The organism is Streptomyces sp. NPDC088147, assembly GCF_044741565.1.
Lineage (GTDB): Bacteria > Actinomycetota > Actinomycetes > Streptomycetales > Streptomycetaceae > Streptomyces.
The window spans coordinates 342,728-400,398 of sequence record NZ_JBIUSY010000002.1 but is presented as its reverse complement, the minus strand read 5'-3'; the positions used below and the strand labels follow the sequence as shown (position 1 = coordinate 400,398).

Below are 57,671 nucleotides of genomic sequence, written 5' to 3'. Positions count from 1 at the left end.
GCGCTGAACTCGCCCTCGACGGCGGCGATCCCGGCCGGCAGCAGTGAGGTGCGCCGCTCGACGACGGCCCGTACCGCCCCGTCGTCCAGGGTGAGCGCGCCCTGCGGGGTGGAGGCGTGGGCGAGCCACAGCAGCCGGCCCGCGGAGCGCCGTCCGGTGCGGTGGAAGTACGTCCCGGTGTCCTTGCCCGCGAGTCCGTCGGCGGCGTGGCTCGCGGAGGTCAGCACCACCGGGACCCCGGCCGCCGCGGCGATCCTGGCGGCCTCGACCTTGGTGACCATGCCGCCGGTGCCCACCCCCGCCCTGCCCGCGCTGCCGAGGGAGACGCCCGCCAGATCGCCGGGGCCGCGCACCTCCGCGATCCGGGAGGTGCCCGGGGTGCGGGGGTCGCCGTCGTACAGCCCGTCGACGTCGGAAAGCAGGACGAGCAGATCGGCCCGTACGAGATGGGCGACGAGCGCCGCGAGCCGGTCGTTGTCGCCGAAGCGGATCTCGTCCGTGGCGACGGTGTCGTTCTCGTTGACGACGGGGACGGCGCCCATGCCGAGCAGCTGGTCCAGGGTGCGGTAGGCGTTGCGGTAGTGGGCGCGGCGGCTGGTGTCGTCGGTGGTGAGGAGCACCTGCCCGACGCGTACGCCGTAGCGGGCGAAGGAGGCGGTGTAGCGGGCGACCAGCAGCCCCTGTCCGACGCTGGCGGCGGCCTGCTGGCGGGCCAGGTCCCGGGGGCGGCGCTCCAGCCCGAGGGGGGCGAGCCCGGCGGCGATGGCGCCGCTGGAGACGAGCAGGACCTCCTTCTCGTCACCGCTCCCGGCACCACGTCTGACCTGGGCGAGTACATCGACGAGGGCGTCCACCCGGTCGGCGTCGAGCCCGCCGGACGCGGTGGTGAGCGAGGAGGAGCCGACCTTGACGACGATCCTGCGGGCCTGTGCCACCGCGTCCTGCCGTACCGTCGCGCTCTGCCGTGCCGCTGCCACGTGCTGTGCCTCTGCTCTCACTGTCGGCCACACCTCACCGGCCGACCTCGCGCCGGCTGGTCGTCCGCCGGTCGCTCAGCGTACGCGGGCGACTGCCCGGCCGACGAGGCATTTCAGTGGGTGGGACGGCGCTGGTGGGCCCGTCACCGGCGGCCGGCGGGTCCGTCACCGGCGGCCGGTGAGCCCGTCCTCACGTCAAATCCGCGCCTCCGGCACAACCGGAAGCCGGTGAAGACAGTCTGTCAGGTGTAACAACAGTCGGGAAACATCCCCGCCCGCGCAGCGATAAGCTGGCCTCCACGGCGCCCGCACGCTCGCCGATGGCGGCGACTCCCCCCACTTGTACCCCCCGCGCAACCACACACGAGATGGGCCAATCAGTAATGGCAGTAAAAGTGAGCGTCGTCATTCCGGTGTACAACCCGGGTAAGTACATCGACCCCTGCATCGATTCACTGCTGGCCCAGACACTGCCGGCCGCGGACTTCGAAGTGCTCTTCGTGGACGACGGGTCGACCGACGACAGCCCGGACCGTCTCGACAAGCTGGCGGCCGAGCATCCTCATTTCCGGGTGATCCACATCCCCAACTCGGGCTGGCCCGGCAAGCCGAGGAACATCGGCGTCGCCGAGGCGAAGGGCGAGTACGTCCAGTTCGTGGACCAGGACGACCACATGGCGTCCGACGCGCTGCGACGGCTGTATGAGATGGGTCACCGCAACGGGTCCGACATCGTGATCGGCAAGGTCGCGTCCAATTTCCGGGGCGTCCCGCACGGCGTGTTCAAGAAGAACCGCGAGAAGTGCGACCTGAGCAATGCGCCGCTGTACGACAGCCTCACGCCGCACAAGATGTTCCGTACGGAGTTCCTGCGCGAGAACGGCATCGCGTACCCCGAGGGCAAGCGGCGCCTGGAGGACCAGCTCTACATGATGGAGGCGTATTTCCCCGCCAAGGTCGTATCGATCCTGGGGAATTACACCTGCTACTACTACTCGAAGCGGGACGACGGCCAGAACGCCGGCTCCGCCAAGATCGTGCCGGCCGGCTACTACGGCAACCTGCGCGAGGTCCTCAAGGTCGTCGTGAAGAACACCGAACCGGGTGAATTCCGGGACCGGCTGCTGCGGCGCTTCTACCGGGTCGAGATGCTCGGCCGGCTGAGCGAGCCGTCCGTGCTCAACTACACGCCCGAGTACCTCGACGAGATGTGCGACGCGATCCGTCCGCTCGCCGACGAGTTCATGCACGACGGCGTGCACGACGGCCTGGGCTCGCTGGTCAGACTCCGCTCCACCCTGCTGCGTGCCGACGACCGCCAGGGGCTGCTGAAGATCGCCCGCTTCGCCAAGTCGGTGAAGGGCGCGGCCCGGCTGGATGACTTCGACTGGCAGCCGGACGGCAAGGCCGCGGTGAGCGTGACCGGCCGTCTGGTGCACGGGGAGGACAAGGAGCCGCTGCGGCTGGTCCGCCGTGACAAGCGCTACTTCCTGCACCCGGAGATCACCGAGGGCCTGCTGCCGGACGGTGAACTCTTCGACGTCACCGACGACATGGACAGCTTCAAGGGCGAGATGTCGCTGCGCAACCGCGAGACAGCCGTCGAGTGGCCGTGCGTCGCGGAGTTCACCGCCACGATCGAGTCGCTGGGCGAGGACACGTACGAGGTCGTCCTGCGCGGCACCGGCGAGGTCACGAGCGAGGCGGTCAAGGGCCGCGGCCGGGTCTCCCGCGGCTTCTGGGACGTCTGGGTGCCGCTGCGCGGGCTCGGGCTGGTGCGGAAGGCCAGGCTCGGCGCGGACCGCGCCGCGTCGGTCGACGCCAAGTGCCTTCCCGCGCTGCTCGGTTCGCCCGCGCGCCCGGTGATCCCGTACTTCACGGACCCGCACGGCAACCTCACCCTCGATGTCGCGGGCCGCGCCAAGAAGATGGCCACGTATCTCGCGGACCGGCCCGCGCGGCGGATGCCCGGCAACCGTCCCGAGCTGCGTCTCGATGTGTTCACCGGCACCAAGTCCGGTTCGCAGGCGGTCGAGTTGGTGCTGACCCCGGCGGACGGCAACGCGCTGACCGCGCCGTCCACGCTCCGTCCCGACCAGGGCCGGGCCCACCTCGGCGTCCCCGCCCGGGTGCCGGACCTGCCGGCGGGACCGGCGCGGCTCTCGGTGCGGCTGGACGGGCCGAAGGGCCCCGTGCTGCCGCTCTGCGAGGTGCCGGTGGGCCAGGGCGGCCGGATCCGGCTGGACCAGAGCGGTCTGGACACGGTCGATCCGCTTCTCGTCCGCGAGGTGACGGTGAAGCGCCGCCGGGCGACGCTGCGCCGGGTGCTCCGCTCGGCCGGCGGTCCGATCGTGCGCCGGCTGCCCTCCTCGGCACGCAAGAAGGTGCGCCGTCTCGCCGCCCGTCTCTGACCGGCCGCGCCCTCTTCTCCGAGCAATGAGCGACAAGTACGGCAAGTAACAGAACAAGGACGTGATCACATGCGGCAGCTTTCGGTCGAAGGCGCCTGGGTACATGAGCCGAAGATCTTCCCGGACAGCCGTGGCAGCTTCCACGAGTGGTTCAAGGCCCCGGACTTCACCGAGGCGGCCGGCCACCCGCTGCGTCTCGCCCAGGCGAACTGCTCCGTGTCCAGCCGCGGCACGCTGCGCGGGATCCACTTCGCCGATGTGCCGCCCAGCCAGGCCAAGTATGTGAAGTGTGTGCGCGGCGCGGTCCTCGACGTCATCGTGGACATCCGGGTCGGCTCCCCCACGTACCGGCAGTGGGAAGCGGTACGGCTGGACGATGTGGATCACCACGCCGTCTATCTCGCCGAGGGGCTCGGCCACGCGTTCATGGCGCTGACGGACGACGCGACGGTGGTCTATCTGTGCTCCGAGGGGTACGCCCCCGGGCGCGAGCACGGCATCACCCCGCTGGACCCGGAGCTCGGTATCGAGTGGCCCGAGGGCATCACCCCGCTGCTCTCCGACAAGGACGCGGCGGCGCCGACCCTCGCGGAGGCCGAGGCCCAGGGCCTGCTCCCGTCGTACGAGGACTGCGCGGCGTACTACGCCGAGCTGGCCGCCCGCGGCTGATCCGCACCGGCGCGACCGGCGCATACGGAAGGGGCCCGAGCGATGCGATCGCTCGGGCCCCTTCCGTACGGTCCGCCGGATCAGCCGGTGACCGCCTCGATCTGCCGGCGCAGCGGCGCGAAGGCCGACCGCGAGCGGCGCAGATTCCGGGCGCGGGCCAGACCGGGCCAGAACCCGGCCCCGAGCAGCGCCTCGGGCCGTACCGCGTTCTTACGGACCAGCACCTCTTCGGGCACGTCCTGCGGGTCCGGTACGACGTACTCCTCGATGATCTTGTCGTACGCGTCCTTCAGCACCGTGCTCTCGGGGTTCGCGCCGAAGATGGCCACCACCCCGGTCGGCTCGGTGTCGACATCGACGACCAGCAGGTCGGGGCGGTACCGCCGCAGGACCGTGGCCACCTTGTAGACGTCTCCGGCCCAGAACTTGGTGTGCCGGTCGCGCGCCGCCTCGTCGACATCGCGCGGCAGCATGTCGTCCAGGACGATCACGCTGGACCAGCGGGAGTGCTTCTCGACGTTCATGAAGTCGCGCAGCGCGAACTCGAAAAGATGCATGCCGTCGATGAACGACAGCTCCAGCTTCGGATCACCGCCGAAGAGGTTGACCGGGTCACGCCGGGCGAGCGCGCGGAACGGGTTGCGGCCGTTGCGCAGATGGATCAAGGGATCCTTGCGGGCGAAGAAATCGTCGCTGGTGGCCTTGACCAGATGGACATCGCAGCTGATGTCCGTGACGACCCGGAACGCCGGGTCGACCGCGACCGACGGAACGCGGGACAGAGCCAGGCTGCGGCCGTCATTGACCCCGATTTCCAAGTAGGTGCGGGGCTTGTACACACGGTGCAGTTGGCGCAGGAAGCCGTGGCGATCCACGTAAGGGGCCCTTCACTGAGAATCAACAACCAGGGATTGATTCTCAGTGAACTTAGTGTGCCTCCTGGTTGTACGTAAACATCTACTGGCCAGTAACACCCATTTGGCGCTCAGCCCCGCTCGGCACGCACCAGTGCGGGGAACGCCTCGTCGAGCGCTGTACGCCAGTCACGGATCGGGTCGATCCCCGCGGCCTTCCACCGTTCGTGTCCCAGCACGCTGTACGCGGGCCGGGGCGCGGGGCGCACGAACGCCTCGCTGGTGGTCGGACGGACCCGCTCCGGGTCGGCGCCGAGCAGCCGGAAGATCTCCCTGGTGAACCCGAACCAGGTCGTCTCGCCGCCGCTGGTGCCGTGGTAGACCCCGGCCGGAGCCGTCCCCGCGAGGGCCGCCCGACCCAGCAGGACCAGCCGGTCCGCGAGGTCGCCGGTCCAGGTGGGCTGGCCGAGCTGGTCGTCGACCACGTCGAGGGTGTCCTTGATCCCCTCCAGCTTGATCATCGTCCGGACGAAGTTGCCGCCGCCCGCGCCGTACAGCCAGGCCGTACGGACCACGAAACCGGTCTCCGGCAGGGTGTCCAGGACCGCGCGCTCCCCGGCCAGCTTGGTGCGGCCGTAGGCGCTGCGCGGGGCCGTGGGGTCGTCCTCGCCGTACGGGGTGCGGGCGTCGCCGGCGAAGACGTAGTCCGTCGAGACCTGGACCAGGACGGCGCCGGACGCCGCGCACGCCTCGGCGAGGACGCGGGGTCCTGTGCCGTTGACGGCGAGCGCCTCGGCCTCCTTGGCCTCGGCGTCGTCCACGGCCGTCCAGGCGGCGCAGTTGACCACGACGTCGGGCGTGTGGGCCGCCAGGGCGGCGCGCACCGCACCGGGGTCCGTGATGTCCAGCGCGGTACGGTCCAGGCCCGCCGCGCTCTCCCCGGCCCCGGCGAGCCGGGCCAGCAGATCCTGGCCGAGCATGCCGCCGGCGCCGGTGACGAGCCAGCGGCTCACAGCGCGGCCCGCCCCTTCAGCGGCTCCCACCAGGCGCGGTTCTCGCGGTACCAGGCCACGGTCTCCGCGAGGCCCGTGGCGAAGTCCTTGCGGGGCTCGTACCCCAGCTCCGTACGGATCTTGGAGCAGTCCACGGAGTAGCGGCGGTCATGGCCCTTGCGGTCGGTGACGTACTCGACGCTGGTGTCCCAGTCCGCGCCGCACGCCTCCAGCAGGAGCCCGGTCAGCTCCTTGTTGGACAGCTCCGTGCCGCCGCCGATGTTGTAGACCTCACCGGCGCGGCCCTTCGTGCGGACCAGCTCGATGCCCTGCACGTGGTCGTCGATGTGCAGCCAGTCGCGGATGTTGCCGCCGTCGCCGTACAGCGGGACCTTCTTGCCGTCCAGCAGGTTCGTGATGAACAGCGGGATGACCTTCTCGGGGAAGTGGTGGTGCCCGTAGTTGTTGGAGCAGCGGGTCACCCGCACGTCGAGGCCGTGCGTGCGGTGGTACGAGAGCGCGATCAGGTCGCTGGACGCCTTCGCCGAGGAGTAGGGCGAGTTGGGCTCCAGCGGGTGGGTCTCCGGCCAGGAGCCCTCGTCGATCGAGCCGTAGACCTCGTCGGTGGAGATGTGCACGAAGGTCTTCACACCGGCGCGGTGCGCGGCGTCGATCAGCGTGTGCGTGCCCACGACGTTCGTACGGACGAACTCCGCGCCGCCGTCGATCGAGCGGTCCACGTGCGACTCCGCGGCGAAGTGCACCACCTGGTCGTGCTCGGCCATCAGCTTGGCGACCAGCTCGGGGTCGCAGATGTCGCCCTGGACGAAGGAGAACCCGGGGTGGTCGCGGACCTCGTCGAGGTTGGCCGGGTTGCCCGCGTAGGTGAGCTTGTCGAGCACGGTCAGCTCGACATCGCCGGGGCCCTGGGGACCCAGGACCGTACGGACGTAGTGCGAGCCGATGAAACCGGCACCGCCGGTCACGAGAATCCTGTCGGTCATGAGGAGATCTGCACCTTGCTGTGGTCACCGAGGACGAGTCGGTGGGCGGACGGGTTTCGGGGCGCGGGGGTGATCTCGACATCGCGGCCGATCAGCGATGCCTCCACCCGGCGCACGCCGGTGAGCGAGGAGCCGCGCAGAACGATGGAGTACTCGATCTCGCTGTCCTCGATCCTGCACCCTTCGGAGACCGAGGTGAAGGGACCGATGTAGGCGTCGCTGATCACCGTGTTCTCGCCGATGATCGCGGGACCGACGATCCGGCTGCCGGTGACCCGCGCGCCCTTCTCGATCCTGACCCGCCCTATGATCTCCGTCGCCTCGTCGACGCTGCCGTCGCGGCACGGCTCGACGGTCTCCAGCACCGAGCGGTTGACCTCCAGCATGTCGGCGACATTGCCGGTGTCCTTCCAGTAACCGGAGATGGTCGTGGAGCGGACGTCGCGCTTCTGGTCGATCAGCCACTGGATGGCGTGTGTGATCTCCAGCTCACCGCGCCAGGAGGGCTCGATCGAGCGCACGGCCTCATGGATGGCCGGGGTGAAGAGATAGACGCCGACGAGCGCGAGATCGCTCTTCGGCTCCTTGGGCTTCTCCTCCAGGGCCACCACCCTGCCCGCGCCATCGAGTTCGGCCACGCCGAAGGAGGTGGGGTTGGGGACCTTCGTGAGCAGGATCTGCGCCTCGGGGCGGTCCTCGCGGAAGCCGTCGACCAGGCCCGTGATGCCACCGACGATGAAGTTGTCACCGAGGTACATCACGAAATCCTCCTCGCCCAGGAACTCACGGGCGATCAGGACCGCGTGCGCCAGCCCGAGGGGGGCGTCCTGCTGGAGGTAGGTGACCTTTATACCGAATTGCGAACCGTCGCCGACCGCCTCGCGGATCTCCGCGGCGGTGTCGCCGACGATCACGCCGACCTCGGTGATCCCCGCTTCGGCGATGGCCTCGAGCCCGTAGAAGAGCACGGGCTTGTTCGCCACGGGGACCAGCTGTTTCGCGGAGGTGTGTGTGATGGGGCGCAGACGGGTACCCGCCCCGCCGGACAGTACGAGAGCCTTCACTATCCCTATCCCTGCTGAGATTCCGATGCTGTCCGGGCGTCGCCCGACAGTCCGATTTTACCTACGATTTCCTGTGCGGCCCGCCGCCCGTCACCTCAGGAGAGTGAACCGGTGCATACGGGGTGCGCGGAAGGGCGCTCAGGCGTGCGCGGATGCGCGCTCGCGGGCCCCGCGCGGGCGGACGCGCGGGCTCGTGCCGGCGTACCACCCGGGCACGACTCCCCCGCACCGCCTCCTGGGCGTCCCAACTCCTCATGATCCGAGCCGGGTTGGCAGCGAACCGTGCGACCGCTGCACGGCCAGGGCCCGCACCTGCGTACGCACCCGGCGCGCCACTCTGCGCGCCAGCGACTTGCGCCGGCGTACGGCCTTGGGCGCCTCTATGCGCCGCAGCCCCGGCTTGCCGAGCCAGTCGGGCACGGTCACCTCGTACGAGGCGTCCCGGAGGCCGCTCCCCTTGTCGCCGAAGTGCGGGAAGACGAGGTAGGGCGTACGAGCCCGGCCCCGGTGGACCACCTCGGGCACGGTCTCCGCCCTGATGAAGGCCAGCATGTCCGCCAGCAGATCGAGCCGGCCGAGCGCGACGCACTCCAGCCGGAGTCGTTCGTTGACCTTGATGCGCGCGGCCACGCCGGGCGTCCAGTACCGCTCCATCAGCGGCGCCACCAGCTCCATCTTGTGCTGCCGGATCCGCTCCGGCTGCTTGAGCATCCCGTGGCCGAACTGCTGGATCAGTCCGACCGTGAAGGGTCTGACCATCAGCCGGTCGCGCTTCGGGCCAGCCGGCACCAGCTCGGCGATGAGCGCCATGAGGGCGCCCGTGGCCTCGAAGCGGAGCGTGTAGTCACCGGTCTTGGTCGCGTGCTTGCCGTCGTCGCGGCCGACCAGGTAGTAGCAGGTGTAGTCGGCGACGACCGAGACGCCGTTGCCGCGTACGTACGCCTCCATCGTGAACAGGGCGTCCTCGCCGGTCTTCAGTCTCTCGTCGAACCGGAGCCCCAGCCGCTCGATCAGTTCGCGGCGGAAGAGCTTCTGCGCGCTCAGCGTGTAGACGACCTGCGAGCCGTAGACGTCGACGCGCTCGACCGTACGGCTCCACATCGAGCCGGGAGCGCCCCGGTTCACCCCCTCGACCCTGCCGAGCACCACGTCCGTACCGGCGCGGTCGGCCATGGCGACCAGGCGCTCCAGCGCCTCGGGGCCGAAGTAGTCATCGGCGTCGAGGAAGAAGACGTAGCGTCCGCGCGCCATGCCGATGCCGACGTTGCGCGGCCCGCTGGGGCCGCCCGAGTTGACCTGGCGCACCACTCTGGTCGGGATCGCCGTCCGCGCGGCGAACTCCTCCAGGTACTCCCCCGAGCCGTCGGTCGAGCCGTCGTCGATGGCGACGATCTCGATGCGGTCGGAGCCCAGCGTCTGGGCCTCGACCGACTCCAGGCAGCGGATCAGATAGGGCATCGCCTCATATGCGCCGACGATCACACTGACGTCAGGAACAGACATAATGTTCATCGCAATTCAAGACAAGAGACATCGAAAGTTGGTTGTCTCGTCGTGACGACCGGCACGTGTGATGCCCGTCACGCTTGAATTCCGGAATCGTGAGCACGGCAAAGGCCCGGCAGTACGCCCGTGGGCGCCCTGCCGGGCCCGATAAGCCGCTGGGCCGTGTCTTCAGCCCCCTACGGGCGAGTCCTCGGCCCGGGGCTCGGACGGCGCGGAGTCGTCCGGCGCGGGGGCCGCCTCCGGCTCCGCGAGCCGCTGCTCGACCCCCACGTTGCGGGCCAGCGACTTCGCCGCCAGTGCCCGCGTCGCCGCGTCGAACTGCTCGATCGAGGTCGGCTCGTCCGGACCCAGCAGATAGCGCTTCAGCTCACGACGGGCCTCGGCCAGCGGGTCGGCGGACGGGTCCGTGACCGCCGCGAGCAACTGGTCCAGCTCCTTCGCGCTGTTGGAGAGGATCACGGCGGCCCGTACCGCGGTGTTCTGCCGCTTGAACTCCTCCGCGCCCAGCTCCGCCGAGTCGGTGACCGCGTACGGCTTGCCGCTCGCGATGAAGTCCGACACGACGCTGGAGATGTCGGAGACCATGGCGTCCGACTCGTTGAAGCAGTCGTACAGGGCGGGCTCCGAGCCGCTGATGACCCGGTGCTCCCACCAGCCGAAGGAACGCCAGTACGCGCCGTTCCACTCGCGCCGCAGCCGCGTCAGCTCCGCCTGCCTGGCCGGGTCGGCCTTGGCGTCGCGCGACTCCTCCGCCTCGTCCCTGCTCGCGTCGGCCCCGCCGGACAGCTCGGTCAGCCGGGCGCCGATCCGGGCCAGCTCGGTCCGCGCCGCGCTCTGCTCCTCGCGGAGCCGGGCCGCGTCCTCGGCCCAGCGGGCGTCGGTGGCGCGCTCGGCGGCGGCCTTCTCGACCAGCGCGATGATCCGCTCGTGCACGGCCTTCGCCTTGGCGCTGCGCGTACCGGTGAAGGGGTGCGGCTTGTACAGCACCCTGACGGGACGCTCGGCCTTCAGCAGCCGCTTGACGATGTTCTCCCCGGCCAGCAGCAGCGAGGTGTTGCCGGGGCTGTCGTCCCAGCCCTCCCAGGTGGGCGCGTACAGCACCGTGGGGACGGGGTTCCTGGTCGAGCCGCCCGCCGGCTCGATCGGGGCCAGCTGCGGGCGGCCCACCTCGACGATGTCCTCGTCCCGCACCCCCACATCGGCCAGCGCGTAACGGTCGCGCCCGGCCCGGCCCGCGGTCCACACCTCGTCGTACGCCTTGCTGTACGGGTTGACGGAGGCCAGCTTGTCGCTGTCGCCGTGCCCGATGAAGACATGCTTCATGGTCGGGACGCGCAGCATATGGATGTTCTTGCCGACGTTGGCCGCGTAGAGCGCGACCCGGACCGTCGAGAGATCCAGATTCATCAGATGCACACCGCCGGGGACACAGAGCACCGGCACGGCCGTCGGGCCCAGCTGCTGTGCGATCACGCGCTCGCGCAGGACGATCAAGGGCCGCCCGTCGAGCTGCCCCATCGTCTCCAGCCACATGTTGACCTGGTACGCGGACTCCTTGGAGCCGGAGAAGTACAGCATCACGGTCGGCCGGTAGTCGGCCAGCCAGCCGTCCACCGCCTTGAGCACCTTCTCGGCGTTGGGCACGAGCCGGCTCGGCCGCAGATACGGCAGCAGCGCGAGGATGTAGCCGACGGCGAGGAGCACGCTCAGGCCGAGCCCGGCGAAGCCGTAGAGGTTGTCGCGGGTCTGGAGCGTGATGATCACGCCGACCATGGCGAAGAGGTCCAGGTGGAGCATCTTCTCGGCGGAGCGGCTGAGCAGCCAGCGCGGCGGGGCGTCGGGGATCCGGATGGCGCCGAGGTCGATATTGCGCGTGACCACGGGCAGCCTGCGGCGCAGCCTGAGCAGGGTGACGATCGCGCCGTGCGGCGCCTGGAGCCCGTAGAACACGAGCACGGCGACGACGGTCACATAGAAGATCCGGTCCTCACCGAGGCCCGAGCGCGCGACCAGCAGCACCAGCAGCATCTGCCGGATCAGGAAGCGGATCGACAGACCGGCCCGCACTTTGGCGAGCCGGTTCACCAGATAGCTGCCGCGCTGGTGCAGAAACGTGTCCGCGAGATAGGTCACCGCCGCGGCCGCGGCGAAGAACCAGATATTGGGAATTATCGCGGCGAGCATGACGCACGGGAAACTCAGAACCAGAAGAAGTGCGGCTGCCAGCTCTGATCCGCTGCCCACCCGGGCCAGGCGAATAGCTGTCGAAATCACGGAATACCTGCTCCAGACCGTGCCGGCTGATAGGACCTTGCGACGAAAATGTGAAGAGAGAACTTCACGAACTCGGGCCTCCGTGATTCGCGCGTCGGCGACCACAGAGGCCCGTGTCAAAGATTGTCAAGAATTATTACACATCTTCCTGACGGTCCAGGACGGCGGCCAGAGCCTGCTCGAAGTCCGAGGCCTCGGAGGCACCGCGGGTCGGGTCCTGCTGCCGTACGTCGATGACATGGCCGGTCAGCTCGGAGAGCAGTACGTCGAGGGAGGTCCTGGCGACCGCCTCGGAGGAGAGCAGCGAGCCCTCCGGCTCCTGGCCGAACGCCTTGGTGCGCATCGGCGTCGCGGTGCGCTCGGGATTCACGCAATTCACTCGGATTCCCTCGCCGGCCCATTCGTCGGAGAGCGCCTGGGTGAGATTCACCATGGCCGCCTTCGTGGACGAGTAGAGGCTGTACTCCGCGCGGCCCCGGGTGTAACTGCTGGAGGTGTAGAGCAGCAGCTGGCCCTTGGTCTCCACCAGGTACTTGTACGAGGCGCGCGCGATCTGCACCGGCGCCAGGTAGTTGACGTTCAGCGCTTCCTGGATGGTGGTGTTGTCCGTCTCGGCCAGCTTGCCGATGCGCAGTACGCCCGCGGTGTTGATCACGTAGTCGATACGGCCGGTCTCGGCGTAGGCGCGTGACAGCGCGTCGTCGACGTGCTCGGGGTTCTCGACATGCGTACCGGTCGTGGAGCGGCCCAGCGCGTACACCGTGGCGCCGAAGGACTCGGCGAGCTGCGCGATGTCCGCGCCGATGCCGTACGAGCCGCCGAAGACGACCAGGGTCCTGCCGGCCAGCAGCTCGCGGTAGGAGTCGTCGGACGACTGCTGCGGAGCGGCGGCGGACGCCAGCTGGAAGAGCTTGTCGGCGATGAACACATCGACCGGCTGCGTGACCTTCATGTTGTACTCGTCGCCCGCGACGACATAGATCGGCACGTCCGGCAGGTACTTCAGCACCACGGAACAGTCGTCGGTGGCCTGGAAGTTGGGGTCGCCGGCGGCGATCTCGTACGCCCTGCGGATGGTGGAGAGCTTGAACGCCTGCGGGGTCTGGCCGCGCCGCAGCCGCGACCGGTCGGGGACGTCCGTGATGAACTCGCCGTCGCCGCCGTGCGTACGGGTCACGATGATCGTGTCCGCGGACGGGATGGCGACGTCCACGGCCTGGTAGCGCTCCAGCGCGTCCACACAGTCCTTGATCACGCGGTGCGACAGCAGCGGGCGCACGGCGTCGTGGAACAGGACGTTGCGGTCCTCGCCCGCCGCCAGGCCCTCGCCCAGGGCGGCGATGGCGCGCTCGGTGGTCTCGTTCCGGGTCGTGCCGCCCTCGATGACCCGGGTGACCTTGGCCAGCCCGGCCTTCGCGACGATCTTCTCCACGTCGGGTACATAGCCCGGTGCCATCAGCACGATCACATCGTCGATCGAGTCACTCCGCTCGAAGATCGACAGCGTGTGCTCGATGACCGCCTTCCCCGCGATCTTCAGCAACTGCTTCGGGATCGACAGGCCCACACGCTGGCCGGTTCCGCCCGCCAGGACGACAGCGGTGGTGCGGGACTTCGTGGGCGACGCGGATGTTGCAGACACAGGACTGACCTACCTTGCGGGCTCAGAGGATGTAGCGATGGTCCCACCCGCGGCAATCCTCGTGCAAGGTGGACCACAACCCCGCGACACCGGTACGCAACCCCTGATTCACCTGCGAAGACCGATGCGCCAGTGGTTCGGCGCCGGGAGTCGTACGTGAAGGACACCACACAAGTTTCACGTCGGAGCACGGTGGCTCCCATATGAGAGCCTACGCGACGCACCCCCGCGGTCACCCAGCGCGACAACGGCCCGGGTGACCACGGAGAACAGCCGTGATCACCCGGGCCCGCGAAGATCGACCGGACAGGGCCCGGAACCGGAGAGGCCCTGGAAAACCGGCGAGGCCCTAGAAGGGGTCGAACTCGTCGTACGCGCGCTGCGCCTCGTCGCGTTCGGCGTCCCGGTCCCTGCGCCGCTGCGCCGCCGGACGGGGCGCCTCGAGACGGTGGTCCTCACCACGGCGGCCGAGCATCTCCGCGCCCGCCATCATCGTCGGCTCCCAGTCGAAGACGACCGCGTCGTCCTCGGGCCCGATGGCCACCCCGTCGCCCGACCGCGCGCCGGCCTTCATCAGCTGCTCCTCGACCCCGAGCCGGCTCAGCCGGTCCGCGAGATAGCCGACGGCCTCGTCGTTGCTGAAGTCGGTCTGGCGGACCCAGCGTTCGGGCTTGTCGCCGCGCACCCGGTAGAGCCCGTCCTCCTCCAGGGAGACGGTGAAGCCCGCGTCGTCGACGGCCTTCGGACGGATGACGATCCGGGTCGCCTCCTCCTTGGGCTTGTCCGCGCGGGCCTTGGCGATGATCCCGGCGAGCGCGAAGGACAGTTCCTTGAGGCCCAGGTGGGCCACGGCCGAGGCCTCGAAGACGCGGTAGCCGCGCTTCTCCAGATCGGGACGGATCATCTCGGCGAGATCCTTGCCGTCCGGGATGTCGACCTTGTTGAGGACGACGATCCGCGGCCGGTTGTCCAGGCCGCCGTACTGGGACAGCTCCTCCTCGATCACATCGAGGTCGGTCACCGGGTCGCGGTCGGACTCCAGCGTGGCCGTGTCCAGCACATGCACGAGGACGGAGCAGCGCTCGACATGGCGCAGGAACTCCAGGCCCAGACCGCGGCCCTGGCTGGCGCCCGGGATCAGACCGGGGACGTCCGCGATGGTGTAGACGGTGGAACCCGCCGTCACCACACCCAGGTTGGGGACGAGCGTGGTGAACGGGTAGTCCGCGATCTTCGGCTTGGCCGCGGAGAGCACGGAGATCAGCGAGGACTTGCCGGCGCTCGGGTAGCCGACGAGCGCCACATCGGCGACCGTCTTCAGCTCCAGCACGACATCGCCGCTGCGGCCCGGCTCACCGAGCAGCGCGAAGCCGGGGGCCTTGCGGCGGGCCGAGGCCAGCGCTGCGTTGCCGAGACCGCCGCGACCGCCGTCGGCGGCGACGAACGTGGTGCCCTCGCCGACCAGGTCGGCCAGGACGTTGCCCTTGCGGTCGAGGACGACCGTACCGTCGGGCACCGGCAGAACCAGGTCCTGGCCGTCCTTGCCGGAGCGGTTGCCGCCCTCGCCGGGCTTGCCGTTGGTGGCCTTGCGGTGCGGCGAGTGGTGGTAGTCGAGCAGCGTCGTCACCGACTGGTCGACGACGAGGACGACATCGCCGCCACGGCCGCCGTTGCCGCCGTCGGGACCGCCCAGCGGCTTGAACTTCTCACGGTGTACGGAGGCGCAGCCGTGGCCTCCGTTACCCGCGGCGACATGCAGCTCGACGCGGTCCACGAAGGTGGTCATGGGGATTGCCTCCAGTACATACGGAAATGTCATACATGCAACACGCGAAGGGCGGACCCGCTTCCCGTCACCGGGAAGTGAGGTCCGCCCTCGCGAAGAACCGTGCTACAGGCGCCTGATGCTCAGTGCTCAGGCGACCGGAACGATGTTCACGACCTTGCGGCCGCGGCTGGTGCCGAACTCCACCGCGCCCGCGTTCAGCGCGAACAGCGTGTCGTCGCCGCCACGGCCGACGCCGGAGCCCGGGTGGAAGTGCGTGCCGCGCTGGCGGACCAGGATCTCACCGGCGTTGACGACCTGACCGCCGAAGCGCTTCACGCCGAGCCGCTGAGCATTGGAATCGCGCCCGTTCCGAGTGGACGATGCGCCCTTCTTGTGTGCCATGTCTCCTCAGTCCCTTACTTCGCAGCCGCGGGGATACCGGTGACCTTGATCGCCGTGTACTGCTGACGGTGACCCTGGCGACGGCGGTAGCCCGTCTTGTTCTTGTAGCGAAGGATGTCGATCTTCGCACCCTTGTGGTGGTCCACGATCTCCGCCGTGACCTTGATGCCGTCCAGCACCCACGGGTCGCTGGTGACGGCCTCGCCGTCGACCACGAGCAGGGTCGAGAGCTCGACCGTGTCGCCAACCTTGGCCGTGGGAATCTTGTCAACCTCAACGATGTCGCCGACAGCAACCTTGTGCTGGCGACCACCGCTGCGCACGATGGCGTACACGCGGATCTCACTCTCGCTCGGAACGGAACCTCTGATGCCAGCCGCTCGCACGGGCCGGGGCCCGTGACGATTCCTGACAGGACGAGCGGCCTCCCCCGGAAATCCGGGAGGTGGGTGCTCAGAGGTGGGCGCGCATAGGAACACACCGAAGGTTTAGAGTACGGGGCCCCTGTACAGGGGGTCAAACCAGCTCCCCGCGTCCCCGGTCGCCGTACGGGCTCACGCTCGGGCCGTACGGCGACCGGGGACGACGGCGTCAGTCCTCCGTGGAGGCGGTGACGCCGGAGGGCGTCGTACGCTCGGCCGCCGCGGTCTTCTTCGTCGTCGACTTGGCCGTCTTCTTGGCCGTCGTCTTCTTCGCCGCGGTCTTCTTCGCCGTCGTCGTCTTCTTCGCGGCCGTCTTCTTGGCCGTGGTGGCCTTCTTGGCCGTCGTGGCCTTCTTGCGGACCGCCTTCTTGGCCGGGGCCGCGGGCTCCTCGGCGGCCGGTTCCCCGGCCGTGGCGGGCGCGTCGGCCGCGACCGGCTCCTCGGCCCTGGCGGGCTCCACCACGACGATCGCCGCGTCGTCGGCGCCCGAGGGCGAACCGGCCGGAGCGGTGACCTTGCGGGTCGCCCTGCGGCGCGCCCTGGGCGGAGCCGCGACCGGCGCCTCTTCGGCGACGGACGCCTCCGCCACCGCCGGTACGACCGGCTCGGGCACGGTCTCGGGCTCGGCGGACACGGGGAGGACCACCTCGGCGGCGGTCTCCGTGTCGGCGGCCTTCGGCGAACCGGCCGGGGCCGTCGCCTTGCGCGTGGCCCGGCGGCGCGTACGCCCCTTGGGGGCCGCCTCCTCGGCGGGCGCCTCCGGCCCGGCGGCCGGAGCCACGTCCGCTGCCGCGACCGGAGCCGGTGCCTCCACCGGCGTCCCGGCGGCCGGGGCCTCGGTCCCGGCCGCCTGCGCCTGCGCCGGCGCCGCCTCCGGCTCCGGCACCGACTCGGCGGTCCTCGGCGAACCCGCCGGGGCGGACGCCTTGCGGGACGCCCGGCGGCGCGAACGGCCGCGTACGGACGCCTCCGCCTCCGCCACGCTGCTGAACAGCTCCTCGTCCGGCGCGAACGTGTCGGACAGCGGCTCGGCGAGCGCGACCGGAGCCGCCACCTCCGCCGCTACCTCGGCCTCTGTCTCGGTCTCCGCGCTCTCGACGTGCTCATGCTCGTGCTCGTGCTCCGTACCGGCGGCGCCACCGCGACCGCGCTTCTTGGAGCGCTTGCCGTTGCCACCGCCACCGGCCGCCGTGGGCTGCTCCATGTGCACGATCACACCGCGCCCGTTGCAGTGGACACAGGTCTCGGAGAAGGACTCCAGCAGCCCCTGGCCGACCCGCTTACGGGTCATCTGCACCAGACCCAGCGAGGTGACCTCGGCGACCTGGTGCTTCGTACGGTCCCGGCCCAGGCACTCCAGCAGGCGCCGCAGCACCAGGTCCCGGTTGGATTCGAGCACCATGTCGATGAAGTCGATGACGACGATGCCGCCCAGGTCGCGCAGCCGCAGCTGGCGCACGATCTCCTCGGCCGCCTCCAGGTTGTTCCTGGTGACGGTCTCTTCGAGGTTGCCGCCCTGGCCCGTGAACTTCCCGGTGTTGACGTCGACCACGATCATGGCCTCGGTCTTGTCGATCACCAGCGAACCACCGCTGGGCAGCCAGACCTTCCGGTCGAGCGCCTTCATCAGCTGCTCGTCGATGCGGTACGTCGCGAAGACGTCGACCTCGCTCGTCCAGCGCGACAGCCGGTCGGAGAGGTCGGGCGCGACGTGCTCGACATAGCCGTGGATGGTCTGCCACGCCTCGTCACCGCTGACGATGACCTTCGAGAAGTCCTCGTTGAAGATGTCGCGGACGACCCGGACGGTCATGTCGGGCTCACCGTAGAGAAGCGTCGGGGCGTTGCCGCTCTTCGACTTCTTCTTGATGTCCTCCCACTGCGACTGGAGCCGCTCGACGTCGCGGCGCAGCTCGTCCTCGCTGGCGCCCTCCGCGGCCGTACGGACGATGACGCCCGCGTCCTCGGGGACGATCTTCTTGAGGATGGTCTTCAGCCGGGACCGCTCGGTGTCGGGCAGCTTGCGGCTGATACCGGTCATCGAGCCCTCGGGCACATAGACCAGATAGCGGCCGGGCAGCGACACCTGGCTGGTCAGACGCGCGCCCTTGTGGCCGATCGGGTCCTTCGTGACCTGCACGAGCACCGACTGGCCGGACTTGAGGGCGGTCTCGATCCGGCGCGGGCCGTTGGCCATGCCCAGCGCCTCGAAGTTGACCTCACCGGCGTAGAGGACGGCGTTGCGTCCCTTGCCGATGTCGACGAAGGCGGCCTCCATCGACGGCAGTACGTTCTGGACCTTGCCCAGATACACGTTGCCGACGTAGCTGGTGGCTTGCTCCTTGTTGACGTAGTGCTCGACGAGCACGTTGTCCTCGAGAACGCCGATCTGGGTGCGCTCGCCGTTCTGGCGGACGACCATCACGCGCTCGACGGCCTCACGGCGCGCCAGGAACTCCGCCTCGGTGATGATCGGCACCCTGCGGCGGCCCTGCTCGCGGCCCTCGCGGCGGCGCTGCTTCTTGGCCTCCAGACGGGTCGAGCCCTTGATGGACTGCACCTCGTCGGAGCTGGTGCTCAGCTCGCGCTCTTCCTTCTTGCGCGGCTCGCGGACCTTGACGACCGTACGCTCCGGGTCGTCCCCGCCGGACTCCGCCTCGGAACCGCCGTCACCACTGCGACGGCGCCTGCGCCGGCGGCGCCGGCTGCTGGAGGAGCCACCGCCCGAGGGGGCCTCGGACTCGTCGTGGTCCTCGTCCGCCTCCTCGTGCTCGGCCGTGTCCTCGTCCTCGGCGTGGGCCCCGGACTCGTCCTGCTCGTCGGTGGTGTCCTCGGCGTCCGCGGACTCGCCGCGGCGACGGCGACGGCCGCCCCGGCGGCGGCGCCGCGAAGGACGGTCCTCGTACTCGTCGGAGTCGTCGCCCTCGGCGGACTGCTCCGTGTCGGGCTCGGCCGCGGGCTCCTCGGCGTGCTCCTGCGGCGGCTCCGCGGCGGCCCGGGGGGCGGGGGCCTCCACGGGCTCGGCGGGCTCGCCGCGACGGCGGCGCCGGCGGCGGCCCGAGGGCTCCGGAGCGGCGGCGGGCTCGGGCACCGCCGCGGTCCGCGTCTCTTCCTCGGTCTCGTCGAGGTCCTCGGCGTCGTCCACCGGCGGGACGGCGGCGGCCATGGCGGCGGCCGTCTCCGGGGTCTGGAACATCGGCTCGGTGAAGACGGGCGCGCGGAAGACGGCCACGGCGGGCCGGGTGGCGCGGCGACGCGAGCGCTCGGGCGCCTCGGTCTCGCTCTGCGCGGCCTTCGGCGCGGGCTTCTCCTCCGCGGTGGTCTCCGGAGCGGCGGCGCGGCGGCGCGTACGGCCACGCGTGGCGGCCTTCTCGGCGGCCTCGACCTCGGTCCCGTCGGCGGTGATCTGTGTGACGGCGCCCTGCGGCAGGCTCTCTCCCGCCGAGGCTCCGTTGCCGTTGCCGTTGCCGTCAGCCGTGCTCGCGGTCGCGGTCGCCTCGGGCGCACCGGCGGGGGCGGTGGCCCTGCGGGTGGCGCGGCGGCGCGTACGGCCGGCCGGGGCGGTCTCCTCGGCGGGGCTCTCCTCGGGCGTCACGGCCTCGGCGGCCACGGCCTCGGGAGCCGCGACCTCGGTGACCTCGGGAACCGTGACCTCGGGAGTCTCGGCGGCGACGGGCGCGGGAGCGGCGGTCTTACGGGTGGCACGACGGCGCGCACGCGGCGCGGCCACCGGCTCCGGCTCCGGCTCCGGCTCTGGCTCCGACACAGCGGACTCAGGCGTCTCAGCGGCCTCGGCGGTCACCTCAGGAGCGGGGGCAGCGGTCTTACGCGTCGCACGACGACGCGCACGCGGCGCGGCGACCGGCTCCGACTCCGGCTCCGACACGGCGGGCTCCACGGCCTCGGGCGTCGCGGCGGTCTCCACCGGCTCGACGGTCACCTCAGGCGCGGGAGCGGCGGTCTTACGGGTCGCACGGCGACGCGCACGCGGCGCGGCCACCGGCTCCTCCGTCACACCCGTACCGTCGTTCGCGACCGCCCCCGCGGCCTCGGCGGCCGGCGCGGCCTGCGCCTGTGCGACGGTCTCCGTGACGCTCGTGGCGTCCTCGGTCCCCGCGGCAGCGGCGGGCGGTCCCGCCGGACGGGACGCGGCGCGGCGCCTGCGGCGCGGCGGCAGCGTGTCGCTGGGTGAGTGGTTGTCTTCGTTGGTGTCCCCGGGGGTGCCGGGTTCAGTGGGCTCAAGCATGCGGGCGGTTCTCCCGTCACGCTCCCGGGCGCCACGCCTGATTCCGGTCCGGCCGCGGCTCGCGCGCTGCGCGATTGCCGCCGTCCGGGGCGCGGGCGCCGCACGGGAGCTGTTATGTCTGGCTCGCCGGTTCCCTACGCGATGTACGTACGGCCTGGCGAAAGTCTTCTGGTCAGTGCGCCGCCCGACCCAGGTGGCTCCCGAGTCCCAGGGCTGCGCTACAACGACCGCCCTACGCGGTACCCGCACCTTCCGGCGCCTTCGCGGCGGCGGGTCCGGCGGCCTTGGGTGGGGCGGGCCGGACTGCCTCGCGGTCGGGCGCGAGCGGATCGGTCACCGTTCCGGACTCCTCGTCGAAGAGCCCCTGCGCCAGCCTGGTCACCGCTGCGGGGACCGGCGGCGCCAGGTCGGCCACAGCTCGGAGACCGGACAGGACGTCGTCGGGTCGCACGGCAGGTGTCACGTGCCGAACAACCAGCCGCAGTATCGCACAGGGCCCGTCCCCCGGCCTATCAGGCCGGGACCGAGCCCCCTCCGCACCCGCCTCGGGGACCGCTTCCAGACCGGCCACGGCCGCCCGTGCGTCGAAGGTCCGCAGACCGTTCTTCGTACGGCGTTCGACCTCCACCGACTCGGCCGCCAGGAAGGCGGCCACGGCCTCTTCCGCCGCGCGTGGCGCGACGCCGTCCAGCCTCAACTCCCATACGGAAGCGGTCAGCCGGTCGGCGAACCCCGTCGTACGGACCTCGACAGCGTCGATGATGTCCAGGCCGGCCGGCAGCGACTCGTCGAGCAGCTCACGCAGCTTGTCCGGGTCGCACACCTCCACCAGGGCGATCTCCAGGAACTCGGCCTCGCTGCCCGTGCCGGTGGGTGCGGCATTGGCGTACGACACCTTCGGGTGCGGGGTGAACCCCGCCGAGTACGCCATGGGCACCTCGGCGCGGCGCAGCGCCCGCTCGAAGGCGCGCTGGAAGTCACGGTGGCTGGTGAACCGGAGGCGGCCGCGCTTGGTGTAGCGCAGTCGGATGCGCTGCACCGCCGGTGCGGGCGGCGGGCCTTCGGGCTGTCGCTTGCCCAGTGGTTCTTCTCCTCGGTGCGGGCGGTACGCGGTGACGCGCCGCCCTCGGACGTGGGGGTGGCCCCGGGTCCCGGTTCCGTCCCGCTTTCGCGGGGAGATCTCGGGTGCGGGGTCCGCGCCGGGGACGATCGTTGTACTACCCAGAGTACGCGTACGGCCCTCCCGCGGTTCCCCGCCCTCGGTCGGACGGCGCCGCGCACCGGTGCCCGCGGGGCCCGGGTGCCTCAGCCGTCCGTCCTGACCCAGTAGCGGAGCTTCCCGCCGCGCTGGTCCTCCAGCACCCCGCCGGCCGCCTCGATCACCTTCCGCGACGGAACGTTCGTGGTGTCGCAGGTGACCAGCACCGACGCCAGGCCGATGGCACGGGCGACGGGCAGGGACGCGACGAGCATGTTGGTCGCGTGGCCCTGCCGCCGCGCGGTGGGGCGTACGGCGTAGCCGATGTGGCCGCCCAGCTCACGCAGGAACGGGTTGAGCCGGTGGCGGATGGAGAGACGTCCCAGGAACGTCTCGCCCTCGACGTACCAGAGGGTGGTGTTGGGCACCCACCCCTCGATCCGCGGGGTCTCCTCCAGCGGCTCGGCGTTGAGCCGCTCCACATACGCGGCGAAGACCTCGGGCCGGTGCCAGGTCGCGCCGAACTCCTCCATCTCGTGCAGGAGCAACGAGCGCTCGTCCGCGCCTTCTTCGACGAACTCCTTCATGGCGTCCAGGAAGGAGGAATGGACCTTGATGTCAGGGGCGATGAACCGCGGCATCAGCCCATTGTGCAGGCGAGCGGGGCGGAACCCGGCCACGGACAGGGCCTGCCGTGACCGGGCGCGCCCCGGCACTCCGTCGTACCCGCCGCTACTTGACGACGGTGAGGGGCAGCAGCTTCTTGCCCGTGGGGCCGATCTGGATCTCGGTGTCCATCTGCGGGCAGACACCGCAGTCGAAGCACGGCGTCCAGCGGCAGTCCTCGACCTCGGTCTCGTCGAGCGCGTCCTGCCAGTCCTCCCAGAGCCAGTCCTTGTCGAGACCGGAGTCCAGGTGGTCCCAGGGCAGGACCTCCTCGTACGTACGCTCGCGCGTCGTGTACCAGGCGACGTCCACGCCGGACTCCGGCAGCGTCTTCTCCGCGCAGGCCATCCAGCGGTCGTACGAGAAGTGCTCACGCCAGCCGTCGAACCGGCCGCCGTCCTCGTACACCGCGCGGATGACCGCGCCGATGCGCCGGTCGCCGCGCGAGAGCAGGCCCTCGACGATGCCGGGCTTGCCGTCGTGGTAACGGAAGCCGATGGAGCGGCCGTACTTCTTGTCGCCCCGGATCTTGTCGCGGAGCTTCTCCAGCCGGGCGTCGGTCTCCTCGGCGCTGAGCTGGGGCGCCCACTGGAAAGGGGTGTGCGGCTTGGGTACGAACCCGCCGATCGAGACCGTGCAGCGGATGTCGTTCTGGCCGGACACCTTGCGGCCCTCGGCGATGACCTTGACCGCCATGTCGCCGATCTGGAGGACGTCCTCGTCGGTCTCGGTGGGCAGACCGCACATGAAGTACAGCTTCACCTGCCGCCAGCCGTTGCCGTACGCGGTGGAGACCGTACGGATCAGGTCCTCCTCCGAGACCATCTTGTTGATGACCTTGCGCAGCCGCTCGGAGCCGCCCTCGGGGGCGAAGGTCAGACCGGACCTGCGGCCGTTCCTGGTCAGCTCGTTGGCCAGGTCGACGTTGAACGCGTCGACGCGGGTGGACGGGAGGGACAGGCCGATCTTGTCCTCCTCGTAGCGGTCCGCGAGCCCCTTGGCGATGTCGCCGATCTCGCTGTGGTCGGCGGAGGAGAGGGAGAGCAGACCGACCTCCTCGAAGCCGGTCGCCTTCAGCCCCTTCTCGACCATCTCGCCGACCCCGGTGATGCTGCGCTCGCGCACCGGGCGGGTGATCATGCCGGCCTGGCAGAACCGGCAGCCGCGCGTGCAGCCGCGGAAGATCTCCACGGACATCCGCTCGTGAACGGTCTCGGCGAGCGGGACGAGCGGCTGCTTCGGGTACGGCCACTCGTCGAGGTCCATCACGGTGTGCTTGGACACCCGCCACGGGACACCGGACTTGTTCGGCACGACGCGCGCGATGCGGCCGTCCGGGAGGTACTCGACGTCGTAGAAGCCGGGGACGTACACCCCGCCGGTCTTCGCGAGCCGGAAGAGGACCTCCTCGCGCCCGCCGGGGCGGCCCTCCGCCTTCCAGGCCCGGATGATCTCGGTGATCTCCAGCACGGCCTGCTCGCCGTCGCCGATGACCGCGCAGTCGATGAACTCCGCGATCGGCTCGGGGTTGAAGGCGGCGTGGCCGCCGGCGAGCACGATGGGGTGGTCGACGGTACGGTCCCTCGCCGCCAGCGGGATGCCCGCGAGGTCCAGGGCGGTGAGCATGTTCGTGTAGCCCAGCTCGGTGGAGAAGCTCAGCCCGAAGACGTCGAAGGCACCGACCGGCCGGTGGCTGTCCACCGTGAACTGCGGGACCTTGTGCTCGCGCATCAGCTCTTCGAGATCCGGCCAGACGCTGTACGTGCGCTCGGCGAGCACGCCCTCGCGCTCGTTCAGTACCTCGTACAGGATCATGACGCCCTGGTTGGGCAGCCCGACCTCGTAGGCGTCCGGGTACATCAGCGCCCAGCGGACGTCGGTGGAGTCCCACGGCTTGACCGTGGAGTTGAGCTCACCACCGACGTATTGGATCGGCTTCTGCACATGCGGGAGCAGGGCTTCGAGCTGCGGGAAGACCGATTCTGCAGACATCACGGCGATCTTTCGTGGACTGACAGGGGTGACCATTCAGCCTACCCCGGTGGTCAGCCCGTCAGATCCGCCCGCAACCGGGGGTCGGACGCCTCCTCCCACAGGCCCGGCACCTCCTGCTCACGGCGCTCGCCCTGGGCCTCCTCCTGGCCGTACAGCAGGCCCCAGGTGAACGCGGACTCGCCCGCCGCGTGGGCCTTGACCGCGAGATCGCGGAGGGCCTCACGGGCCACCACGCTGTCCTGGTGGTCGCCGAGCGCGGTCTGGAGGGCCTTCATGCGCTTGGCGAAGCGCTTGGCCGGCTTGCCCAGGGCGGGGTGGGCCGCCTCGGCGGCGTAGCGGGCGCGCTTGGCGGCCTTGCGGGCGTTGTGCATCGCCAGGTCGCGTTCCTCGCCGGGGGCGAGCGCCAGCGCGTGGCCGACCCGGCCGGCCAGCCGCTCGTAGTTCTTGAGGATCGCCCGGGGCAGCGCCTTGCCCGCGGGCTGCGCGGCGTCCGGCCGCAGCGGCGGCGAGGTGAGCAGTCCGTCGAGCGTCTCCAGCAGGGTCAGATACCGCTCGCTGTCGAGTACGGCGACGGTCCTGCTCCGGGACCCGGCCCGCTGGGCGGCGTCCCAGGTCCGGAGCCGGGCGCGCACCGGCCCGAGGAGCAGTGTCACGGGCAGCGCGTCGATCCGGGCGCTCAGCCGCTCGTCGAGGACCTCGTGGTCGCGGTCGACGCCCAGCTCCGCCGCCACCCACTTGAGCTCCTCCGCGACCGGGTCGGTGACGGACCGGTCGAGGATCTTCCGGTACGTCCGGAAGGCGGAGCGCATCCGGCGGGTGGCGACGCGCAGCTGGTGCACGGAGTCCGGCAGGTCGCGGCGTACGGCGGGGTCCTGGGCGACGATCGCGTCGGCCTGGTCGCGCAGATAGGCCAGGATGTGGTCCCCGGCGCTGCGCGGCCCGTCCTTCGCCGCCCGTGTCCCGGCCCTGCCCGGCTCGTCGGACGTCGTCCCGCCGTCGGGCGCCGTCCCGGCCAGTGCCCTGCCGAGCTTGGACGCGGCGGACGACGGGCGCAGTCCGGCCTTGCGGAGCCTCTTCTCCACCGCGTCGAGGATCGCGGGATCGGCGTCGTCGCCCAGTTCCACCTCGACCTCGGTCCAGGAGGCGGTCCCGCCGTCCTTTCCGCCGGTGCCCCCGGCGAGGCGTCGCGCGCGTACGGCGTCCACGCTCGCCTCGGCGAGCAGCGTGCCCTCGGCGTCGAGCAGATGCAGGACATCGCGCGAGGTCGTGAGCCGTACGAGGGGGCCGAGCCCGGCGCCGCGTACGCGCGAGCGGACCAGCGCGGCGAGTTCGTCCGGAAGGGTGTCGGCGAGCGGTGCCCTGATCTCGTCGCGGACACCGGCGGAGACCGGGAACTTCAGATGCCAGCCCTCGTCATCGCCGCCCGTGCGGCGCCGCAGTGTGACGTGGTCCCCGGTGAGGCGCAGATCCGCGGTGTCGTAGTAGACGGCGTCCAGCTCCACCACGCCTCTGGCGCGGACGCTCGCGACGCCCTTGACCCCGCTGAGGTCCGGCAGTCCGGAGGGCTCATCGCCGTCGGAGGGCGCGGGAAGCTCGTACTTGCGCTCGATCTCTCGCTTGGTGTCCGCCATGTACCGAATTTAGTCCCAGGGGTCGCCCTTGGGCAGCCCCTGGGACCTTTCGAGGACATGGCTCACGCCGTTATCGGCCGCTGCGCCCGGATCGACTGGAGCAGTCCTACGGCGATCCACGCCGCGAACATCGCGGTACCGCCGTAGGACACGAACGGCAGCGGCAGACCCGCCACCGGCATGATCCCGAGCGTCATCCCGATGTTCTCGAAGGACTGGAACGCGAACCAGGCGATGATCCCCGCGGCGACGATCGTGCCGTACAGCTCGGTCGTCTCCCGGGCGATCCGGCAGGCGCGCCACAGGACCACGCCGAGCAGCAGCAGTATCAGCCCCGCGCCGACGAAGCCCAGTTCCTCGCCCGCGACCGTGAAGACGAAGTCGGTCTGCTGCTCGGGCACGAACTGGCCGGTGGTCTGGGAGCCGTGGAAGAGCCCGGTGCCGGTGAGGCCGCCGGAGCCGATGGCGATCCGCGCCTGGTTGGTGTTGTAGCCGACGCCCGCCGGGTCCAGCTCCGGGTTGGCGAAGGCCGCGAAGCGGTTGATCTGGTACTCGTCGAGCACGCCGAGCGCCGCGACCGTGATGGCGCCCGCCACTCCCGCGCCGACCAGGCCGATGATCCAGCGGTTGGAGGCGCCGGAGGCGAGCAGTACGCCGAGCACGATGACGGCCATGACCATCACCGAGCCGAGGTCCGGCATCAGCATGACGATGGCCATCGGGATGACCGCGAGGACGAGGGACTTCGCGACCGTGCGATGGTCCGGATGGATCTGGTCCCCGGCGTCCACCCGGGCCGCCAGCATCACGGCCATGCCCAGGATGATCGTGACCTTCACGAACTCGGAGGGCTGGAGGGTGAAGCCGCCGCCGATCACGATCCAGGCGTGGGCGCCGTTGATGGTCGCGCCGAGCGGGGTGAGGACCAGCAGGACCAGGACGACCGAGAGCCCGTAGAGCGCCGGCACCGCCCCGCGCAGGGTGCGGTGCCCGAGCCAGATCGTGCCGACCATCAGGGCGAACCCGATGCCGGTGTTGAGCAGATGGCGCACGAGGAAGTAGTACGGATCGCCCTGGTTCAGCTGGGTGCGGTTACGGGTCGCCGACCACACCAGCAGCGAGCCGATCAGCGACAGGGCCAGCGCCGAGAACATCAGCGGCCAGTCGAGCCGGCGCGCCATCGAGTCACGGGCCACGAGCCTGGCCCAGGTCCCGCGCTCCGGACCGTATCCGGAGACCGAGAAGCCGCTTGTGCCGGCCATCGCTCAGTCCCTCCCAATCGGCGTGTCGGAGTCGTCGGGGTCGTCGGGCGGGCCCGCCAGCGTCTGCTCGTCCGGGTCCGCCTTCTCCGGCTCGTACGGCCTGATCTTCGGCGCGTCGATCGAACCGTCCGGCTGGATCGCCGGCAGTGCCTTGCGCGGCTCGGGCATCAGCGCCTTGCCGAGGTCCTGGTCGCCCTTGGCGTTCAGCCCGTACATCGCCTCGTAGATCTTTCGTACGGCGGGCCCGGAGGCCCCGGAGCCGGTACCACCCTGGGAGATCGTCATGACGATCGTGTAGTCCTCGGTGTACGAGGCGAACCACGAGGTCGTCTGCTTGCCGTAGACCTCGGCCGTACCCGTCTTGGCGTGCATCGGGATCTTGTCCTGCGGCCAGCCGCCGAAGCGCCAGGCGGCGGAGCCGGTGGTCGTGACCGCCGCGAGGGCTTCGTTGATCTGCTCCAGTGTCTTCCCCCGTGTCGGCAGCTTGCCGTGCGACGTGGGCGCGATCTCCTCGACCCGCTTGCCGTCGGCGCTGACGATCGCCTTGCCGACCGCGGGGTTGTAGAGGGTGCCGCCGTTGGCGATGGCCGAGTAGATGGTGGCCATCTGGATCGGGGTGACGAGCGTGTCGCCCTGGCCGATCGAGTAGTTGACCGAGTCACCGGCGCGCATCCGGTTGCCTTCGAGGCAGCCCTCATAGGCGATCTTCTCGACGTATGTGCCGCCCTTTTTGCCCTGCTTGCACCAACTGACCTTGTTGGCCTCCCAGAAGCTCTGCTTCCACTGACGGTCCGGGACGCGTCCGGTGACCTCGTTGGGGAGATCGATACCGGTCTCCTTGCCGAGGCCGAACTGGTGCGCGGTCTTGTAGAACCAGTCGTTGGGGTGCGTCGGCTTCATACCGCCGTCTTTCTGCCACTCCTTGTGCGCGATGCCGTAGAAGACGGTGTCGCAGGAGACCTCGAGGGCCTTGCCGAGGGTGATGCTGCCGTAGCCCCTGGACTCGAAGTTCTGGAAGACCTGGCCGCCGACGCTGTACGAACTGGGGCAGGGGTAGGTGCCGTTGAACTTGTATCCGGCGTTGACCGCGGCGGTCGACGAGATGACCTTGAAGATGGAGCCGGGGGCGGCCTGGCCCTGGATGGCCCGGTTCAGCAGCGGGAAGTTGGACTTCTTGCCGGTGAGCCTCGCGTACTCCTTGGCGGAGATGCCGCCGACCCACGAGTTGGGGTCGTACGTCGGCAGGGAGGCCATCGCGACGACCCGGCCGGTCTTCGCCTCCATGACCACCGCGGCGCCGGAGTCCGCCTTGTAGTGCTCGCCGGTGTTGCGGTCCATCTCCTTGCGCGCGGCCTTCATCGCCTCGTTCAGCTCGTACTCGGTGACGGCCTGGACGCGCGCGTCTATCGAGGTGACGACATGGGCGCCGGGCTCGGCCTCGTCGTTGCGCGCCTGGCCGATGACGCGGCCGAGGTTGTCGACCTCGTACCGGGTGACGCCCGCCTTGCCGCGCAGCTGCTTGTCGTAGGTGCGCTCCAGGCCGGACCTGCCGACCTGGTCGGAGCGGAGGTACGGCGACTCGCTGTTCTGGGCCTTGGTGATCTCCTCGTCGGTGACGGGCGAGAGATAACCGAGTACCTGAGCGGTGTTGGCGAGCCCCGGCGCGGCGTAGCGGCGTACGGCGGTGGGCTCGGCGGTGACGCCGGGGAAGTCCTCGGCGCGCTCACGGATCTGGAGGGCCTGCTGGGTGGTGGCCTCGTCGGTGACCGGGATCGGCTGATAGGGCGAACCGTTCCAGCAGGGCTTGGGGGTCTTCGAGTCGCAGAGCCTGACCTTGTCCATGACGTCCTTGGGCTTCATGTCGAGGACATCGGCGAGCCGGGTCAGGACGGCCACGCCCTTGTCCGGCATCTTCATCAGCTCGGTACGGCTGGTGGAGACGACGAGCCGGGTCTCGTTGTCGGCGAGCGGAATCCCCCGGGAGTCGAGGATCGAGCCGCGGACGGCCGGCTGGACGACCTGCTGTACGTGGTTGTTCTTGGCCTCGTCCGTGTACTCCTGGCCGTTGCGGACCTGGAGGTACCAGAGCCGGCCGCCGAGGGTGAGGAGAAGCGAGAAGACGAGTACTTGAATGATGACGAGCCGGATCTGGACCCGCGGTGTCCGCCCGGTCTCCGGAATATTGCTCACTGCGATCCCCCACGGACGGTACGGGCCGACGGTGCGCGGCCGGCCGTACGCGCGGGCGTCCGCGCGACGGCCGCCGGGTGATGCGGTGTCACAGTCGCTTGACCCCCTTGATACGTCCGGCCCGCGCGGCGCGGTTACGGGCCGCCCTGAGCCGCAGGACGCCACGCTGACTGCCGATCCGCAGGCCGGTGCCGGTGGAGGACCAGCCGGCCGCGACATCGGCGCCGCCGCTGCTCTGGGTCTCGGCGAGCGGATCGTTCTCGGCGCGTCTGGCCAGGAACATGATCAGCGGGACGGTGAACGGCGCCAGCAGCAGATCGTAGACCGCGGCGGTGAACAGCAGGCCGGCCAGCCCGACATGGCGGGCGGCGGTGTCCCCGACGAGCGCGCCGACCCCGGCGTACAGCAGGGTCGAGCCGAGCGCCGCGGCGACGACCACGGCCATCGGCGCGAACGCCGATCTCATCTGGCCCTTCTCGGGGCGGGCGAGTCCGGCCAGATAGCCGATCACGCAGAGCACCAGGGCGTAGCGGCCGGCCGCGTGGTCGGCGGGCGGCGCCAGGTCGGACAGCAGCCCGGCGCCGAAGCCGATGAGCGCGCCGCCCACATGGCCGTACACGAAGGCCAGGGCGAGGACGACGAGGAGCATCAGATCGGGGACGGCGCCGGGGAGCTGGAGTCTGGCGAGTACGGACACCTGGATGACGAGGGCGACCACGACCAGCGTGGTCGAGAGCAGAATCCGGTTGAAGCGCATGGGGATCAGCCCTACTCCTGGTCGTCTGCTTGGGCGTCGGCATTGGGAACCGGATCGGCGTTGCTGCTGGCGTTGGGGTCCGGATTGCCGGTGTCCGCCTCACCGTTCGCCTCCGTCTCGCCGTTGGGCGACGGGGTGACCGTGACGGTGACGGTGGGCGTCGGGACGGGCCGCGACTTGGGCGGCAGCACCGTGTCGCGCGGATCCTGCCGGGGAGCCACGACGACGACACCGACGAGGTCGAGCTTCGTGAACCCGACGAAGGGGCGTACGTACAGGGTCCGGGTCAGATCGCCGCCGGACGGGTCGACCCGGACCACCTCGCCGACCGGGACGCCGGGCACGAACGGCCGGTCCTTGCTGGACCCGAAGGTGACCAGCCGGTCGCCCTTCTTGATCTTCGCCTTGCCGTTGAGCAGCTGGACGGAGAGCGGGCGGTCGCCCTGGCCGGTGGCGAAGCCGAGTTCGTCGTTGCCCTCCATCCGGGTGCCGACGGTGAAGTCCGGGTCATTGGCGAGCAGTACGGTCGCGGTGTCCGGGCCGACGGTCGTGACCCGTCCGACGAGTCCGTCACCATTGAGCACGGTCATATCGCGCCTGATGCCGTCTTTGGCACCGATATCGATGGTGACCGTCCAGGAGAATCCCTGGGCCGCTCCTATGGCGATGACCTCGGCGCCCTTGATTCCGTACTGACCGGCGCCGGCCTTCGCGAGCATCTTGTCCAGTTCGCGTACCCGGCTGCGATTGCGGTCGTCACTGCCGAGCCGCTGTTTCAGCTCGGTGTTCTGCTTCTGGAGCACGGCGATGCGATTGTGCCGCGCACCGGAATCCCGTACCGCTCCTATGGCATTGCCCACCGGATTGACCGCGGACGCGACACCGTTCTCCACCGGGCCGAAGACCGTCGCGGCGGCGTGCCGCGCGCCGTCGACCGGGGAATCCTCGCCACCGCGGATATCCACCGTGATCAGTGCGAACGCGATGGCGATCAGCAGCACCAGGAGCAAACGGCTCTCTCGTGTGTCCCTCACGTGCGGCGGCCGTGCCTTCCTCGTAGGAATGATTCTGGGGGTATATCAACGATCCGCCGCGCGAGAGGCCGGGACCCCTGCCGGGGGTCCCCCTGGACCCGGGGGCCAGGGGGACGGGGACTCTTCCGTCACCGGCGGGGCTGGGCGTCCAGCACCTGCTGGAGCGCCTCGAACTCCTCGACACACTTGCCGGATCCGAGTGCCACGGAGTCCAGCGGATCCTCGGCGATGTGGATCGGCATCCCCGTCTCACGACGCAGCCTCTCGTCGAGACCGCGCAGCAGGGCGCCGCCGCCGGTGAGCACGATCCCCCGGTCCATCACATCGCCGGACAGCTCGGGCGGGCACTTGTCGAGCGTGGTCTTGACCGCGTCGACGATCGCGTTGACCGGCTCCTCGATGGCCTTGCGCACCTCGGCGGCGGAGATGACCACGGTCTTCGGCAGTCCGGAGACCAGGTCACGCCCGCGGATCTCGGTGTGCTCGTCCTTGTCGAGGTCGTACGCGGAACCGATGGTGATCTTGATGCTCTCGGCGGTCCGCTCGCCCAGGAGAAGTGAGTACTCCTTCTTGATGTGCTGGATGATCGCGTTGTCCAGCTCGTCACCGGCGACGCGGATGGACTGTGCCGTGACGATTCCGCCGAGCGAGATCACGGCGACCTCGGTCGTACCACCGCCGATGTCCACGACCATGTTGCCGGTGGCCTCGTGGACGGGGAGCCCCGAGCCGATGGCCGCGGCCATGGGCTCCTCGATGATGTGGACCTGGCGCGCACCCGCCTGGGTGGACGCCTCGATGACGGCGCGGCGCTCAACGCCCGTGATACCGGAGGGCACACAGACGACGACCCGCGGACGCGCCAGATAGCGGCGTTTGTGGATCTTCAGGATGAAGTAGCGCAGCATGCGCTCGGTGATTTCGAAGTCGGCGATAACACCGTCCTTCAGTGGCCGGACGGCAACGATGTTGCCCGGTGTCCGGCCGATCATCTTCTTGGCCTCGGCGCCGACCGCGAGAATACCGCCGGTGTTGGTGTTGATGGCGACGACGGACGGCTCGTTGAGTACGATCCCCCGGCCTCTGACGTACACCAGCGTGTTGGCGGTCCCGAGGTCGACAGCCATGTCACGGCCGATGAACGACATGTTGTTCCCCATGAGGATGCGTCTGGCCTTCCCAAGCGTTGATGGCTTTTCAGGATGGCGAGGTGGGTGCTGTGGCTTGGAGGTTTCCATCGTAGTGCCGACGCAAGGACGACGGCGCGGTGGCCCACCTCAGTAAGGGTGACGAAGTGTCGGTCCGATGCGTTCCCGAAAGTGGCTTAGATATGCCCAAAGGCGACCGAATTCCTTCGGTCGCCCCAGGGCATCAGCGCCGTTTGGCTGACACGTGGTCAGGAAAGACCCGGGAAGAAGATTTTAAGTTCCCGAATGGCGGACTCCTCGGAGTCCGAAGCGTGGATCAGGTTCTCCCGGACGATGGTTCCGAAGTCCCCCCGGATGGACCCCGGCGCTGCGGCGATCGGGTCAGTCGGACCGGCGAGCGCGCGGACGCCCTCGATGACCCGCTCACCGTCGACGACCAGAGCGACGACCGGGCCGGAGGCCATGAACTCGACCAGCGGCTCGTAGAAGGGCTTCCCCTTGTGCTCGCCGTAGTGCTGCTCCAGCGTGTCCTGGTCGAGCGTGCGCAGCTCCATGGCGCTGATGGTCCAGCCGGCCTTGCGCTCGATACGGCCGACGATCTCGCCGACCAGGCCGCGGCGTACGGCATCGGGCTTGAGCAGGACAAGCGTGCGCTGGCTCACTGTGCGGGCTCCTTCTACTACGGGATGCGGGCCCTCAGAGGCTACAGGGCATACCACACCATCGATCACACAGCGTCAGCCTCTGCCGATGCCTGCTCGGCCCAGCGTGCCTTCGCCTCGTCGATCTCCCGCCCGAAGTGGACCGAGGCCCCCCACAGGGCCGCGAAGATCACGCCGAGGACGAACATCGCGGGCACCACGAAACCGCTGGCGACCAGCGCGACCTGGAGCGCCCAGCCGAGCTGGACGCCGCCGGGGCGGGTGATCATCCCGCAGAGCAGCACGGACAGCAGCATCGCGATGCCGCAGACCGTCCAGACCGTCCCCACCGTCAGATCGTCGGACTTCATGGCGACGAGACCGGCGAAGCCGATCACGAAGAACTCACCGATCAGTGTGGACGCACAGAGCGTACGCATGGGATTCAGCGCCTCCTCAGCAGCAGCCGGGCCTCGCCGACCGTGATCACCGAGCCGGTGACCAGGACCCCGGCACCGGCGAACTCGGACTCCTCCTCGGCGAGCGTGATCGCCGCCTCCAGCGCGTCGTCGAGCCGCGGCTCGACCTGGACCCGGTCCTCCCCGAAGACCTCGACGGCGACGGCCGCCAGCTCGTCCACGCCCATCGCCCGGAAACTGGAGTTCTGCGTGACGACGATCTCCGTGCAGATCGGCTCCAGGGCCTCCAGCACGCCGCGCACGTCCTTGTCGTCGCTGGAACCCACCACACCGATCAGCCGGCTGAAGCCGAACGACTCGGTGAGGGCCTCGGCCGCGGCGCGGGCCCCGGCCGGGTTGTGCGCCGCGTCCAGCACGACCGTCGGCGAACGCCGTACGACCTCAAGCCGGCCCGGCGAGGAGACCCCGGCGAACGCCTTGCGGACCGTGTCCATGTCGAGGCGGCGGGCGTGCTGCGCGCCGATCCCGAAGAACGCCTCGACGGCGGCGAGCGCCACCGACGCGTTCTGCGCCTGATGCGCGCCGTACAGAGGGAGGAAGATCTGCTCGTACTCACCGCCGAGTCCGCGCAGGGTCAGCAGCTGGCCGCCGACCGCGATCTCGCGGGCGACCACACCGAACTCCATGCCCGCGCGGGCGACCGTCGCGTCCGCGTCGACGGCCTTCTTCAGCATCACCTGCGCGGCGTCCACCGGCTGCTGCGCCAGGATGACCGTCGCGCCCGGCTTGATGATCCCGGCCTTCTCCACGGCGATCTCGCCGGGTGTGGAGCCGAGCCGGTCCGTGTGGTCCAGATCGATCGGCATGACGACGGCGACGGAGGCGTCGATGACGTTCGTCGCGTCCCAGGTGCCGCCCATGCCGACCTCGACCACGGCGACGTCCACCGGCGCGTCCGCGAAGGCGGCGTAGGCCATGCCGGTCAGCACCTCGAAGAAGGAGAGCCGGTGCTCCTGCGAGCCGTCGACCATCTCGACGTACGCCTTGATGTCCTCGTACGTCTCGATGAACCGCTCGGCGGAGATCGGGGCGCCGTCCAGACTGATCCGCTCGGTGACGGACTGGACGTGCGGGCTCGTATACCGGCCGGTACGCAGATCGAACGCGCCGAGCAGCGCCTCGATCATGCGGGCCGTGGAGGTCTTGCCGTTGGTGCCGGTGATGTGGATCGACGGATAGGCGCTCTGGGGATCGCCCAGCACATCCATCAGACCCTTGATCCTGGCGACCGACGGGTCGAGTTTCGTCTCGCCCCAGCGGCCCGCCAGCTCCTGCTCGACGGCGCGCAGCGCCTTGTCCACCTCCGGGTCCTCGGGGCGTGCCGGGACGCCGTCACTCTGCGCGGGCCCTGCCTGGGCGCGCAGCGTGCGGCTGCCGGCCTCGATCACCGCGAGGTCGGGGTCTCGGTCGGTCGCGGCGTCGACGATCTCATCGAATTCGTCGTACTCGCCGGGCTGGTCGGAAGGACGGTGCTCGCTCACGCGACCAGTCTACGGAGCGCCACCGGCACCGGTCGCCCCGCGCCCCGGCTCGGAACGACGGCGAGGCCCCCGGCCGGGTGGCCGGGGGCCTCGTCGAGCGGGTGGCGGGTGCCCGGGTCAGCCCTGGGGCAGGCCCGCCAGCTGTGCGGTCAGCCGCTCGATGTCCGTCTCCGCCTTGGTGAGCCGACCGCGGATCTTGTCGACCACGTTGTCGGGGGCCTTGGCGAGGAACGCCTCGTTGCCGAGCTTCGCCGTCGCCTGCGCCTTCTCCTTCTCCGCCGCGCCGAGGTCCTTCGTCAGGCGCTTGCGCTCCGCCTCGACGTCGATCGTGCCCGACAGGTCGAGCGCGACCGTCGCCCCCTCGACCGGCAGCGTCGCGGTGGCGTGGAAGCCCTCGCCCTCCGGCTGGAGGCGCAGCAGCTGCCGGATGGCCGCCTCGTGCGCGGCCAGCGGCGTACCCGTGAGATCCAGCCGCGCCGGGACCTTCTGGCCGGGCTGGAGCCCCTGGTCGGAGCGGAACCTGCGGACCTCCGTGATCACCTGCTGGAGATGCTCGATCTCCCGCTCGGCCGCCACGTCGCGGAACCCGCTGTCGGCCGGCCAGTCGGCGACGACGACCGACTCCTTGCCGGTGAGCGTGGTCCAGAGCGTCTCGGTGACGAACGGGACGATCGGGTGCAGCAGGCGCAGGGTGACATCGAGGACCTCGCCGAGAACCCGGCCGGAGACCTTCGCCGCCGCACCGCCGTCGATGAACGTGGTCTTGGACAGCTCCACGTACCAGTCGAAGACCTCGTCCCAGGCGAAGTGGAAGAGGGAGTCCGACAACTTCGCGAACTGGTAGTCCTCGTAGTACGCGTCGACCTCCGCGACCACGGCGTTCAGCCGCGACAGGATCCACCGGTCGGTGGCGGACATGTCGGCCGCGTCGGGCAGCGGGCCCTCGACGGTCGCGCCGTTCATCATCGCGAAACGCGTGGCGTTCCAGACCTTGTTGGCGAAGTTCCGGGAGCCCTGGACCCAGTCCTCGCCGATCGGCACGTCGATGCCCGGGTTGGCGCCGCGCGCGAGGGTGAACCGGACCGCGTCGGAGCCGTACTTGTCCATCCAGTCCAGCGGGTTGACCGCGTTGCCGAAGGACTTCGACATCTTCTTGCCGAACTGGTCACGGACCATGCCGTGCAGCACGATCGTGCCGAACGGCGGTGTGCCGTCCATCGCGTAGAGACCGAACATCATCATCCGGGCGACCCAGAAGAAGAGGATGTCGTAGCCGGTGATCATGATCGAGTTCGGATAGAACTTCTCGACGCTCGGGGTCTGTTCGGGCCAGCCCAGCGTGGAGAACGGCCACAGCCCCGACGAGAACCACGTGTCCAGGACGTCCGTGTCCTGCGTCCAGCCCTCGCCGGCCGGCGCCTCGTCGTCGGGACCGACGCAGACGGTCTCGCCGTTGGGCCCGTACCAGACGGGGATGCGGTGGCCCCACCACAGCTGCCGGGAGATGCACCAGTCGTGGAGGTTGTCGACCCAGCCGAAGTAGCGGGACTCCATCTCCTTCGGGTGGATCGTGACCCGGTCGTCGCGGACGGCGTCACCGGCGGCCTTGGCCAGCGGACCGACCTTGACCCACCACTGGAGCGACAGCCGCGGCTCGATGGTCGTCTTGCAGCGCGAGCAGTGCCCGACGGAGTGCGTGTACGGGCGCTTCTCGGCGACGATGCGGCCCTCGGCGCGCAGCGCGGCGACGATGGCGCTGCGCGCCTCCATCCGGTCGAGCCCCTCGAACGGGCCGGGGACGGTGATCACGGCGCGCTCGTCCATGACCGTGATGTTCGGCAGATCGTGCCGCCGGCCGATCTCGAAGTCGTTCGGATCGTGCGCGGGTGTCACCTTGACGGCGCCCGTACCGAACTCCGGGTCGACATGGGTGTCCGCGACGACCGGGATCGTACGGTCGGTGAGCGGCAGCTTGATGCGCTTGCCGACGAGATGCGCGTACCGCTCGTCGTCGGGGTGGACGGCGACGGCCGTGTCGCCGAGCATCGTCTCGGCGCGGGTGGTCGCGACTTCGACGGAGTCCTCGCCCTCGCCGTACTTCAGCGAGACCAGCTCGCCGTCGTCGTCCTGGTACTCGACCTCGATGTCGGAGATCGCGGTGAGACAGCGCGGACACCAGTTGATGATGCGCTCGGCGCGGTAGATCAGCTCGTCGTCGTAGAGCTTCTTGAAGATCGTCTGGACGGCCTTGGACAGCCCCTCGTCCATGGTGAACCGCTCGCGCGACCAGGCGACGCCGTCGCCGAGCCGGCGCATCTGCCCGGAGATCTGCCCGCCGGACTCGCCCTTCCACTTCCAGACGCGCTCGACGAACGCCTCGCGCCCCAGATCGTGCCGGGACTTGCCCTCCTTGGCGAGCTCGCGCTCGACGACGTTCTGGGTGGCGATGCCCGCGTGGTCCATGCCGGGCTGCCACAGCGTCTCGTAACCCTGCATGCGCTTGCGGCGGGTGACGGCGTCGATGAGCGTGTGCTCGAAGGCGTGCCCGAGGTGGAGGCTGCCGGTGACGTTCGGCGGCGGGATGACGACGGTGAACGGGGGCTTCTCGCTCTTCTCGTCGGCCTCGAAGTAACCGCGCTCTACCCAGCGCTCGTACAGCTTCCCCTCCACCTCGGCCGGAACGTACTGGGTCGGCAGTTCGGGGTTGCTGGCTGGCTGCTGCTGAGTGTTCTCGGTCACGGGCACAGTTTAGAGGTGTCACCGCCCCGTACTGAAACGGGATAGTTCGGTAACGGTGCGGCCCCGGGTGGCCTCGGTCACGGTCCCGTCCGCCAGGATGTTCGGAACGCATAGGCAACTAACAGGGGACAGCGCATGAGTTACCACCAGCCGGGACCGTACGGCGGGCCGCCGCAGCAGCCCGGACCGTACGGCCAGCCAGGCCCTTACGGCCAGCAGCCGCCGCAGGGGCCGCCGCAGCCCGGTTACGGTTACCCGCAGCAGCCCCCGCAGGGTGTCCCCCCGCAGCCGCCGCAGGGATACGGCTACCCGCAGCAGCCAGGACCGTACGGGCAGCCGCCCCAGCAGCCCCCGTACGGCCAGCAGTCCCCGTACGGCCAGCAGCCCGCCTATGGCGGCGGCCCGTACCCGCCCCCTCCGGGCCAGGCTCCCAAGAAGAAGACGGGCCTCATCGTCGGCGCGTCCGTGCTGGCGCTCGCGGTGATCGCGGGCGGCGCGTACTTGCTGGTCGGCGGCGGCTCGGTCCCGGACGACGGCAAGAAGTACAAGCTGGCGATGCCGGAGTCGGTGCTCGGCGGCGCGTACAAGAAGGCCGGGGACACCGGTTCCAACGGCGGCAGCCTGAACAAGAGCGACGTCAAGGAAGCCGAGAAGTGGGGAATCGGCAACCCCCGGGAAGTGGCCGGCAGCTACTCCACGGGAGCGGGCCCCACACAGAAGGTGATCGACTTCAGCGGCGTCTACGGCGAGATCGAAGACCCCGAGAAGGTGGTCGACGCGATGTTCACCGAGTCGCGGAAGAACGCCGACAAGGCGAAGAGCGGCGGCCCGAGCCTCGAATTCATCGGCGAGCCGCAGGAGTTCACGCCGGACGGCTTCGACAACGGCTTCATGAAGTGCCAGGAAGCCAAGTTCACCCTCGGACAGGCCGGCGGTACCAGCTCAGGTCCCGGCAGCTACACGATGCCGATGTGCGTCTGGGGCGACCACAGCACCATGGGCTACGTCATATCGTCCGACGCCGCGGCCGGTGTCACCGGCAAGACCAGCCTGTCCCTGGACGAGGCCGCCGCGCAGGCCGCGAAGCTGCGCGACGACGTCCGCGTCGAGATCACGTAACGGACTCCCGCGCGTACGGCACAGGGGCGCCCGGCCGGTTGGACCGGCCGGGCGCCCCTGTGTGTCGCGTACGCGTCCCGGCGTGACCGCTACGCGGACTTCTCGTGGCGGCCGTCGTTCTTCACGATGCGCGGCTCGCGCGGGACCAGCGTCGGGTTCACGTTGTCGCGGACGACCTCCGCCGTGATGACGACCCGGGCGACGTCCTTGCGGGACGGCACCTCGTACATCACCGACTGGAGCACCTCTTCGAGGATGGCGCGCAGACCGCGCGCGCCGGTGCCGCGCAGGATCGCCTGGTCGGCGATGGCCTCCAGCGACGGACGGTCGAAGTCCAGCTCCACACCGTCGAGTTCGAAGAGCCGCTGATACTGCTTCACCAGCGCGTTGCGCGGCTCGACGAGGATCTGGAGGAGCGCCTCGCGGTCCAGGTTGTGGACGGAGGTGAGGACCGGCAGGCGGCCGATGAACTCCGGGATCATCCCGAACTTCACCAGGTCCTCCGGCATGACCTCCTGGAACTGGTCGCTGGCCTCGATCTCGCGCTTCGAGCGGATCGTCGCGCCGAAGCCGATGCCCTTCGCTCCCGCGCGCGACTCGATGATCTTCTCCAGGCCGGCGAAGGCGCCGCCCACGATGAAGAGCACGTTCGTCGTGTCGATCTGGATGAACTCCTGGTGCGGGTGTTTCCGGCCGCCCTGGGGCGGTACGGAGGCGGTGGTGCCCTCCAGGATCTTCAGCAGGGCCTGCTGGACGCCCTCGCCGGAGACATCGCGGGTGATCGACGGGTTCTCGCTCTTGCGGGCGACCTTGTCGATCTCGTCGATGTAGATGATCCCGGTCTCGGCCTTCTTGACGTCGTAGTCGGCCGCCTGGATCAGCTTCAGCAGGATGTTCTCGACGTCCTCGCCCACATACCCGGCCTCGGTGAGCGCGGTGGCGTCGGCGATCGCGAACGGCACGTTCAGCATGCGCGCCAGCGTCTGGGCGAGGAGGGTCTTGCCGGAGCCGGTCGGGCCCAGCAGGAGGATGTTCGACTTGGCGAGTTCGATCGCGTCCTCGCGTCCGGACACCCCGCCGTTCTCGCCGGCCTGCACACGCTTGTAGTGGTTGTAGACCGCCACGGAGAGGGCCTTCTTCGCGGGCTCCTGCCCGACGACGTACCCCTCGAGGAACTCGTAGATCTCACGAGGCTTCGGCAGTTCCTCCCACCGCACCTCGGAGGTCTCCGCGAGCTCCTCCTCGATGATCTCGTTGCAGAGGTCGATGCACTCGTCGCAGATGTACACACCGGGACCTGCGATGAGCTTCTTCACCTGCTTCTGGCTCTTCCCGCAGAACGAGCACTTGAGCAGGTCGCCGCCATCACCGATGCGTGCCACGAGGTGCTTCCCCTTCGCCTGGGAGCAGCCTGGTTCAGCGGCTCCTGTGCCTCATATCCGACGGTACCTTGCTCGGGCCCCCGTTCGGGCCCCCCTTGGCGCGGTTCACGTGGTCGTGGGACCGCGCCAAGGGCGCCGGGTGTGTCAGGCGGCCGCAGCGGCCGTGGTCTTGCGGGTCGACACGATCTGGTCGACCAGGCCGTACGCGAGCGCGTCCTCGGCGGTCAGGATCTTGTCGCGCTCGATGTCGTCGCGGACCTTCTCGATCGGCGTCGTCGAGTGCTTCGCCAGCATCTCTTCGAGCTGGGCGCGCATCCGCAGGATCTCGTTGGCCGCGATCTCCAGGTCGGAGAGCTGCTCCCGGCCGGTCTGGCTGGACGGCTGGTGGATGAGCACGCGCGCGTTCGGCAGCGCCAGCCGCTTGCCGGCGGTGCCGGCGGCGAGCAGGACGGCGGCGGCGGAGGCGGCCTGGCCCATGCACACGGTCTGGATGTCCGGCTTCACGAACTGCATCGTGTCGTAGATGGCGGTGAGCGCCGTCATCGAGCCGCCGGGGCTGTTGATGTAGATCGAGATGTCGCGGTCCGGGTCCATCGACTCCAGGCAGAGCAGCTGCGCCATGACGTCGTTGGCGGAGGCGTCGTCGATCTGCACCCCGAGGAAGATCACGCGCTCCTCGAAGAGCTTCGCGTACGGGTCGTACTCGCGCACGCCCTGCGAGGTGCGCTCCACGAAGCGCGGGACGACGTAACGGTTGTCCACCTGCGGGCCGGTGTAGAGGCCGCTCGCGGAGTAGTTGTTCATGTGGGTGTTCACCATCCTGTGGCGTTCGGTGGGCTGGGCCGGCTGGTCGGGGCTGGTGATCTCAGGCCCCGGTACCGCCGCCGCCCGGAACACCCGAAGCAGCGGAGATGATCTCGTCGATGATGCCGTAGGCCTTGGCCTCCTCGGCGGTGAACCAGCGGTCGCGGTCACCGTCGCGGATGATCGCCTCTTCCGTCTGGCCGGTGTGGCGCGCGGTGATCTCGGCCATGCGCTTCTTCGTACGGAGCAGCTGCTCGGCCTGGATCTTGATGTCGGAGGCGGTGCCGCCGAGGCCCGCGGAGCCCTGGTGCATGAGGATGTCGGTGTGCGGCAGCGCGAAGCGCTTGCCCGCGGTACCGCCGGTCAGCAGGAACTGACCCATCGAAGCGGCGAGGCCCATACCGATGGTGACCACGTCGTTCGGGATGTACTGCATGGTGTCGTAGACGGCCATACCGGCTGTCACCGAGCCACCGGGGCTGTTGATGTAGAGGTAGATGTCCTTCTCGGGCTCGGCCGCGAGGAGGAGGAGCTGCGCCGTGATCTTGTTGGCGATGTCGTCGTCGACCTGCTGGCCGAGGAAGATGATCCGCTCTCCGAGCAGCCGGCTGTAGACCTGGTCGCCGAGGCCACCACCGAGGGACGGCTCACCGGCGGCGTAAGGCATCAGATTCGTCACGTATACACCTGCTCGTCTCTGACGGCTGCGGCCGTCTCAGCGTCTTCGTACCGGGGACGGGAGACTCCCCTGCCCTCGTATTCATGGACCCTAACGCGCTGGTCGGCGCGGGCCATCCCGCTTCCGTGGCTGTTCGCTGGGAGCGCAAGGCAGTTGGGGCTCCGTACGGCCCTGAGCGGGCCTGCCGGTCCTCTCCCGGCCCCCTGTGCCACCCCCGGCACCGTCGGGCGCCCAGCGGGTCCCGCAGGGCTCGGGGGCGTACGGGACGGGCCCCGGTCGCGTGATGCGTCCGGGGCCCGTCCTGACGTTCGGAGCGAGACGGTCAGGCCTCGTTCTTGTCGGCCTTCGCCTCAGCCTTGTCCTCGGCCTCGGTGTCCGCCGCGGCGGACTCGGTGGAGTCGGCGGCCTCGGCCGTCTCGGCGGCCTCGTCGTCGTCCTCGTCGTCCAGGTCGACGATCTCACCGTTCGTGTCGATCACCTTGGCGGCCTCGACGACCACCGCGAGCGCCTTGCCGCGGGCGACCTCGCCGACCAGCATCGGCACCTGGCCACCCTCGACGACCGCCTGGGCGAACTGGTCGGGGGACATGCCGGAGGACTGCGCACGCCGCATGAGGTGCTCGGTGAGCTCCTCCTGGTTGACGTTCAGCTTCTCCTTGTTGACCAGCTCATCGAGGATGAACTGGGTCTTGATGCCCTTCTCCGCCTGCTCCTTGGTCTCGGCGTCGAACTCTTCCTCGGTCTTGCCCTGGATCTCCAGGTACTTCGCGAGGTCGAGGCCCATCTGACCGAGCTGGTGGTGCTCCAGGTTGTGCTTGCGGGTGTTGATCTCCTCCGCGAGCAGCTTCTCGGGGATCGGCACCTCGGCCAGCTTCAGCAGCTCGTCGAGGACGCGCTCCTGGGCCTGGGTGGCCTGGTCGTACTGCTTGCTGCTCTCCAGGCGCTTGCGGCTGTCCGCCTTCAGCTCGTCGAGCGTGTCGAACTCGCTCGCCATCTGCGCGAACTCGTCGTCCAGCTCGGGCACCTCACGGGCGGCGACCTGGGTGACCTTGACGGCGACCTCGGCGGTCTTGCCCTCGGCGGCGCCGCCCTTCAGCTCGGAGGTGAAGGTGGCCTCGCCGCCGGCCTCCAGGCCGGTGACGGCCTCGTCGATGCCGTCGAGCAGCTCGCCGGAGCCGATGGTGTACTGCACGCCGGTGGCCACACCGTCGGGCAGGACCTCGCCGTCGACCTTGGCCTCCAGGTCGATCGTCACGACATCGCCCTCGGCGGCGGCGCGCTCGACCGGGTTGGTGGACGCGAAGCGGTCGCGCAGCTGCTCCAGCGACTTCTCGACGTCCTCGTCGCTGACTTCGATGGAGTCGACGGTGACCTCGATACCGGAGTAGTCCGGGATCTCGATGACCGGGCGGATGTCCACCTCGGCGGTGAAGGCCAGCAGCTCGCCGTCCTTGAGCTCGGTGATGTCGACCTCGGGCTGGCCGAGGACGTTGAGCTCACCCTCGTTGACCGCGTCGGTGTAGAACTTCGGGAGGGCGTCGTTGACGGCCTCCTCCAGCACAGCACCACGCCCGAACCGCTGGTCGATGACCCGGGCCGGGATCTTGCCCTTGCGGAAGCCCTTCACCGTGACCTGCTGGTTGATCTTCTTGTACGCCGCGTCGAGGCTGTCCTTGAGCTCCTCGAAGGGCACCTCGACAGTGAGCCGAACCCGAGTCGGGTTCAGGGTCTCCACGGCGCTCTTCACGGTTCGGTCTCCTTGGTGGCTGATTCTTGGGTTCTGCCGGTCCGCCGCGGTGCGGCGCGATCCAGCGGATCGGCCCGGTTCCTCAGAGACTCTTCAGACACACGGGCACGCAGCTTGCATAGTAACCGCAAGCGGGTAGAGCCCCCAATGTGATCTTGCGAGGCGATCGTGGAAATGGTCGGGGTGGCCGGATTCGAACCGACGACCTTCCGCTCCCAAAGCGGACGCGCTACCAAGCTGCGCCACACCCCGTCGGTGCGACACGTAGGGTACATGCCCGTGAGCATGCGGCCGACCGCTTTGACCGGTGCTTTGACCGCCGCTTTACCGGTGTGCGGCGAGCGCCCCGGACCCGCTACGATGTGGTCCGTGCCGAGGCCGCATGACCCGCGGCACGACATGTGCGGGCGTAGCTCAATGGTAGAGCCCTAGTCTTCCAAACTAGCTACGCGGGTTCGATTCCCGTCGCCCGCTCTTCAGCAGGAACATACGGGTCGGAGCCGGTTTCCGTGGGACACGGAGACCGGCTCCGCTCGTTTCCGCGCCCGCCGCCGACGGCCGACCGCTCCCGGCGGCGCCGGGACGTCAGAAGCGGATCTGGTTGACCGTCTCGGCTATCGAGTTGAGGAACCTGTTCACCGACGGAGCGATGTTGGTGGAGGCGAGGAAGAAGCCGAACAGGATCGCGACTATCGCGGGCCCTCCCTTGAGTGAGCCACCGCGGAAGAGCACCACAAGGATGACCGCCAACAGAACCACCACAGACAGCGAAATGGCCACACTGATCACACCCTCGGTCGGTCGCCTGGCCCAGCCCCGGGAAGCGCGCACGCCACACCCCCGCTCCGACCATCGTGCCATCAACCTCCGCGCGGATGTTGGCCGGTGACGAATCAGCGACATCACGATCTCGCCAATCGCGCTCCCGGCGCGCCGGGTTACGCGCGACCGCGGGCCGCGCGGGCCGTCCGCGGGTGAATAGCGCGTGGACGTGAATTCGAATCAATCACCTCTCCCTGCGCACACATCATTCACAGCCCATTCCCTTCCTTTCGAATGAGCGGCCGACGGACGCGTCGGACGAGCCCGATCCCGCACACCAAATCCCGACGATTTGCCCGAATTAATGCTGTTTAACCAGGGCATATCGCCCGGTTGTCGGCGGTTTCAGATTCGAATGGGTCACCTGACGAGGAGGTTTTACGAATGCGTTTGAGCGCCGCTAGGGTGCCTCAAATGTTCCAGGCGCCGCATAGTTATGAGACGTCCCCGCTCGCCCGCTCCTTCCCGGCCGCGGACGTGGATCCCGCCGTCGGAACCAGATCGTCCGCGGTGGCCGACACGCCGGTGCCGACCGGGCAGCGGGCCACCGGTCCGGCCGGGGATCCGCACGCGACGTCCACCAGGCGGGACCCGTTCTTCGACAACGCCAAGTACCTGGCGATCGTGCTCGTGGCGGTGGCGCACTTCTGGGAACCGGTCATGGACGGCAGCCGGGCGACGCGCGCGCTCTATCTGGTCGTCTACGCCTTCCACATGCCGGCCTTCATCCTCATCTCCGGCTACTTCTCCCGGAGTTTCACCGCGAGCCCGCACCAGATCAGGCGCCTGGTGACCGGGGTCGCGGTGCCCTATGTGGTCTTCGAGGTGGCGTACTCGCTCTTCAAGCGGTACACGGACGACAGCCCGGACCTGCCCATCAGCCTGCTCGACCCCTGGTACCTCACCTGGTTCCTGGCCGCGTTGTTCGTCTGGCGGCTGACCACCCCGCTCTGGCGCGCGCTGCGGCACCCGATGACGGTGGCGCTCGGCGTCGCCTCGCTGGCCTCGCTCACCCCGGGCATCGGCGAGGACCTCGGCCTCCAGCGCGTGCTCCAGTTCGCGCCGTACTTCGTCCTGGGACTGCTGCTCAGGCCCGAACACTTCCAGCTGGTGCGGCGGCGCGAGGTCCGGCTGCTGGCGGTGCCGCTGTTCGCGGGCGCGCTGGTCTTCGCGTACTGGGCGGCCACCCGGATGCCGCCCGGCTGGCTCTACCACAACACCAGCGCCCAGCAGCTGGACGCCCCGTGGTGGGCCGGGCCCGTGATGACGTTCGCCCTCTTCGGCTGCTCACTGCTGCTGACGGCCGGATTCCTGGCGTGGGTGCCCCGCCGGAGGACCTGGTTCACGGCCCTGGGCGCGGGCACGGTCTGCGGATATCTGCTGCACGGGTTCCTGGTCAAGGGAGCGGTGTACGGCGGCCTCTTCGACGCGTACCCCTGGCTGGCCGGTCCCGCCGGGAAGGTCGCGCTGACCGTCGCGGCGGCGGTCGCGGTGACGCTGCTGTGCACGCCTCCGGTACGACGGCTGCTGCGGGGCGTCACCGAGCCCGAGATGCGGTGGGCGTTCAGGCGCGAGGCGCGGACGTCTCGGTAACCGGCCGCGCCGGCCCGTCGCGCTCCCTCCCGCCCGTCCCGCGTCCCCCGCCCGCCCCACGTCCCCGTCCGTCCGCCCACCCCACGTCGCCCTCCGTCCCAGGTCAAAGTTGCTCAGTAAACCGTTTGGTAAACTAATTACTGACGATTCCTTGACGCTTCTTTGACTTGACGGAGGAACGATCCCATCGGACACGCAGAGACCCTCATAGCCATGGGCGGCGCCTTCCTCGCCGCCGCCGTACTCGCCCGTCTGGGCAGCCGTATCGAGCTGCCCACCATTCCCCTGTTCATCCTCGCCGGGATCCTGCTCGGCCCGCACACCCCCGGCATCGTGCTGGTCAAAGACCCGCACGAGCTGGAGATGCTCTCCGCCCTCGGGCTGGTGCTGCTGCTCTTCTACCTCGGTCTGGAATTCCATCTGGACGACCTCAAGGCGGGCGGCCGGAAGATGGCCCTCGCCGGCGGCGCGTATCTCGCGCTGAACGTGGGCGCCGGTCTCGGCTTCGGCTTCGCGCTCGGCTGGGGGACGTCGGAGGCGCTGGTGCTCGCCGGTGTGCTCGGTATCTCCTCGTCCGCGATCGTCACCAAGGTCCTGGTCGACATGGGCCGGATCGGCAACCCGGAGACCAAACCGATCCTCGGCATCATCGTGGTCGAGGACATCTTCCTGGCCCTCTATCTCGCCGCGCTCCAGCCCATCCTGTCCGGTGCGGACAGCGCCTCGGCCGCCGTGATGGACGGTGCGAAGGCGTTCGGCTTCCTGCTGCTGCTGGCGCTCGCGGCCCGGTTCGGTACGAAGGTCGTCGGACGGCTCATGAACACCAGGGACGACGAGCTGCTCGTCATCTCCTTCCTCGGCGCGGCGGTCCTCGTGGCCGGTGTCTCCGAGTGGTTCGGGGTCGCGGACGCCATCGGCGCGTTCATGGTCGGTCTGATGCTCGGCGGCACCACCTCGGGGCCCCGGATCCGCAAGCTCGTCCACCCGCTGCGGGACGCGTTCGGCGCGATCTTCTTCTTCGCCTTCGGCCTGTCGATCAACCCGGGCGATCTGCCGACCGTGCTCTGGCCCGTCCTCATCGCCGCGGCGGTGACCCTGGTGATGAATGTCGCGGCGGGGCTGACGGCGGCCAGGATCTTCGGTTTCGGTGCCGGTCCGGCGGCGAACATCTCCACGACCCTGCTGGCCCGGGGCGAGTTCGCGCTGATCCTCGCCACGATGGCGGCGGGTGCGGGCCTCGACAGCCGGCTCGCTCCGTTCATCGCCGGATACGTCCTGGTCCTCGCGGTCCTCGGCCCGCTGGCGGCCGGCAGGTCACACTGGCTGGCCCGGATCCTGCCCGGTGGCGGCAGGGGCGGCGACGGCAGCGGACCCGGCGGCGGGCCCGAGGGGAACGAACGCCCGTACACCAAGGACGCGGGCGGCAGGGGGGCACCGGTGACGAGCTGACACCCATGCCTTTACCACCACCCGCGACGGCCCCCGGTACCCGCAGAACTCCCCTCCGCCCGTGACGGCGGAGGGGAGTTCTGTCCGCGGGTCAGTGCCTGCCGGTATACGGGTCGGTGCCGGCCGGCGGTCCCGGCTCGCGGCAGATCAGCAGCAGCGCGCGGTCGTCGTTGACGTCCTTCGCGACCGCCTCGATCAGATGCCAGGCCGCGCCCTCGAAGCCCGGGACGACATAGCGGTCGGCCTCGCCCGTGAGGCGGTCGATGCCCTCGCCCAGATCGCGGCCCGGGGCCTCGACCAGCCCGTCCGTGAAGAGCATCAGCACGTCGCCGGGGCGCAGCGAGCCCTTGACCGGGTCGAACTGCGCCCCGTCGTACACCCCGAGCAGCGGGCCCTCGCCCGACTTCTCCTCCCAGCGGCCACTGCCCGCGTGCAGCTGGAGAGCGGGCAGATGGCCCGCCGACAGCAGTTCGAAGTCCCCCGAGTCCAGATCGAGGACGAGATGGATGGAGGTGGCGAACCCCTCGTCCCAGTCCTGCCGGAGGAGATAGCCGTTGGCCGCGGGGAGGAAGCTGTGCGGCGGGAGCGAGCCGAGGAGTCCGCCGAAGGCGCCCGAGAGCAGCAGGGCACGGGAGCCCGCGTCCATGCCCTTGCCCGAGACATCGGTCAGGACCACTTCGAGCGTCCGGCCGCCGTTCGTACGGGCGGCCACCACGAAGTCACCGGAGAAGGACTGGCCGCCGGCCGGACGCAGCGCCATCTCGCGGTGCCAGCCCTTGGGGAGCCGGGGCAGGGCGCTCTGCACCCTGATCCGTTCGCGCAGGTCGAAGAGCATCGTCCCGCCGCGCCGCCAGGGCACCCCGACCCGCGCCCTGAACTGGGCGATCAGCAGTCCGAAGAGTCCGCAGGCGGCGACCACGAGCACCGTGCCGGGGGTGACCCGCGCCGGGCCGTCCGGATACGGGCCGAGGACCATCGACTCGACGATCAGCGCGGCGGCGGCGGCCGCGTACAGGCTGAGCAGGCTCGCGGGCCGCAGCAGCAGTCCGCCGGCCACGATCGGGAGGACGAGCGCGGAGGGCGCACACCAGACGGGGACGGCGATGGTGGTGAGCGTGATGGCCGGGATGGTGAGCAGCAGACCGACAAGGGCGACCCAGTCCGAGCCGTCTCCGCGGAAGTAGTCGACCCCGGATTTGCGCACGCCGTTGCGGACCCGGTGCAGCTTCCTGCGCATCCGGGCCGAGTACGACTCCGCTCCCGCGACACCGGCCATTGTTGTGGACCCTATCGATCCGTCCGCCCGGCGTGCAGGGGGACCCCTGTGACATTGCGTTCGAAATCGGGTCGCCTCGTTGTCGTACCCCTGGTACTGATGGCATATGACTATCGACCTACGAGTACTGGAACCGGCCGAATGGGACACCTGGTACGCGGCGTTGGAGCTCGCGTTCGGCGGTGTCCCGGAGACCATCGGGGAGACCCGGCTGATGCGGGATCTCACCGAGTTCGACCGTTCGATCGGGGTCTGGGACGGCGACGAGTGTGTGGGCACGGCGGGGGCGTTCGGCTTCCGGCTCTCGGTACCGGGCGGTGCCCAGGTGCCCGCGGCGGGTGTGACGATGGTGAGCGTGGCGGCGACGCACCGCCGGCGCGGGGTGCTGACGTCGATGATGCGGCGCCAGCTCGATGACGTCAGGTCGTGGGGCGAACCGCTCGCCGTGTTGACGGCGTCCGAGCCGGTGATCTACGGACGGTACGGATACAGCGCCGCGACCGAGCAGCTCTCGGCGGAGATAGACACCTCCCGGGTGAGGATCACGATTCCCGAAGGTTCGGGCGATGTACGTCTTCGTCGGGTGAAACCGGATGACCCGGCTGTACGTGAGGCGTGCGAGGCGGTGTACGCCGCGGAGGTCGCGGAGCGGCCGGGCATGCTCGCCCGCCGGCCGGGCTGGGAGCGGCATCCGGTCGTCGACGCCGGGAAGGTGAGGGACGGGAAGTCGGCGCTCCAGTGCGTGCTGGCGGAGCGGGACGGCGAGGTGGTGGGGTTCACGCTCTTCCACAACAAGCCGGAGTGGGACGGTTCGGGCCCCAAGGGCACGATCGAACTGCGGGATCTGTACGCCCTGGACCCGGTGGCGTACGCGTCGCTCTGGGACTTCCTCTTCTCGATCGATCTGACGTCGGCGGTCCAGGCGGGCAACCGGCCCGCGGACGATCCGTTCCAGTATCTGGTCTCCGACATCCGGCGGTGCCAGGTGCGGCGGCGGGACTCGCTGTATCTGCGGCCGGTGGAGGTCGGGGCCGCGCTGGAGGCCCGTACGTACCGGACGCCGGTGGATGTGGTGGTGGAGGTGACCGACACCTTCTGCCCCTGGAACGAGGGGCGTTGGCGGCTGTCGGGCGACTCCAAGGGCGCGTCCTGCGAGCGCACCGCCGATCAGGCCGAGCTGGCGCTGTCCGTCAACGAGTTGGGCGCCGCGTATCTGGGCGGCGTCTCCCTGGCCGCGCTGGCGCGCGCCGGGCGGGTACGGGAGATACGGTCCGGAGCGCTGAGCGAGGCGTCGGCCGCGTTCTCGTCGGAGATCGCGCCCTGGCTGCCCCACGGGTTCTGAGCCGGAGGAGCCGAGGGCGCCCGAGGAGCCGAGGGGGCCGCAGGGCCGGAGGGGCCGGTGTTCAGCGCTGCTGGCAGCCCGGACACCAGAACAGGTTGCGGGCGGCGAGGGTCGCGGTGCGGATCTCGTCGCCGCACAGCAGGCAGGGCATCCGCGCCCTGCGGTAGACGTACACCTCGCCGCCGTGATCGTCGACGCGCGGCGGGCGGCCCATCGCCTCGGGGGTGTGCTCGGGACGGACGGTGTCGATCCGGTTGTGCCGTACCCCCTCCCGCATCAGTGCCACCAGATCCGCCCAGATCGCGTCCCACTCGCGACGGGTGAGGTCCTTGCCCGCGCGGTACGGGTCGATGCCGTGCCGGAAGAGGACCTCGGCGCGGTAGACGTTGCCGACGCCCGCGATCACCTTCTGGTCCATGAGCAGGGCGGCGACGGTCGTACGGGACCGGGAGATCCGTGCCCACGCCTTCTCGCCGTCGTCCGCGCGGCGCAGCGGGTCCGGGCCGAGGCGGTCGTGTATCGCCTCCTTCTCGGGGACGGTGATCAGGGCGCAGGTGGTGGGGCCGCGCAGATCCATGTACGCCGTGCCGGAGGCGAGCCGCAGCCTGACGGTGTCGGTGGGCGGCGGGGCGGGCGCGTCACCGAAGCCGACCTTGCCGAACAGGCCGAGGTGGATATGGACCCAGCCCTGGTCGCCGAAGCCGAGGAAGAGATGCTTGCCGTGGGCGTCGACGGCGTCGAGGACCCGGCCGTCGAGGAGCGCCGCGCTGTCGGAGAACTTGCCCTGGGGGCTGCTGACCCGGGCGGGCCGGCCGCCGAAGCGGTCGAGATGGTCCTCGGCGAGGCGGTGGATCGTATGCCCCTCGGGCACGGGGACTCCTCTGTGACGAGTGGGATTGACACGTCCTCGGCGGACGGACGGACGGGCCGTGGGCCGTGGCATGGCTGTGCCGCCGGGGCGGCACCCGGCGGCACATGGTGAGTCCGGGCAGGACCTGGTCCTGCCGGGCCCTGGCTGGTCCTGGCTAGTCCTGGCTAGTCCTGCTGCGGGTGGTGGGCCGGGACGGGCGGCAGCTCGTGGGTCGACTCGTAGTCGGTGAGCATCTTGATACGGCGCGCGTGACGCTCCAGGCCCGAGTACGGGGTGGCGAGGAAGATCTCGACGAACTTCGTCGCCTCGTCCCGCGTATGCATCCGGCCGCCGACGGAGATGACGTTGGCGTCGTTGTGCTCGCGTCCGAGAGCCGCGGTCTGCTCGCTCCAGGCGAGGACGGCGCGGACGCCCTTGACCTTGTTCGCGGCGATCTGCTCGCCGTTGCCTGAGCCGCCGATCACCACGCCGAGACTGTCCGGGTCCGCCGCCGTGCGCTCCGCGGCGCGCAGGCAGAACGGCGGATAGTCGTCCTCGGCGTCGTAGACGTGGGGCCCGCAGTCGACGGGCTCGTGGCCGTGGGCCGTGAGCCACTCGACGAGGTGGTTCTTGAGTTCGTAGCCGGCATGGTCGGAACCGAGATACACGCGCATGGACCGAAGTGTGGCACGCGGGGTGTGGCTCGCGCTCCGCTGGGTAGCGGTCAGCGGGATCAACGCTCCGGTACCCCGGGCGCCGGCCGCCTGTCCCCCGGGTAACGAAACGGAGTCGTCACTTCCAACATCGGGTGACCGGACGCTTGAATGCCGGGACTCATTACTTGAGTGGACCGTAGACGTAAGGATTGCCGCATGACCTCCCTGCCGTCCCCCACGAAGGAAGGCGGAACTCCCAACGAACCTGGGAATCCGCAGTCCTCCGACGGCCTGAAAGCCGGTCTCAAGAACCGTCATCTGTCCATGATCGCGATCGGCGGTGTGATCGGCGCCGGGCTGTTCGTCGGCTCCGCTTCCGGTATCGCCGCCGCGGGCCCCGGCATCCTGCTGTCGTACGCGCTGGTCGGCCTGATGGTCGTACTCGTGATGCGCATGCTCGGCGAGATGGCCGCGGCGCGGCCCAGCTCCGGATCCTTCTCCGCCTACGCGGACCAGGCGCTCGGCCGCTGGGCCGGGTTCTCCATCGGCTGGCTCTACTGGTTCTTCTGGGTGGTGGTGCTGGCGGTCGAGGCGACCGCGGGCGCCCAGATCCTGGAGGGCTGGATACCGGCGGTGCCGCAGTGGGCGTGGGCGCTGATCGTGATGGTCGTACTGACCGCCACGAACCTCGCGTCGGTCGCCTCGTACGGTGAGTTCGAGTTCTGGTTCGCCGGTATCAAGGTCGTGGCGATCGGGGCGTTCGTCGTCGTCGGTCTGCTCGCCGTCTTCGGGCTGCTGCCGGGGTCCGACAATCCGGGCGCGGGGCTCTCGCATCTCTCGGACACCGGCGGATTCCTGCCCAATGGGGCCGGCGCGATCCTGACCGGTGTGCTGATGGTCGTCTTCTCCTTCATGGGAAGCGAGATCGTCACGCTCGCCGCCGGAGAGTCCTCGGACCCGCAGCGGGCCGTCGCCAAGGCGACCAACAGCGTGATCTGGCGGATCGCCGTCTTCTACCTGGGGTCCATCTTCGTCGTGCTGACGCTGCTGCCCTGGAACGATCCGTCGATCGTCAAGGACGGCTCGTACGTCGCGGCGCTGAACTCCATCGGGATCCCGCACGCCGGGCAGGTGATGGACTTCATCGTGCTGACGGCCGTGCTGTCCTGTCTGAACTCCGGTCTCTACACGGCGTCCCGGATGGCCTTCTCGCTCGGCCTGCGCGGGGACGCGCCCAAGGCGTTCGCCCGGACGAACGCGCGCGGTGTCCCCACGGCCGCGATCCTGTCGTCCGTCCTCTTCGGGTTCGTCGCCGTCTTCTTCAACTACCAGTGGCCCGACTCGGTCTTCGCGTTCCTGCTCAACTCGTCCGGCGCGGTGGCGCTGTTCGTATGGCTGGTCATCTGTTTCACACAGCTGCGGATGCGCGGGATCATCCTGCGCGAGGAGCCGGAGAAGCTGGTCGTACGGATGTGGCTCTTCCCGTATCTGACCTGGGCGACGATCGCGATGATCTCGTTCGTGCTCGTCTACATGCTCACCGACGACGCGGCGCGCGAGCAGGTGCTGCTGTCGCTGCTGGTGGCGGCGCTCGTGGTGGCGATCGCCCTGGTCAAGGAGGCGCGTGGGCGGCGGGAGAAGGCGGAGGCCGGCGGCCGGGGCTGAGCCGCACGGCCGGGCGGCACCCGTTCCGCCGGAACCACGCCCCGGACCCGGAGGGAACCCGGAAGCTCGTCAGCCGCGGCGGCCGGCGAGCTTCCAGGCGGCGGGCAGCGCGCCCATCGCCAGGGCCGCCTTGAGCGCGTCCCCGAGCAGGAAGGGCACCAGACCGGCACTGACGGCGGCACTCAGTGACATGCCGGTGTACAGCGCCAGATAGGGCACGCCCACCGCGTAGACGAGCGCCGAGCCGAGCACCATCGTCCCGGCCGTACGCGGTACGGAGCGGTCGCCGCCACGGCGGGCCAGCGCGCCCACCACCGTGGCGGCGAGCAGCATGCCGAGGACATAGCCGAAGGAAGCGAAGCTCAGACCCGAGCGGCCCTCCGCGAACCACGGCACCCCGGCCATGCCGACCACGGCGTAGAGCGCGAGGGAGAGGAAGCCGCGGCGGGCGCCCAGGGCGGTGCCGACGAGCAGCGCGGCGAAGGTCTGGCCGGTCACCGGTACGGGGGACCCCGGCACCGGGACGGCTATCTGTGCCGCCACTCCGGTGAGCACCGCTCCCCCGACGACCAGGGCGATGTCCCGGGTGCGGGTGGCGGGGAGCAGATCGGCGAGTACCGCTCCGGTACGGGGGGCGGCGGCAGCAGTGCTCATGGGGTCTCCGCGGTCGTGGGGCGTCGGTCTTTCCGACGCCGGGTTACGGGCTTCGGGATCAGGCGTCGAACAGCCCGACGGTAGCCGACGGCCCCGGGCCGCATCACCGTCAGTCGCCCACAAAGGGGACGTCGGCGCGTTGTCGGAGATGGCACAAAGTGCCGCTCCGAACAACGCGCGGCGCGGCGCGCGCACAGCCCGGCCCGGCACAGCCCGGCCCGGCACGGCACGGCACGGCACGGAGGACCTAGGACCACGGCCTGATCAGCACCCGGCCATGTTGCTGTTAGCGTGCACTTGCATAGGATGTGCAATAAGAGGCCGGAGGGTTTGACCATGGCGGTATACACGCTTCCTGAACTTCCGTACGACTACGCGGCGCTCGAACCGGTCATCAATCCGCAGATCATCGAGCTGCACCACGACAAGCACCACGCGGCCTACGTCAAGGGCGCCAACGACACCCTCGACCAGCTCGCGGAAGCGCGCGACACGGAGTCCTGGGGAGCGATCAACGGCCTGGAGAAGAACCTCGCGTTCCATCTCTCCGGCCATATCCTCCACTCGATCTACTGGCACAACATGACCGGTGACGGGGGCGGCGAGCCGCTCGCCGCGGACGGCGTCGGCGACCTGGCGGACGCGATCGCCGAGTCCTTCGGCTCCTTCGCCGGCTTCAAGTCCCAGCTGACCAAGGCCGCCGCGACCACCCAGGGCTCGGGCTGGGGCGTGCTCGCGTACGAGCCGGTCAGCGGCCGGCTGATCGTCGAGCAGGTCTACGACCACCAGGGCAATGTCGGCCAGGGCTCGGTGCCCGTCCTGGTCTTCGACGCCTGGGAGCACGCCTTCTACCTCCAGTACAAGAACCAGAAGGTGGACTTCATCGAGGCCATGTGGCGCGTCGTCAACTGGCAGGACGTGGCGAAGCGTTACGCGGCGGCCAAGGAGCGCGCCCACAACCTGCTGCTCGCCCCGTAGGCCCGGCGGGCCCGGCCCGCGCGGCCTTACGCGTCCTGCTCGTGATCGTCTTCTCACCTTTCACGTGCGGGCGGAATGAGGAAGGACCCCCGCGAGGACGTGACTCGCGGGGGTCCTTCTGTGACATCGGGAAGACGGCGGATGACGGATAACGGATGACAGAGGGCGGACAGAGGTCAGTCGAAGATGGGGCCCTGCGTCCTCGTCCTCTTGATCTCGTAGAAGCCCGGGATCGACGCGACCATCAGCGTGCCGTCCCAGAGCTTCGCGGCCTCCTCGCCCTTGGGGGCCGGGGTGACGACCGGGCCGAAGAAGGCGATCTGCTCGCCGTCGGCGCCGGGGACGGCGATGACCGGCGTACCGACCTCCTGGCCGACCTTGTCGATGCCCTCCTTGTGGGAGGCGCGCAGCTCCTTGTCATAGGTGTCGGAATCGGCGTAGTCGATCAGATCGGCGGGCAGGTCCACGTCCGCCAGGGCGGCGGCGATCGCCTCACGGGTCGCGCCCTCGCCCTGGTTGTGGATCCGGGTGCCGAGCGCGGTGTACAGCGGTCCCACGACCGTGTCACCGTGCTTCTGCTGGGCGGCGACGACCACACGGACCGGGGCCCAGGCCTTCGCGAGGCCCTCGCGGTACTCCTCGGGGATGTCCTTGTCCTCATTGAGGACGGCCAGGCTCATCACATGCCAGCGGACCTCGATATCGCGGACCTTCTCCACTTCGAGGACCCAGCGGGAGGTCATCCAGGCCCAGGGGCACAGCGGGTCGAACCAGAAGTCGACGGGGGTCTTCTCGGACATGTCTCTCCTCATGAACGGCTGCGGACGCACCTGCCAACGGGAACGCCACGGGCCGCCGGGAGCATTCCCGTATGCGGCGCGTCAGTGGCGCGTGCGAGGATCGTTCCTGTTTCGGACGAGCCACGAAGGCGAGCCACAAAGGAGTGACCGTGCCCGGTGAGAACCTGTCCCGCGAAGAGGCCCGCGAGCGGGCCGACCTGCTGACCGTAGACGGGTACGAGGTGGATCTCGACCTGCGCTCGGCGGTCGGCGAGGTGCCGGGCTCGGGCGAACCGGGCGCCGCGGGACCGGGCGCGGAGGCACCGGACACGCAGGCACCGGGCGCGGAGGCATCAGGCGCGGAGGCACCGGGCGCGGACAGTCCGCCGCGGACCTTCCGCTCCGTGACGACGATCCGGTTCCGCTGCGCCGCGCCGGGGGCCGCCACCTTCGCCGATCTGATCGCCCCGGGCGTGACCGCCGTGACACTCAACGGGACGGAGCTGGACCCGGCCGCCGTCTTCGACGGCTCGCGGATCGCGCTGGACGGCCTGCTGGCGGAGAACGTCCTGGTGGTGGACGCGCAGTGCGCGTACAGCCGCACCGGCGAGGGCATGCACCGCTTCGTCGACCCGGAGGACGGCGAGGTCTATCTCTACACGCAGTACGAGCCGGCCGACGCGCGGCGGGTCTTCGCCAACTTCGAGCAGCCCGACCTCAAGGCCCCGTACCGCTTCCGGGTGACCGCGCCCGAGGGCTGGACCGCGTGGAGCAACGGCGAGGGCACCCTCATCGACGGGGTCTGGCACTTCGCGGAGACGAAGCCGATCTCGACCTACATCACGGCGGTTCTGGCCGGTCCGTACCACTATGTGACCGATTCCTATCGCCGTACGTTCGACGACGGCACGGTCCTGGAGATCCCGCTCGGCGCGATGTGCCGCAAGGGGCTCGCCCGGCACTTCGACGCGGACGACATCTTCCTGATCACCAAGCAGGGACTGGACTTCTTCCACGACCACTTCGACTACCCGTATCCGTTCGGGAAGTACGACCAGGCGTTCGTGCCCGAGTACAACCTCGGCGCGATGGAGAACCCCGGTCTGGTGACGTTCCGCGAGGAGTACATCTTCCGCGGCCAGGTGACCCAGGCGTCGTACGAGCGCCGGGCGAACACCACCCTGCACGAGATGGCGCACATGTGGTTCGGCGATCTGGTGACCATGCGGTGGTGGGACGACCTGTGGCTGAAGGAGTCGTTCGCGGACTTCATGGGCTCGTTCGCGCAGGTGGGGGCGACCCGCTTCACCCACGCCTGGACGACCTTCGCCAACAACCGCAAGGCGTGGGCGTACCGCGCGGACCAGCTGCCGTCCACCCATCCGATCACGGCCGACATCCGTGATCTGGAGGACGCCAAGCTGAACTTCGACGGCATCACCTACGCCAAGGGCGCGTCGGTGCTGAAGCAACTGGTGGCGTACGTCGGCCAGGACGCGTTCCTGGAGGGCGCCCGGCGCTACTTCAAGCGGAACGCGTACGGCAACACGCGGCTGGCCGATCTGCTCTCCGTACTGGAGGAGACCTCCGGGCGTGACCTGACGGGCTGGTCCCGGTCGTGGCTGGAAACCGCCGGGCTCAACTCCCTCACCCCACAGGTGATCTTCGACGCCGAGGGGCGCGTCACCGAGCTGGCCGTGGTGCAGGACGCGGCGGAGTCGCATCCGGAACTCCGGCCGCACCGCGTGGCCATCGGGCTCTACCGGCGTACGCCGCAGGGCGAGCTCGTACGGTTCGCCCGTGCCGAGACGGATGTGGCCGGCCCGCGTACGGTCGTCACCGAACTGGCGGGCGCGGAGCGGCCGGAGCTGATCCTCGTCAACGACGACGATCTGACGTACTGCAAGATCCGCTTCGACGCGGGCTCGCTCGACACCCTGCGCGCGCATCTCGGGGACCTCACCGACCCGCTCGCCCGCGCCCTGTGCTGGTCCGCGCTCTGGAACCTCACGCGCGACGGGCTCATGCCGGCCCGGGACTTCATCGGTCTGGTGCTCACCCACGCGGGCCGCGAGACGAGCATCGGCGTGCTCCAGATGCTGCACGCCTGGGCCGAGTCGGCGCTCACGCACTACGCGGCGCCGGCGTGGCGCGAGGAGGGCGGGCGGCTGCTGGCCGAGGGCGCGCTGCGCGAGCTGCGGCTGTCCGGGCCGGGCAGCGAGCACCAGCTGACCTGGGCCCGTTTCTTCGCCGCCGTCGCCTCTTCCGACGCGGACTTCCAGCTGCTGCGCGGGCTGCTGGACGGAACGGCGAAGATCGACGGTCTCGATGTCGACCAGGAGCTGCGCTGGGCCTTCCTGGGGCCGCTGGCCGCGCACGGGCGGGCGGACGAGTCCGCCATCGACGCCGAACTGGCCCGGGACG

General features: G+C 69.7%; 44 protein-coding genes and 2 tRNA genes (2 of these 46 running past the window's edge). 10 read left to right on the top strand and 36 right to left on the bottom strand.

The genetic code is table 11. The features are described 5' to 3' along the window. Positions 1-935: the 5' portion of a glutamate 5-kinase gene (gene proB / locus ACIOGX_RS07050; RefSeq protein WP_356508802.1), read on the bottom strand. The gene continues 184 nt to the left of window position 1, outside the view; 935 of the gene's 1,119 nt are visible here — the first part of the coding sequence; it begins with the start codon at positions 933-935; the stop codon falls past the left edge of the window. A 437-nt stretch (positions 936-1,372) separates the two neighbouring features. On the opposite strand from proB, the gene ACIOGX_RS07045 reads away from it, so the two are divergent. Further along, positions 1,373-3,388: a glycosyltransferase family 2 protein gene (locus ACIOGX_RS07045; protein ID WP_401910973.1), complete on the top strand. Its 2,016-nt coding sequence runs from the start codon at positions 1,373-1,375 to the stop codon at positions 3,386-3,388. A 69-nt stretch (positions 3,389-3,457) separates the two neighbouring features. Next, entirely contained in the window at positions 3,458-4,057 is a 600-nt protein-coding gene (gene rfbC / locus ACIOGX_RS07040; RefSeq protein ID WP_129771096.1) for a dTDP-4-dehydrorhamnose 3,5-epimerase, read from the top strand. A gap of 80 nt (positions 4,058-4,137) precedes the next feature. On the opposite strand, the gene ACIOGX_RS07035 is transcribed toward rfbC, so the two are convergent. From ACIOGX_RS07035 to ACIOGX_RS06920, 24 genes are all read right to left on the bottom strand, one after another. Next, complete coding sequence (locus tag ACIOGX_RS07035; protein ID WP_129771097.1) at positions 4,138-4,932, bottom strand: class I SAM-dependent methyltransferase; 795 nt, start codon at positions 4,930-4,932, stop codon at positions 4,138-4,140. Between the two features lie 110 nt (positions 4,933-5,042). Further along, entirely contained in the window at positions 5,043-5,924 is an 882-nt protein-coding gene (rfbD, locus tag ACIOGX_RS07030) for a dTDP-4-dehydrorhamnose reductase (protein ID WP_356508276.1), read from the bottom strand. Beyond that, positions 5,921-6,907 carry a dTDP-glucose 4,6-dehydratase gene (gene rfbB / locus ACIOGX_RS07025; RefSeq protein WP_356508278.1) on the bottom strand — a complete coding sequence of 329 codons (987 nt, stop codon included), beginning with the start codon at positions 6,905-6,907 and terminating at the stop codon, positions 5,921-5,923. Before rfbB ends, rfbD begins: the two co-directional genes overlap by 4 nt. Continuing rightward, positions 6,904-7,971, bottom strand: coding sequence for a glucose-1-phosphate thymidylyltransferase (locus tag ACIOGX_RS07020; protein ID WP_356508280.1), 1,068 nt, complete (start codon positions 7,969-7,971; stop codon positions 6,904-6,906). The genes rfbB and ACIOGX_RS07020 overlap by 4 nt, the downstream gene beginning before the upstream one ends. A gap of 252 nt (positions 7,972-8,223) precedes the next feature. Continuing rightward, positions 8,224-9,483, bottom strand: a complete 1,260-nt coding sequence (locus ACIOGX_RS07015) for a glycosyltransferase family 2 protein (protein WP_401910968.1) — start codon at positions 9,481-9,483, stop codon at positions 8,224-8,226. Positions 9,484-9,645: 162 nt separating this feature from the next. Next, entirely contained in the window at positions 9,646-11,751 is a 2,106-nt protein-coding gene (locus ACIOGX_RS07010; RefSeq protein WP_401910965.1) for a hypothetical protein, read from the bottom strand. Between the two features lie 136 nt (positions 11,752-11,887). Beyond that, a complete protein-coding gene (locus ACIOGX_RS07005) occupies positions 11,888-13,393 on the bottom strand; it encodes a bifunctional cytidylyltransferase/SDR family oxidoreductase (protein WP_356508286.1) in 1,506 nt (501 codons plus the stop codon). Positions 13,394-13,742: 349 nt separating this feature from the next. Further along, positions 13,743-15,179, bottom strand: a complete 1,437-nt coding sequence (obgE, locus tag ACIOGX_RS07000; protein WP_356508288.1) for a GTPase ObgE — start codon at positions 15,177-15,179, stop codon at positions 13,743-13,745. A gap of 129 nt (positions 15,180-15,308) precedes the next feature. Then, positions 15,309-15,563, bottom strand: coding sequence for a 50S ribosomal protein L27 (rpmA, locus tag ACIOGX_RS06995; protein WP_030352365.1), 255 nt, complete (start codon positions 15,561-15,563; stop codon positions 15,309-15,311). A 14-nt stretch (positions 15,564-15,577) separates the two neighbouring features. Further along, positions 15,578-15,898, bottom strand: a complete 321-nt coding sequence (gene rplU / locus ACIOGX_RS06990) for a 50S ribosomal protein L21 (RefSeq protein ID WP_030352366.1) — start codon at positions 15,896-15,898, stop codon at positions 15,578-15,580. Positions 15,899-16,154: 256 nt separating this feature from the next. Continuing rightward, a complete protein-coding gene (locus ACIOGX_RS06985; RefSeq protein WP_401910960.1) occupies positions 16,155-20,231 on the bottom strand; it encodes an Rne/Rng family ribonuclease in 4,077 nt (1,358 codons plus the stop codon). 232 nt (positions 20,232-20,463) lie between these two features. Further along, a complete protein-coding gene (locus tag ACIOGX_RS06980) occupies positions 20,464-21,270 on the bottom strand; it encodes a TIGR03936 family radical SAM-associated protein (RefSeq protein ID WP_356508291.1) in 807 nt (268 codons plus the stop codon). A gap of 266 nt (positions 21,271-21,536) precedes the next feature. Next, positions 21,537-22,070, bottom strand: coding sequence for a GNAT family N-acetyltransferase (locus ACIOGX_RS06975; RefSeq protein ID WP_401910957.1), 534 nt, complete (start codon positions 22,068-22,070; stop codon positions 21,537-21,539). Between the two features lie 91 nt (positions 22,071-22,161). Next, on the bottom strand, positions 22,162-24,087 hold the full coding sequence (locus ACIOGX_RS06970; protein WP_356508295.1) for a TIGR03960 family B12-binding radical SAM protein: 1,926 nt from the start codon (positions 24,085-24,087) through the stop codon (positions 22,162-22,164). Positions 24,088-24,140: 53 nt separating this feature from the next. Beyond that, positions 24,141-25,721 carry a CHAD domain-containing protein gene (locus ACIOGX_RS06965; protein ID WP_401910953.1) on the bottom strand — a complete coding sequence of 527 codons (1,581 nt, stop codon included), beginning with the start codon at positions 25,719-25,721 and terminating at the stop codon, positions 24,141-24,143. Between the two features lie 62 nt (positions 25,722-25,783). Next, positions 25,784-26,983, bottom strand: coding sequence for a rod shape-determining protein RodA (gene rodA / locus ACIOGX_RS06960; RefSeq protein WP_356508299.1), 1,200 nt, complete (start codon positions 26,981-26,983; stop codon positions 25,784-25,786). Between the two features lie 3 nt (positions 26,984-26,986). After that, positions 26,987-29,173, bottom strand: coding sequence for a penicillin-binding protein 2 (gene mrdA / locus ACIOGX_RS06955; protein WP_356508301.1), 2,187 nt, complete (start codon positions 29,171-29,173; stop codon positions 26,987-26,989). 88 nt (positions 29,174-29,261) lie between these two features. Further along, positions 29,262-29,930, bottom strand: a complete 669-nt coding sequence (gene mreD, locus ACIOGX_RS06950; RefSeq protein ID WP_356508303.1) for a rod shape-determining protein MreD — start codon at positions 29,928-29,930, stop codon at positions 29,262-29,264. Positions 29,931-29,941: 11 nt separating this feature from the next. After that, positions 29,942-30,964, bottom strand: coding sequence for a rod shape-determining protein MreC (gene mreC, locus ACIOGX_RS06945; protein ID WP_356508305.1), 1,023 nt, complete (start codon positions 30,962-30,964; stop codon positions 29,942-29,944). A gap of 128 nt (positions 30,965-31,092) precedes the next feature. Beyond that, positions 31,093-32,112 carry a rod shape-determining protein gene (locus tag ACIOGX_RS06940; RefSeq protein ID WP_030352375.1) on the bottom strand — a complete coding sequence of 340 codons (1,020 nt, stop codon included), beginning with the start codon at positions 32,110-32,112 and terminating at the stop codon, positions 31,093-31,095. Positions 32,113-32,360: 248 nt separating this feature from the next. Further along, positions 32,361-32,774: a nucleoside-diphosphate kinase gene (gene ndk / locus ACIOGX_RS06935; RefSeq protein ID WP_030352376.1), complete on the bottom strand. Its 414-nt coding sequence runs from the start codon at positions 32,772-32,774 to the stop codon at positions 32,361-32,363. A 65-nt stretch (positions 32,775-32,839) separates the two neighbouring features. Then, positions 32,840-33,193, bottom strand: coding sequence for a DUF4233 domain-containing protein (locus ACIOGX_RS06930; RefSeq protein ID WP_356508307.1), 354 nt, complete (start codon positions 33,191-33,193; stop codon positions 32,840-32,842). A gap of 5 nt (positions 33,194-33,198) precedes the next feature. Further along, positions 33,199-34,713, bottom strand: a complete 1,515-nt coding sequence (locus tag ACIOGX_RS06925; protein ID WP_356508309.1) for a folylpolyglutamate synthase/dihydrofolate synthase family protein — start codon at positions 34,711-34,713, stop codon at positions 33,199-33,201. Between the two features lie 117 nt (positions 34,714-34,830). Next, positions 34,831-37,452, bottom strand: coding sequence for a valine--tRNA ligase (locus tag ACIOGX_RS06920; protein ID WP_401910948.1), 2,622 nt, complete (start codon positions 37,450-37,452; stop codon positions 34,831-34,833). A 135-nt stretch (positions 37,453-37,587) separates the two neighbouring features. Here ACIOGX_RS06920 and ACIOGX_RS06915 point away from each other — a divergent pair, with 135 nt between their 5' ends. Next, entirely contained in the window at positions 37,588-38,571 is a 984-nt protein-coding gene (locus tag ACIOGX_RS06915) for a hypothetical protein (protein WP_383959945.1), read from the top strand. Positions 38,572-38,660: 89 nt separating this feature from the next. Here the strand turns inward: ACIOGX_RS06915 and clpX are convergent, their stop codons facing one another. The 5 genes from clpX to ACIOGX_RS06890 form a co-directional block, all read right to left on the bottom strand. Continuing rightward, positions 38,661-39,953, bottom strand: a complete 1,293-nt coding sequence (clpX, locus tag ACIOGX_RS06910; RefSeq protein WP_129771118.1) for an ATP-dependent Clp protease ATP-binding subunit ClpX — start codon at positions 39,951-39,953, stop codon at positions 38,661-38,663. 144 nt (positions 39,954-40,097) lie between these two features. After that, positions 40,098-40,772, bottom strand: coding sequence for an ATP-dependent Clp protease proteolytic subunit (locus ACIOGX_RS06905; protein WP_030352382.1), 675 nt, complete (start codon positions 40,770-40,772; stop codon positions 40,098-40,100). Between the two features lie 46 nt (positions 40,773-40,818). After that, entirely contained in the window at positions 40,819-41,424 is a 606-nt protein-coding gene (locus tag ACIOGX_RS06900) for an ATP-dependent Clp protease proteolytic subunit (RefSeq protein WP_030352383.1), read from the bottom strand. A gap of 334 nt (positions 41,425-41,758) precedes the next feature. Next, positions 41,759-43,183 carry a trigger factor gene (gene tig / locus ACIOGX_RS06895; protein ID WP_401910943.1) on the bottom strand — a complete coding sequence of 475 codons (1,425 nt, stop codon included), beginning with the start codon at positions 43,181-43,183 and terminating at the stop codon, positions 41,759-41,761. Positions 43,184-43,358: 175 nt separating this feature from the next. Next, positions 43,359-43,435: transfer RNA gene (locus ACIOGX_RS06890), tRNA-Pro, on the bottom strand. A gap of 151 nt (positions 43,436-43,586) precedes the next feature. Between ACIOGX_RS06890 and ACIOGX_RS06885 the strand changes: the two genes are divergently transcribed. Then, positions 43,587-43,657, top strand: a tRNA-Gly gene (locus ACIOGX_RS06885). Positions 43,658-43,768: 111 nt separating this feature from the next. On the opposite strand, the gene ACIOGX_RS06880 is transcribed toward ACIOGX_RS06885, so the two are convergent. Next, entirely contained in the window at positions 43,769-43,963 is a 195-nt protein-coding gene (locus ACIOGX_RS06880; protein ID WP_356508318.1) for a hypothetical protein, read from the bottom strand. A gap of 456 nt (positions 43,964-44,419) precedes the next feature. Here ACIOGX_RS06880 and ACIOGX_RS06875 point away from each other — a divergent pair, with 456 nt between their 5' ends. Both ACIOGX_RS06875 and ACIOGX_RS06870 read left to right on the top strand, forming a co-directional pair. Then, on the top strand, positions 44,420-45,598 hold the full coding sequence (locus ACIOGX_RS06875; protein WP_356508320.1) for an acyltransferase family protein: 1,179 nt from the start codon (positions 44,420-44,422) through the stop codon (positions 45,596-45,598). Between the two features lie 213 nt (positions 45,599-45,811). Then, the gene (locus tag ACIOGX_RS06870; protein ID WP_356508322.1) at positions 45,812-47,047 is read left to right on the top strand and encodes a cation:proton antiporter; all 1,236 of its coding nucleotides are present in this window, start codon (positions 45,812-45,814) and stop codon (positions 47,045-47,047) included. A gap of 91 nt (positions 47,048-47,138) precedes the next feature. Here the strand turns inward: ACIOGX_RS06870 and ACIOGX_RS06865 are convergent, their stop codons facing one another. Beyond that, positions 47,139-48,323: a PP2C family protein-serine/threonine phosphatase gene (locus ACIOGX_RS06865; protein WP_383959956.1), complete on the bottom strand. Its 1,185-nt coding sequence runs from the start codon at positions 48,321-48,323 to the stop codon at positions 47,139-47,141. A gap of 106 nt (positions 48,324-48,429) precedes the next feature. On the opposite strand from ACIOGX_RS06865, the gene ACIOGX_RS06860 reads away from it, so the two are divergent. Beyond that, on the top strand, positions 48,430-49,665 hold the full coding sequence (locus tag ACIOGX_RS06860; protein WP_401910939.1) for a GNAT family N-acetyltransferase: 1,236 nt from the start codon (positions 48,430-48,432) through the stop codon (positions 49,663-49,665). A 61-nt stretch (positions 49,666-49,726) separates the two neighbouring features. On the opposite strand, the gene ACIOGX_RS06855 is transcribed toward ACIOGX_RS06860, so the two are convergent. Next, the gene (locus tag ACIOGX_RS06855; RefSeq protein WP_356508327.1) at positions 49,727-50,536 is read right to left on the bottom strand and encodes a DNA-formamidopyrimidine glycosylase family protein; all 810 of its coding nucleotides are present in this window, start codon (positions 50,534-50,536) and stop codon (positions 49,727-49,729) included. Positions 50,537-50,700: 164 nt separating this feature from the next. Then, positions 50,701-51,189 carry a ribose-5-phosphate isomerase gene (locus ACIOGX_RS06850; protein WP_356508329.1) on the bottom strand — a complete coding sequence of 163 codons (489 nt, stop codon included), beginning with the start codon at positions 51,187-51,189 and terminating at the stop codon, positions 50,701-50,703. Positions 51,190-51,387: 198 nt separating this feature from the next. Here ACIOGX_RS06850 and ACIOGX_RS06845 point away from each other — a divergent pair, with 198 nt between their 5' ends. Then, entirely contained in the window at positions 51,388-52,836 is a 1,449-nt protein-coding gene (locus tag ACIOGX_RS06845) for an amino acid permease (RefSeq protein WP_356508331.1), read from the top strand. Between the two features lie 69 nt (positions 52,837-52,905). Here ACIOGX_RS06845 and ACIOGX_RS06840 read toward each other — a convergent pair whose 3' ends face one another. Further along, the gene (locus tag ACIOGX_RS06840; protein ID WP_129771128.1) at positions 52,906-53,490 is read right to left on the bottom strand and encodes a biotin transporter BioY; all 585 of its coding nucleotides are present in this window, start codon (positions 53,488-53,490) and stop codon (positions 52,906-52,908) included. A 336-nt stretch (positions 53,491-53,826) separates the two neighbouring features. Here ACIOGX_RS06840 and ACIOGX_RS06835 point away from each other — a divergent pair, with 336 nt between their 5' ends. Further along, on the top strand, positions 53,827-54,468 hold the full coding sequence (locus ACIOGX_RS06835; protein ID WP_356508333.1) for a superoxide dismutase: 642 nt from the start codon (positions 53,827-53,829) through the stop codon (positions 54,466-54,468). 176 nt (positions 54,469-54,644) lie between these two features. On the opposite strand, the gene ACIOGX_RS06830 is transcribed toward ACIOGX_RS06835, so the two are convergent. Next, positions 54,645-55,268, bottom strand: a complete 624-nt coding sequence (locus ACIOGX_RS06830; protein WP_383959967.1) for a DsbA family protein — start codon at positions 55,266-55,268, stop codon at positions 54,645-54,647. Between the two features lie 149 nt (positions 55,269-55,417). Between ACIOGX_RS06830 and pepN the strand changes: the two genes are divergently transcribed. Further along, positions 55,418-57,671, top strand: the 5' portion of a protein-coding gene (pepN, locus tag ACIOGX_RS06825; RefSeq protein ID WP_401910933.1) for an aminopeptidase N. Its footprint extends 434 nt past the window's final position; only the first 2,254 of its 2,688 coding nucleotides appear in the window; its start codon is at positions 55,418-55,420; its stop codon lies beyond the right edge, outside the window.

Bases quoted from the DNA above. Each gene is read 5' to 3' on its own strand.
- ACIOGX_RS06985 (WP_401910960.1), bottom strand. From the start codon at position 20,231: ATGCTTGAGCCCACTGAACCCGGCACCCCCGGGGACACCAACGAAGAC.
- ACIOGX_RS06905 (WP_030352382.1), bottom strand. From the start codon at position 40,772: ATGGTGAACACCCACATGAACAACTACTCCGCGAGCGGCCTCTACACC.
- ACIOGX_RS06835 (WP_356508333.1), top strand. From the start codon at position 53,827: ATGGCGGTATACACGCTTCCTGAACTTCCGTACGACTACGCGGCGCTC.
- rfbC (WP_129771096.1), top strand. From the start codon at position 3,458: ATGCGGCAGCTTTCGGTCGAAGGCGCCTGGGTACATGAGCCGAAGATC.
- rfbB (WP_356508278.1), bottom strand. From the start codon at position 6,907: ATGACCGACAGGATTCTCGTGACCGGCGGTGCCGGTTTCATCGGCTCG.
- ACIOGX_RS07015 (WP_401910968.1), bottom strand. From the start codon at position 9,483: ATGAACATTATGTCTGTTCCTGACGTCAGTGTGATCGTCGGCGCATAT.
- ACIOGX_RS06975 (WP_401910957.1), bottom strand. From the start codon at position 22,070: ATGCCGCGGTTCATCGCCCCTGACATCAAGGTCCATTCCTCCTTCCTG.
- ACIOGX_RS06860 (WP_401910939.1), top strand. From the start codon at position 48,430: ATGACTATCGACCTACGAGTACTGGAACCGGCCGAATGGGACACCTGG.
- rodA (WP_356508299.1), bottom strand. From the start codon at position 26,983: ATGGCCGGCACAAGCGGCTTCTCGGTCTCCGGATACGGTCCGGAGCGC.
- ACIOGX_RS06870 (WP_356508322.1), top strand. From the start codon at position 45,812: ATGGGCGGCGCCTTCCTCGCCGCCGCCGTACTCGCCCGTCTGGGCAGC.
- ACIOGX_RS06830 (WP_383959967.1), bottom strand. From the start codon at position 55,268: ATGTCCGAGAAGACCCCCGTCGACTTCTGGTTCGACCCGCTGTGCCCC.
- ACIOGX_RS06840 (WP_129771128.1), bottom strand. From the start codon at position 53,490: ATGAGCACTGCTGCCGCCGCCCCCCGTACCGGAGCGGTACTCGCCGAT.
- mreD (WP_356508303.1), bottom strand. From the start codon at position 29,930: ATGCGCTTCAACCGGATTCTGCTCTCGACCACGCTGGTCGTGGTCGCC.
- rpmA (WP_030352365.1), bottom strand. From the start codon at position 15,563: ATGGCACACAAGAAGGGCGCATCGTCCACTCGGAACGGGCGCGATTCC.
- ACIOGX_RS06850 (WP_356508329.1), bottom strand. From the start codon at position 51,189: ATGCGCGTGTATCTCGGTTCCGACCATGCCGGCTACGAACTCAAGAAC.
- ACIOGX_RS06875 (WP_356508320.1), top strand. From the start codon at position 44,420: ATGTTCCAGGCGCCGCATAGTTATGAGACGTCCCCGCTCGCCCGCTCC.
- ACIOGX_RS06940 (WP_030352375.1), bottom strand. From the start codon at position 32,112: ATGTCGTTCATCGGCCGTGACATGGCTGTCGACCTCGGGACCGCCAAC.
- ACIOGX_RS06845 (WP_356508331.1), top strand. From the start codon at position 51,388: ATGACCTCCCTGCCGTCCCCCACGAAGGAAGGCGGAACTCCCAACGAA.
- ACIOGX_RS06965 (WP_401910953.1), bottom strand. From the start codon at position 25,721: ATGGCGGACACCAAGCGAGAGATCGAGCGCAAGTACGAGCTTCCCGCG.
- ACIOGX_RS06900 (WP_030352383.1), bottom strand. From the start codon at position 41,424: ATGCCTTACGCCGCCGGTGAGCCGTCCCTCGGTGGTGGCCTCGGCGAC.
- ACIOGX_RS06915 (WP_383959945.1), top strand. From the start codon at position 37,588: ATGAGTTACCACCAGCCGGGACCGTACGGCGGGCCGCCGCAGCAGCCC.
- ACIOGX_RS06970 (WP_356508295.1), bottom strand. From the start codon at position 24,087: ATGTCTGCAGAATCGGTCTTCCCGCAGCTCGAAGCCCTGCTCCCGCAT.
- ACIOGX_RS06865 (WP_383959956.1), bottom strand. From the start codon at position 48,323: ATGGCCGGTGTCGCGGGAGCGGAGTCGTACTCGGCCCGGATGCGCAGG.
- obgE (WP_356508288.1), bottom strand. From the start codon at position 15,179: ATGACCACCTTCGTGGACCGCGTCGAGCTGCATGTCGCCGCGGGTAAC.
- ACIOGX_RS06930 (WP_356508307.1), bottom strand. From the start codon at position 33,193: ATGCGTACGCTCTGTGCGTCCACACTGATCGGTGAGTTCTTCGTGATC.